This is a genomic window from Pseudomonas sp. NPDC098747, from assembly GCF_044760045.1.
GTDB lineage: Bacteria > Pseudomonadota > Gammaproteobacteria > Pseudomonadales > Pseudomonadaceae > Aquipseudomonas.
On the sequence record NZ_JBIWAL010000037.1, the window covers coordinates 1 to 44251 of the forward strand.

Consider the following 44251-nt stretch of genomic DNA (forward strand, 5'->3'; position numbering starts at 1 on the left):
CTGTTTATCACTAAAGGTGGCGGCGGGACGAGCGTCGGAACTGTGGTAGCGGGTGCAGACCTTGGCTGGTCTAACACCGCCGGGCAAGACTTCGGAGCTCCTATCGGCACGTGGGTGTTGCATGGGGCGATATTGAATCGTGATGGTTTGTCGCCTGACTCGACAACCCTCGGCAAGAGGATTGCGTAATGGTCATTACTAAAGTGCGCAACCCTCAATGGGCGAATGCTGAAAAGACGGCCATCAATGTGTCGATGACTGTTGAAGGTTTGGGTGAGATTCCGTTCACCGCCAGCCCGGACGATACGACCGATTACGGCCCGAAGATCTTTGAGCGCGCCGTTGCCGGCGAGTTTGGTGAGGTCGCCGATATGGCGCCAATCCCAGACGAGGTGCTGATTACACGGGCGATCTATCAGCAAAGACGAAAATTGGCCGAAGCGGCTATTTCCTTGGCGTCGCTGCAGGATGCGGTCGATCTCGGGCAGGCTTCTGGGGAACAGGTCGAGCGGCTCACTCAGTGGAAGCAATACCGCATCGACCTGAGCAAGATCGCTGAGCAGGCAGGCTGGCCGGGGGTGATTGATTGGCCGGTTCCGCCCAATCAGTAATCCAAAAAAAACCGCTAGGCCCCTGCTCAAGGCGCTAGCGGTAAAAAACGTACTGAGGAGTTTTCACCAAAACATGAAGTTTGGTGGGCCACGAGGCGCATCTGAGTCGCTGACCCCCGGTCGGGCATGCTGCGTGATTCAGAGTGGCCCCCGTGCCCCGGCCGGATTCTAAGGGAACTGAGGCGTTGGCCGCGATTGAGCAGTTGTAAACTGTTGTTTCTGCGTAGCTTTCATTGTGAAATGGGGCATTACACAGTGATGAATTCATCCATCACTTGTAAACCTGCCTTCTACAAGGTCCGCGCCTCGCGCTTACAGCGTGCGCGCGGCAGCCTGTGCACAGTCCAATCCATTACTGCGCAGGCACTCCCGATGACCGATTACTTACACGGCGTGCGGGTCGTCGAACTTTCCGACGGCACCCGTCCTATCCGTACCATTTCCAGCGCCGTAATCGGTCTAGTGTGTACCGCCGAGGACGCCGACGCGACTGTCTTTCCCCTCGATACACCTGTCCTGATCACCAACGTCCAAACGGCAGTCGGCAAAGCCGGCGTAGAGGGAACACTTTCCGCCAGCCTGCAGGCCATCGCCGACCAAACCCGCCCCTACGTCATCGTTGTGCGGGTAGCTGAAGGTGCCGACGAGGCCGAGACCACCAGCAACCTGATTGGCACCACCACGGCTGCCGGCAAATACACCGGAATGAAAGCTCTGCTCGCCGCGAAGGCCCGCGTCGGGCTCATACCGCGAATTTTGGGTGTCCCCGGGCTGGACAGCTTGCCGGTGGCCACCGCCTTGGTCACCATCGCCCAACAGTTGCGCGGCTTCGCCTATGTCAGCGCCTGGGGAAGTGCTACCAAAGAAGAAGCCGTCGCCTACCGCGCCAACTTCGGTGCCCGCGAGGTCATGATCATCTGGCCGGAGTTCCAGAACTGGGACACCACCAGCAATGCCACCGTGACCGCATGGGCCGTGGCGCGAGCGCTGGGATTACGCGCCAAGCTCGACAAGGAAGTGGGTTGGCACAAAACCTTGTCCAACGTTGCGGTCAACGGCGTCACCGGAATCAATGCCGACGTGTTCTGGGATCTGCAGAACCCCGCCACCGATGCCAACTACCTCAACGGCAACGAGGTCACCACACTGATCAACGAGGCTGGCTTTCGCTTCTGGGGTAGCCGCACCTGCACACTGGATCCGGTATTTGCCTTCGAGAACTACACACGCACCGCGCAGATCCTTGCCGACACCATGGCCGAAGCACAGCTGTGGGCAATGGATCGGCCGATGCACGCCTCACTGGTGCGCGACATCATCGAAAGCATCAACGCTAAGTTTCGCGAACTGATCACTGCGGGCTATCTGATCGGCGGCAGTTGCTGGTACCCCGAAGACGCCAACGACGTGACCACCCTCAAGGCCGGCAAGCTGTTCGTCGATTACGACTACACGCCAGTGCCGCCGCTGGAAGACCTGACCCTGCGCCAGCGCATCACCGACCGCTACCTGATCAACTTCGCCAGCAAAGTTAACAGCTAACCCGGGGCTCCCCGCAGGGGGAGTCAACCCGTGCCTGTACACCGGAGAACACCACCATGGCCATGCCGCGCAAGCTCAAGAACCTCAACCTGTTCAACGAAGGCCAGAATTACCTGGGCGTGGCGAAGTCCGTCACCTTGCCCGCGCTCGGCCGCAAAATGGAAGCCTATCGCGGCGGCGGCATGAACGGACCGGTCAAAGCAGACCTGGGCTTTTCCGACGACGGCATTCAGCTGGAATGGAAAACCGGTGGGCTGGATTTGATTTCGTTGCGCCAGTTCGGCGCGGTAAACGCGGCAGCCATTGGCATGCGCTTTTCTGGCTCGTTCCAGCAGGACGACACCGGCGAAATCAGCGCGGTAGAAGTCGTCGTGCGCGGCCGTCACGAAACCATCGAGATGGGCGACGCGCAGCCAGGTGAAGATACCGAGCACAGCATCACCACCACCTGCAGCTACTACAAGCTGATCGTCGATAACGAAGAAATCATCGAGGTCGACTTGCTCAACTTCATCGAGAACGTCAACGGCGTCGACATGCTGCAAAAACAGCGTAGCGCCATCGGCCTTTGATCGACCGCAGCACCTGATTCCCACTGTCATTTTGAAACCTGGAGCATCACATGAAACCTGAAGATACCGTCGAAGCGCTGGCCCCTGTCGACGACAACACTGTCACCCTTGACACGCCGATTCATCGCGGCAAGACCACCATCGACGTCATCACGCTACGTAAACCAGCATCGGGCGAGCTGCGCGGCGTCCAGTTGGTCGAATTGCTGAACATGGACGTGGCCAGCCTGATCAAGGTCATCCCGCGTATCAGCAGCCCTGGAATTACCGCTCCTGAAGCTGCCGGCATGGACCCGGCCGACCTGCTCGCCTGCGGCAGCAAGATCTCCGGTTTTTTGTTGCAGAAATCGGTGAAGACGGAGGCATCCCTCGTTGCGTAGAGGACGCCATGGCCGATCTGGCCGTGGTCTTTCACTGGGCACCGGCTGACATGGATCAGTTGAGCCTGCCGGAGTTGATGCAGTGGCGCGAGCGCGCCCGCGTGCGAGTTTCCAAAGATGGCCAATGATCTAAAACTTCAGGTACTGCTCAACGCCATCGACAAGGCCACCGGCCCCCTGAAGAAGATCAACAACAGCAGTCTGGAGGCCGCTCGCGGCCTCAAGGCAGCCCGCGACAAGTTGAAGGAACTCAACGCTCAGCAGAAGGATGTGAGCGCCTGGCGCACCCAGCGTGCGGCTGCAGAACAGACCGAGCAGGCGATGGCCGCCGCGCGTGACAAGGTCAAAGCCCTCAGCCAGCAATTCGCCGCCACCGGTGCGCCGACCAAAGCCATGGCCAAGGACTTTCGCGTGGCGGTACGTGAAGCCCAACGGCTCAAGCAGGCCCACGAACAACAAAGTCTGCAGCTGCACACCTTGCGCACCCGCCTGCAAGCCTCGGGCATCAGCACCAAGAATCTCAGCAGTCACGAACGCCAGCTCCGTGAGCAGATCAACGCCACCAACAGCAGCATCAGCGAGCAAGGCCGGCGCCTGAGCACCTTGAATCAACAGCGTGCACGGGCGGCCAAAGCCCGTGTCAACTTTGATCAATCGCAACAACTGGTCGGCGGTGCCGCCGTGGCCGGTGCCAGTTCGGGGGCTGCCGGAGCGGCAGCCGCACTGCCGATCCTGAGCATGGTCAAAAGCTACTCATCCTACGAAGATGCGATGGCTGGGGTGGCCAAGCAGGTCGAAGGCGCCCGTGACGAGAGTGGTCAACTGACGAAGGTTTATTACGACATGGGCGCGGCCATTAAAAAAATGGCTGAAACCATCCCGATGGCCACCACCGAGATTGCCGCACTGGTGGAGGGTGGTGCGCGAATGGGCATTAAGGGGCAAGACGATCTACTCGAATTCGCTCGAGTAGCGGCAACTGCCGCCACCGCCTTTGAACTGCCAGCCGACCAAATCGGCGAAGACATGGCGCGTATCGCGCAACTGTACAAACTACCGATCAAAAATATCGGCCAACTGGGTGATGCGATTAACTACCTGGACGACGAATCCACGTCCAAGGGCGCCGACATCATCGACGTGATGCAGCGCACCGCTGGTGTGACCGCCTCGGTGGACATGTCGTTCAAAGAAGCGGCCGCATTGGGTTCGACGTTCCTGACGTTGGGCGCTTCGGCAGAGGTGGCGGCGAGTGCCACCAACGCGATGATCCGTGAGCTGGCGATTGCCAACCTGCAGCCGGAGCGCTTCCAACAAGGACTGAAAGCCATCGGGATGGAGGCGACAACGGTACAGGCCAACATGGCGAAAGACGCCACCGGCACAATCAAGGCGGTGATGGATGGAATAAAGAAACTGCCCCAAGCCGACCAGCTTGGTGTAGCCACGCTGTTGTTTGGCAAGGAGTACGGTGACGACGCCGCTAAGCTGGCCGAAAACATGGGGGAGTACCGACGCCAACTGGAACTGGTCAACGGTACCAAGGGCAATGGTTCTATGGACCGTGAGGCGGACATTCGTGCGCAGGCGCTTTCAGCGCGCAAGATCATGAGCGATAACCGACTGTTCAATCTCAGCAGCGCACTGGGAGAAACGTTGAAGCCAACCATCATTGAACTGCTCGATCTGTTCAATGACATCATCGAAAAGGTAAACACCTGGGCGACAGCCAACCCTGAATTGGTCGCGACACTCTTAAAAGTAACAGCGGGCGCGGCCACATTTTGCATCGTGCTTGGAACCGTCGCCATCGCTTTTGCCGGCCTGTGGGGACCGATTGCCATGCTGCGCTTCGGTCTGTCGATGCTTGGCCTTGGGGGGAAAGGCGCCGGGAAAACCCTGACCGATTTGGCGGCCCCCTCCAAAATATTATCGCAAGGCGTGTTTCCTAAACTGACCCAAGGCATTCGCACGCTGGCCAGCACCATGAGCGGCGCCCTCGTCACCGCATTGCGTACCGTCAGCACCGCGCTTTGGGGGCTGGCCAGGAACCCGGTGGCCCTCGCCATCGCAGCCATCGTTCTGATCCTCGCCGGCGCGGCCTACCTGATTTACAAAAATTGGGATGCAGTAAAGCTCTACTTCGCCAATGCTTGGACCGAGATCAAGGCGGGCTTCAGCGGTGGTATCGGCGGCATTCTCACCACGCTGGCCAACTTCAGCCCCATAGGTTTGATCTACCAAGCTTTTGCTGGCGTCCTCAGTTACCTGGGCGTTGATCTGCCGAGCCGCTTCACCGAGTTTGGCAACATGATCGTCAACGGGCTGGTCAGTGGATTATTCGCCGGCATGGGGCAAATCAAAGGCGCCATCACTTCTATCGGTGATTCGACCATTGGTTGGTTCAAGGAGAAGCTTGGTATCCACAGTCCGTCGCGTGTCTTTGCAGAACTCGGCGGCTTCACCATGGCCGGCCTGACTCAAGGGTTGGAGGGCGGTCAGCAAGGCCCGCTGAATGCGGTCAACACCTTGGGCCAACAACTGGCCGCTGCTGGTGGCATGACACTCGGCGCCGGAGCAGTCACTGTTCCGACTCTCGCAGTCGATCAGCGACCGCCGATCAGCGCGTCCAGCGCTCCCGTCCAAAGCAGCCAAGACACTTACGAGTTTCACATCCACGCGGCCCCGGGCATGGACCCGCAGGCCATTGCCCAGGCCGTTCGCGCCGAGCTGGCCCGCGTGCAAAGCGAGAAAAGCGCACGCCAGCGCAGCCAACTGTCGGACCAGGAGTAACCGTCCATGATGCTCATCCTTGGCATGTTCGTTTTCTGTCTGAAGACGGCGCCCTATCAGGAATTTCAACGCCAAACGGATTGGCGGCACGCTAGCAACGGCCGGATCGGCGCTCACCCGGCGCGGCAATTTCTGGGCCGTGGTGAGGACACTATTACCCTGCCCGGGGTGATTTTGCCGGAACTGATGGGCATCACCTTAAGCCTCGACGCGTTGCGGTTGATGGCCAACACCGGTAAAGCCTGGCCGCTGATTGAAGGCAGCGGCCGTATTTATGGACTGTGGGTGATCGAATCCTTGAGCGAAACCAAAACCATCTTTTTCCGCGATGGTGCGCCACGGCGAATCGAGTTCAGCCTTACGCTCAAGCGCATCGATGGCAATCGCATGGACTTGATCGGCGCCGCGACCTATGTCGGCGTCAGCCTGTTGCGGGCATTGCTATGATCCCAATCAAAGGCGCCCTTACCAAAGTCACTGGCTATCTGCGCAAGGCGGTCGACCGGGTCCGACACGAACTCAGCTACCCGGTGCCGGCTTTTCGCCTGACGGTCAATGGCGAAGACATCGCGCACTTGATCAGCCCGCGCCTGATGAGCCTGGAGCTGACCGACAATCGGGGCATCGAGGCCGACCAACTCAGCCTGACCTTGAGCGACCATGACGGCCTGTTGTCCATCCCGCCAAAGGGAGCAGAAATCCGCTTGTGGTTGGGCTGGAGCAGTACCGGGCTGCTGGACAAAGGCACCTACACCGTCGACGAAACGGAACACAGCGGCGCACCGGATGTGTTGAGCATCCGTGCCCGCTCGGCGGATCTGCGTAGGGGCTTGAAAACCAAACGCGAACGCAGCTGGGCCAATACCACCTTGGGCGATGTACTCGGGGATATCGCCATTGGCAACGGCCTCACGGCCAACATCTCAGGCGCTCTGGATGGATTACACATTCTGCAGCTCGATCAAGCCAATGAGTCCGATGCCAACCTGATCAGCCGTCTCGGTGCGGAGTTTGACGCGGTGATCACCATCAAGGCTGGCTCCCTGCTGTGCCTCCCGGCCGGGGGTGGCAAGAGTGTCAGCGGCAAGTCACTGGAGCACATCACCCTGACCCGTGCCGACGGCGATCAACACCGCTACCTGCAGGCTGACCGCGATAATTACGACGGCGTGCGGGCCTATTACTACGACGTGAACAGCGCCAAGAAACAGGAAGCCATCGCCGGCGGAGGTGAAAACCTCAAAGACCTGCGGCATTCCTACGGTGACCTGCAGTCCGCGTTACGGGCTGCTCGTGCCGAGTTCAACCGCCTGCAGCGCGGCAGCGCCACGCTCAGCTACACGCTGGCCATCGGTCGTGCCGATCTGATTCCCGAACTGACCTACACCCTTGAAGGCGTGAAACCGGAGATCGATGAAATCATCTGGTATGGCGGCAACGTCACACACAGCCTCAATGCCGACAATGGGTACACCATCAGCTTGGACCTGGAAAGCAAACTTCCAGAGGACACCGTTGAAGACCTGGTCGAAGACGACACCGGTGACTATTCCGGGGTCATTGCGTTCTACCGCGAGCAAGTCACCGGAAAGGAAAAAACGGTGACGGCTGGGGAACAAAGTAAGCTCAAGCGTCTGCGTTACTTGTATGCGAGTGAAAAAACCGCGAAGCGTGCGGTTGATCGGGAATGGAAAAAAATTCAAGCTGGAACATCGACGTAAACCCCGGCACGGGCCGGGGTCTAGTTCTACTAAGCGGACTGCGTATAGGCTTCCAACATACGCAAAATGTCTCTCCTTTGTTGATCATCTAGCAGTCTGAACATTGCCAACAAGCTCCGCTCTTGCTCATCCTGCTCACCAGAATCGAGAGCTAAAACTTGTTCCGATACGCGTCTATTCTCCAAGTGCGACTACTCCATTCATTCGCACCGGGCTGGATACCGACGTGGTACCACAATACGCCCGGGGAGCAGTCAATTTTTTAGTTGACCCGCTTAATACAAAGTCAATAACTCACAAATCCTTCCTACAGCTTCGCTTTGAATGGCGGCAATGTTAGATATACCCCGTTTTCGCCAAACCCTTGCAAATTACCTTGGGCATCAACGACGTAATATTCACCGAATCCATTGTCTGGCACCTCTAGCCGTAGCCCCCCATCAGGAAATTTTTTAGACTGATAGCCCTCTGTTCTTTTTTCTCCGCTAGGAAAAATCGAGTCCATTAAGTACTTGCCATTACGCTTGTACAACACCATCACGTAGCCATCACGACCAGCATCGTCGCGCAACCAACTGCCGATCATGTCCGGATACTCCTTTAAATCCATACCTTTTAGAGTCTGATAATTTGAGGCACTAACACCAATTATCGAACTACTAAAGTCGGGATCAAAGATAGCATTGGCCCAGTAGTAACTGCCCGTTTGACCCTCAATGCGGAACCCGATAAAGGTTTTCTCAGCCTTAAATTCGGTATCGGTGCGAATGAACTGCGCTACTTCAGCCAGCTCCGCTTCACCTATTCTCTCTGGCAATACAACTTCTACTTTACGAGGTCGTCCTTCTCGGAATTCATCCTTGGTGATCGAATACGAGGGCAACGCAGCTCTCTGTGCGGCGTTCTCAGCGGATTTGTGGTCACTGCCTCCTGAACACATAGAAACCAATACCGCGATGATGATTCCCAGAATTACGAGGGCAGCTATCTGGTACCCAATCGTAACCCCAGGATTGGAAACTCCGCAGCTAGGGCAAGTCTTCGCAGATATATCTACGCTGTGTTTGCAAGATTTACATGGACTCAATGCCATTCATACAACTCCTTTTTCCATAAAAAAACCGACCGTAAAGGCCGGCATACCTCATCCGATTACTTGAATGGATTCTAAAGATGGTCAGATGCCGCTCTTCTTCCAGTTCGGATCTGCTGCTTTCGCAAATGCGCAAGCCATCCGCAATAGCACGCCACGGTCTGTTTCGTTGATGTGCTCATAGACCTCAAGGAATTCTGCAACCTCTGGGCTGATGCTGTCCGTGGATTGAGGTCTACGATCACCGGTGACCACGTAGAGCACGTCTACCCCTTGCTCAGCTACAGCGGCCAAATAACTGGCATCGGGACTCCGATCCCCCTTCTCATAATTGTACTGACTGTTTTTTGAAGCCCCAGCTTTGGCAGCGAAGTCAGTTTGATTGAATCCCAAACGCTCGCGCTCGGCCTTCAGGCGGTCACCGATACCCACATACGTCTCCATGACGGATTGACATTCCCACAATCATGGGAAATACTCCGCCTATCACCACACGAAACCACACGAAACGAAACTATGCCGAACGCATACCCAACAGAGCAAGCCTGCCAAGAAGCCCGGAGTCGCCTTGCGCGCCTAGGGATCTCGGCGAAGGACTGGGCCGAACAGCACAAACTCAGCCCTTCAACCGTATACGCCGTGCTGAACGCACAGAAAAAATGCCTGCGGGGCGAAGCTCATAGAGCGGCTGTGCTGCTCGGAATCAAAGACGGCGAAATAACAAACTAGGGCCTCTGGCTCCAAGGGAAAACCAGAAGATGAAACGCCCAGTTCTAGCGAGTCGAAAGGATGTGGTCAGCGCGGTTATTTGCGCTTATCCAGGCGGTCGGTTGTATGCCGCTGCCAACCTCGGTATGCCGATCAAGAAATTTGATAATCAGGCTTATGAAAATGCCGGCAGCCGCCCGTTGACTGACGAACACATTCATCGCCTCGAGCAAGTTGCCGGCACTAGCTTTCTGCCTGAATACATCACAGCACTTTACGGTGGCATGTTCGTACCCTTGGCATCCCCAGAGGCACTGGACAACATCGAACTGTACATCCGCTCCGTGAAGACAGCGGCCAAGCGCGGCAACGTTGATCAAATCATTGCCAAGGCACTGGATGACGGCGTCATCGAAGCTCAGGAAGCAGACCAGATCATCACATCGGTTACACACTACTTATCCGCACGCTATGAGGAAGTGTTAGCAACCATTCAATTACACGGCCGGAGGTTCACGGCGTGAGCTACAAACTCGTGTGCCCCCACTGCCATAGCAGCCTGCGAATCCGCACCAGCGAAGGCCAGCATATTTTTCTACGGCTGGCATATCTGCAATGCACGAACGAGGCCTGCGGTTGGTCAGTACGTGCCGAATTTCAAATGACCCACGAATTGAGCCCTAGCGGAATGCCAAATCCTGCAGTGCGACTGCCGCTAGCCAATGCGGCTATCCGTCGACAGGCGATGAAATCCGCTGACGATCAACCCGATCTGCTGGATCAACTGGAAATGGAAACCACGTCCCGATGAACGCCATCACCCTGAGTGTCAATCCTGAAAACGACTATCGCGCCGCTATGCAGCAAGCGGCGGTGGCTTACCTGTATCGCCATCGCAGTGAGCACCTCACCGGTGACGGCCAGCCTTTTGAGAACTGCGTTCGCTACTTAACCCTGTCTCTTGAGGTGCCTACGTACCTGGTGCAACGCATCGCTGAATTGGCCCTCGCGGAGTTCGAGAGCATGACCTGCAACCGCATTGCCTGGCTGGGCGTCCACCCAGCCAGTGGCCCGTACCGTTCAAGGATCTTGCTGCTCGACACCAGCACGCAACAGAGAATCCCTGTGTCAGCGCGTCTGCTCCCGACACATTTGCTGCACAACCGCAACCTCCCGCACTAAACCCAACACCCTCTGCCGTATGCCCGCCCTGCGTGGGTAAGGGGAAACTGCACTCTATTGGTAGGCGACATGAGCAAAATCACCATAAAACTGGAGTTGGATGGTCAGCAGGCGCAGCACTATCTGCAATGGCTCACCAGTCAGTACGAACTCACCATGGCTGATATTTGGTACTCCGACCGCTACCGGAATACGCCAAGCGAACAACGCGGTGCAAAGGTTCTCCAAGACTTGCCTTACCTTGCTGGAATTTGCCGGACGCGCAGCATTCTGAAAAAGCAGCTCGCGGCCAATATATTGGAGCGTGCGCAGTGAAGGCCATGGACCACAAACTGCGTGCCGATGTGCTGCAACGGCTTGAGGCCGACTATGGTCTGCAGCACATGGCTGGCACCCAATACATGCGCAAGGGAACCTGCCCCAAGTGCAACCAGCGGCGGCTGTATTCTCGTTACGACGAGCCATGGTTCATTCGCTGCGGTCGCGAGCAAAAATGCCGTTACATGGAGCCGGTGAAGGAGCTGTACAGCGACCTGTTCGACGACTGGAGCAAGCGCGCACCCGCCACCGACGATCAACCTACTGCCAGTGCAAAGGCCTACCTGGGCTTTGCACGGGGCTTCGACGTTGGCCAGATTGAGGGCTGGTACACCCAGGAGCATTACTTTGATCGGGAACTGAACATCGGCTCGGCCACCGTTCGCTTCCCGCTCGATAAGGGTGGCTACTGGGAACGCCTTATCGACAAGCCGAACCGCTTCGGCAAGAAGAAGGCGCGCTTCAAACCCGGCGATAGCTACAAGGGCGTGTGGTGGGTACCGCCTTGCGTGGATCTGCTGCAGGTGGACGAACTGTGGATCGTCGAAGGCATTTTTGACGCTATTGCCCTGGCGCAAAACGGTATCCCCGCCGTTGCTGCGCTTTCCTCGAACGCCTATCCAGAAGAGTCGCTGAAAACCCTGATCACCGCTCGCTGCGGCAAAACGCCAAAACTGATCTGGGCATTGGACAACGAACCCGGGGCGCACAAATACACCCGCACATGGGTTCGCCAGGCGCGTGACCTTGGCTTCACCTGCAACGCGGCGCAGATCCCTCAACCCGACTCTCGCAAGGTCGACTGGAACGATCTGCATCAGCGTTGGGCATTCATGGACGACGTCGAAGCCCGCATCCAGCGGATCGACAAGGAACTGGACGAGGCCAAGCATCACGGTGCCCTGCTGATCGCCGAGAGTGCCACCGACAAAGCGTTACTCATGTATCAGTGGCGCGAGCGGGAAGAGTTTCACTTCTGTTTCGACTCACGTTTGTACTGGTGGAAATTGGATATTGCGAAATTCAACGCCGCCAAACAGACGTTCGACAAAAGCGACAAGCAAGAAGAACAGTTGCTGAACGAAAAGCAGATCAGGGAGAAGGCTTTGCAGATGGCTGGCTGCGTGGTCGAGATCGCCAACTGCTACCCCCAGGGCCTGTATTTCCAGCGTAACGAGATTACCGACGAGTCCTGGTACTTCTTTCGCGTTGACTTTCCCCATGACGGTGGTTCGGTGAAGAACACCTTTACCGGAGGTCAAGTTGCGGCCGCTAGCGAATTCAAAAAAAGACTGCTCGGCATGGGTGCCGGGGCCGTGTTCACCGGTAGTGGACAACAGTTGGACAAGATCATGAAAGACCAGCTTTTCGGTATCAAAACCGTTCAAACCATCGACTACGTCGGCTACAGCAGAGAGTACGGCTGCTACGTGTTCAACGACATCGCCATTCGGGAAGGGCAGCTCATCACCATCAACGAAGAAGAGTTCTTCGAGATGGGCAAACTCAAACTTAAGAGCCTCCAGAAAGGGGTGAAAATCGCCCTACAGAAAGACGCCAAAGACTACGACCCGCAGTGGTTGGATTTGCTCTGGCAATGCTTTGGCGCCCAGGGCACCGTCGCGCTGACCTTCTGGTTCGGTTCACTGTTTGCCGAGCAGATCCGCGCTCGGTACCAGTCGTTTCCATTCCTGGAAGCCACGGGCGAAGCCGGTGCGGGCAAAACCACTTTGCTCACCCTGCTGTGGAAACTGCTCGGCCGCGAAGGGTACGAAGGTTTCGATCCATCCAAATCCACCAAGGCTGGCCGTAGCCGCTTGATGGGGCAAATCTCCGGCATGCCCGTCGTGCTGCTGGAATCAGATCGTAGCGGCGACGATAAGGCCCACGCCAAAACCTTCGAATGGGACGAGCTGAAGGACTACTACGGCGGCGGCACACTGGCGACAAAAGGCGTCAAAACTGCCGGCAACGAAACCTACGAGCCACCCTTCCGAGCCACCATCGCCATCAGCCAGAACGCACCGGTTGTTGCGTCCGAGGCGATCATGACCCGGATAGTGAAATTGCACTTTGTACGGCCAACCGTCACGGCTGAAAGCCGCGCGGCGGCTGACCTGCTCAATTCCCTGGAAGGCGCAAAGCTCAGCAACTTCCTGCTGCAGGCCGTACGCAAAGAATCGGAAGTGATGGAGCTGTTTGCCAATCGCATGCCCGGCTACGAAGCAAAACTGCGCAGCCTTCACAGCCACTGCTTTGCATGCGACACGCCATTCAAAGATGAGCAGGACCACTGTAGTCATTGCGGTAACAAGCTGCGCGGCTACATCCGTGTGGAACGTATCAACAAGAACCACGCGCAACTGCTCGCGCTGCTCGATTGCCTGCGTCTGGTTGTCCCCCTCAGCGAGCCACAAATCAGCCACACGCGGACCCAAATCATCCGCATGGCCCTCGAACGCCAGGCCTCGATCAGTTCGGATCACCCTGTAGTGGCTGAATTTTGGGAAGTCTACGAATACCTCGAAGGCCTGGATGCCGACGGGCCGGTGGTCAATCACAGCAAGAAAGACAACACCATCGCCATCAACCTTAACGATTTCGTCAAATGTGCGGCAGATCACCGCCAGAAGGTCGCCGACATCAGTGAATTGAGAGAGCGCCTGAAAGATTCCCGCTCAAGGAAGCTGATCGACACCAACAAAGCAACCGACAGCGCAGTACGCGCTTATCAGTTCAAAACCAGCAACGCCACCGTCACCAAACAACCCATTGTGAAGTGCTGGATATTCCAAGCCTGACCAAACACCAGGGCAACGTAACGTCCAGAAAACCAGAGGAGCAGCACCATGCAAATCCAAGTCATCACCGGCGAGATGGCCACAGGAAAAACCAGGAGACTACGAGCGATTGAGGCAGCGCATTTAGGACAGGGAGAAGAGGTCAGCCTAATCCATGCGGACGCTTATGCAGTATCAGGACTGCTTCGAATTATGGAAGTGCGAGTTCACACGGGGCAACGAACGCTGCTGGTTGACGACTGCACACGCCAACAGATCGATGCTGTGCTGGAGTGGCAATCAGCTGTAGAGGAAGACGAACTGTTCAAAGAACTCGATGTTTACCTGGTCCGAAAAGTCAGTTGAGCCGGTTCGCCAAAATTTGAAAGTGGTGTCGAGGAGTCGTACCTCCCCGACACCGACCACCACCAAGGAGCAGCACAATGCAAGCACAACACCAAAGCAGCAGCGCCATCGAGGCTACCACCCCCGCCAACCTGAAGCGATATCGCGTTTCAGAGTCCTGGAAGGATTACGAGGTTCTGCTGGAGGTGAACTTCGATGTGTTGACGCCTGATCGGGCTGCAATGATCAACGACTATCTTTACGACGAGCACACTAGGCTGATGGATGAAGGCGGTGACGTAATACGCGTCGCGATCCGACTGGCGGGAGCTACCATGATCCAAATCATGCTTGAGCAGGGCGGAACAGCTTTCACCCCGACCTTCAAAAACGTGTTCGGTGATAACCCTGGCCCAAGCTGGACGCGCGACCTACACAGCGCAGAAGGCTTTGGCGGTTGTGAGGCAGACGAGAAGCCCTATGGCTGGTGCGGCATTCGGGTGATTGGGGCCAATGTCGACGTACCTGGCTTTTACGAAGTAGAGCTGACCGAAATAACCGAACAAGCGGGAGAATGGTCATGAGCGTCTACAAGCGGTATTTCCGTATAACCGAAGGCCCAATGGTCGATGAGATCGCTCGCCTGCAAGACCTTCGCAGCGACACCGCTGACGCATTTCGTGTGTTGGGCGACCAGTACGGTGCGGAAGACGTGTTCACTTGGCCGCGCACCGGAGCCTTTGCAGGTTTCAAGTTTCCTAAGGGCAGCAAGCCGGATGAAAAGCTGTTTCGTCTAATGAAAAAGGAGCGCCTGTGGATTCCGCGTAAGACGGGTGCAGGTAAAGCTATCTGGCCAATCATTGAGCGGTTGCCACAGGTAGCACCGGTGGAGAACGCCCTTCACCTTGTCGGTCTAACCCCTAATGTCCCCTCACTCGTACATCACGGACGTTGGTATTCCCCCCAATTGTGGGGGTTCGGCAGCCCCATCAATGTTTGGTTTGTCAGCGTACCCTGGTTGGATGTCGATCCCGCAGAGCTGGCTCAGTACCAGATCGACCGAGCCGCCGGTACTCATTATGACGGCAACTTCGAGCATCTGAGCTGGTCAATGCCGAAAGACTGGTTCGAAGTTAAAGAATGGCAAGTCCTCAAGGAATCAGAAGAGCTTTCCAAACCTGCCGGAGATAACCTGCGTGAGTAAATCGCAATGGACCAAAATCCTCCTGTGGGGCTTCTTGGCTGGACTCGGCTTCATGGCATCGCAGGAACTGTGGTGGGTGGCCACTGGAATGGTGGGCCTCTGCCATGGTTGAAGACCACGAACTGCAGCAAGCACATGCTCGACCAACCTCGGAGGCAGCATGAACACAGCCTTTATCCTGATGGCCCAATACGATGGGCAGGCGATTATCTCGCTGGAGCAGGTTTGCCGGGATTACTTCACGCACCTGACGCCGGACATGTTCCAGCGCAAGGTGATGAGTGGTCAGATCAAGCTGCCCATCACCCGCCTGGAACCCAGCCAGAAATCGGCCAAAGGCATCCACCTGACTGACCTGGCCGCGTACCTGGATTTACAGCGCGCAGCCGCGGTTAAAGAACACAACCAGCTCAACGGGTTAAAACACGCCTACTGAGCCACTTCATTGATGCGGCGCCCAATTGGACGGGCGCCCTCAATATCTTTTCGTGCCATTCCCACCCCACATAACGGTCACCCTTACCACGCAGGTGGGTGTATCGCCGCATCGAATTCCAATCCCTATGCCCGGAAACACTCGCTACACGCGGGATATCCCAGTCCATCTCAAACAGGCGGCTGACACCTTCATGCCGCAGGTCGTGGAAGTGCAGATCTGCGACATCCAGAAGCTTGCAGGCTTTCGCCCAAGACGTGGAGATAGATTCAGGGCTGTAGGGAAATATGTCGCCGCCAGCCTTGGGCATTGTTTGGAGGATGTCCCATGCCTCGTCCGGCAGGTAACACCAAACATCGTTGCCGATCTTCTGCCCGGGGTTTTTCATGTCGCGCACCAGCACCCGCTGACCAGGCTCGTCGACGTCCGCCCAACGAATACGGGCTATTTCATCCAGCCGGCGCGTGGAGAACAATGCAAAGCCCACCACCTTCAGCATATTGATGACCGTCGGACGCCTCTCCTGCATAGCCTGGTAGTGCGTCAGCACCTTCCCTAACTCGTCCAAAGTCGGCCGGCGGTCACGCTCCCGGCTTTTCAGGTTGTAGCCCAGCTTGCGCAGCACACGCCGCGCGCCGCCCATGGCAAGCGGATCGACCTGGTAACCCCATGCGTCTTTGGCAATAGCCAGAACAGCGCCGAGGTGGGCCAAGTCATTACCAGCGGTTTGTGGCTGAACTCCACCACCCTCCAGGGACATCCGCCAAAGTGCGTAATCAACCAGGCACTGAGTATTGATGTCCGTGTCGGTCAACTCGCCTAGGTACGTTTCACCGATGGCGTTGAGTGTCGCGCGCTTGGTCTTGCCCAGCGGCCGCGCTTTCTCGACTTCGACCAAGTAGCGATCGGTCATCTCTTTGAGCGTGGTGCCCTTGCGGCTCGCCCGCTCGATCGCACCAGGTTCATCCAGCTCCGACTCGCGCTTACGCGCCCAAGCCTGGGCGGCCTGTTTTCGGGCGAAGGTCTGGCTCTCTTGGTAGACTTGCACTCCGTAGCGCTTGATGCGGATCTGAGCCGTGTAGCTCACAGTCCCATCTGCCAGTTTTCTTGCCCTGATTGTCGCCATATTGAAAGTGGTACGCGTCAGTTTTTGAGTGGTACATCGTACCACCGAGACTTAAAAAACGCCTGAAAACGCCCCCAAACACGCCGAAAACACGTTGAGTAAAATGATTCAAAAACAGAGCTTTAGCCCAACAGAATCAAGTCCCGTACTGTCTCAGCGCTTTAGCGTTGCCCCCATGATGGATTGGACCGATAGGCATTGCAGATACTTCCTACGCCTCCTGTCGAAAAACGCCCTGCTCTACACCGAAATGGTCACCACCGGCGCGCTGCTCAACGGCGATCACGAACGTTTCCTCCGTCACAACGAAGCCGAGCACCCAGTGGCCTTGCAGTTGGGCGGTAGCGTCCCACTCGACCTGGCCGCTTGCGCCCGCATGGCCCAGGAGCACGGTTACGACGAGGTGAATCTCAACGTCGGCTGCCCGAGCGATCGCGTGCAGAACAACATGATCGGTGCGTGCCTGATGGGTCACCCTCAACTGGTGGCGGATTGTGTGAAGGCGATGCGCGATGCGGTGTCGATTCCGGTGACGGTGAAGCATCGGATCGGGATTAATGGGCGGGACAGTTACGAAGAGCTGTGTGATTTCGTCGGGACGGTGCGGGATGCCGGGTGTACGAGTTTTACGGTGCATGCGCGGATTGCGATTCTGGAGGGGTTGTCGCCGAAGGAGAATCGCGACATTCCGCCGTTGCGTTATGACGTGGCGGCGCGGTTGAAAACGGATTTTCCGGAGTTGGAGTTTGTGTTGAACGGCGGGATCAAGACGATGGAGGCCTGCCATGAGCATTTGCAGACCTTTGACGGGGTGATGCTGGGGCGTGAGGCTTATCACAATCCGTATTTGCTGGCGGAGGTAGATCAGCAGTTGTTTGGCAGTTCTACGCCCGTGATCAGCCGCGCTGAGGCGTTGGCGCAGTTGCGACCTTATATAGCCGAGCATTTGCTGGCGGGTGGCTCGATGCATCACATCACTCGCCATGTGCTGGGTTTGGGCACCGGATTCCCGGGAGCGCGCAAGTTTCGGCAGTTATTGTCGGTGGATATCCACAAGGCCAAGGATCCGTTGGCGTTGCTGGATCAGGCGGCGGAGTTGTTGGCGGGTCGTTGATCGATGCGTTGAATGTGCGGGCAACGAATGAGCGTTGCCTGATGCTGTGATTATTTATGTACTGACAGGATGTCTTTTGTTTATGCCCGCGTTTAATTTTTCTCGCTTCAAGCGTTACGCCCTCCTCGCCTTGTTTAGCTTCACCTCGAATGTTTATGCGCATTGCGACGGGTTCTGTATGGGGAGCACCGATACGCCATGGGAGGCCACGCAATTTTCTGGTCTTTCTATCCTTGTGCTGTTTCTCACACCTTTTTCTGCAACGAATAACACGACCGAAAACCTCAAGCGTGTTTACTCCGCCGAGGAGCAGGAAGACGCGCGGTACTACCTCGCCAGCGACGGCATGTTGCAAGCCGCGTATTTCACCTCAGCCTTGCAGCGTTTTCGTCGCGAATCCCCCGACAGCGAGTTAAACGACCTCGCTGTCGCCGCGTTGATCAGCAGCCAGTAATCAGCTCGCCGCTGCCGCCGTCCAGTTCACCCAGCCAAACACCCACGTGGCCAGAATCAACAAGCCAAACGCGATCCGATACCAGGCGAACGCGGCATAGCTGTGGTTGGCGATGAACTTGAGCAAGCCACGCACGGCGATCATGGCGAAGATGAAGGCGGTGACGAAGCCAAGGGCGAAGACCGGCAGGTCGCTTTGCTGGAACAGGTCGCGGTATTTGTAGCCTGAATACACGGCGGCACCGACCATGGTCGGCATGGCCAGGAAGAACGAGAACTCAGTGGCGGCTTTGCGCGACAGGCCGAACAGCAGGCCGCCGATGATGGTTGATCCGGAGCGGGAGGTGCCGGGAATCATCGCCAGGCACTGTACGAATCCGACCTTCAGCGCGTCAGACCAACGCATGTCGTCGACCTGCTCGACGCGAATCACGTGGCTGCGCTGTTCGGCCCACAACATCACGATGCCGCCGACAACCAGTGCGACGGCGACGGTGATCGGGTTAAACAGGTATTGATGGATGGTGTCAGCGAAAAGCACGCCCAGAACCACGGCCGGCAGAAAGGCGATAAGCAGGTTGAGGGTGAAACGTTGAGCGTTGCGCTCGGTCGGCAGGCCTGTGACGATTTCGTAGATCTTTGGCCGGAATTCCCAGACAACGGCAAGAATGGCGCCCAGTTGAATAATGATGTTGAACGCCATGGCGCGCTCGCCACCGAAGTCCAGCAAGTCGGCAACGATAATCTGGTGACCAGTACTTGAGATCGGCAAGAACTCGGTCAGGCCCTCTACTGCACCCAAAATCAACACCTGGAAAAAGGTCCAGAAATCCATTAATCCTCCGTCAGCACGCTCTTGGTGAGCGGCCCGTTAATCTGCACTCAGGAATTGAGTATCTGAAGTGAAACAATCGACCCACATAAAAATCAAAAAGATCGCAGCCTTCGGCAGCTCCTACAAGGGAATGCATTCAAATGTAGGAGCTGCCGAAGGCTGCGATCTTTTGCTCTTGTTGGCCAAGCAGATTACGTCTTATCAAAAGACACACTCAAGCCATGTTAATAAACGTCCGCGCACGAACTAATGTGAAATTATTTAGGCACTTAGTAGCAAAAATATACATTGCGCCAACAAAGTGTGACCCACTTCACATTATCCGTGAGTGGCTATACAGTGGCCAATGGACATAAACAAAGATGTCGCCATGAATTCAAAATAGTGGCACAATTTCATATTGCCACCATCTAACCACTAGTTCAGCATCCCGAGAAAATCAACTAAAAGCTTGAAAAGCTTATTTATTGTTAGAAAACTCGAGAGCCACGTCTAAAAACCGCGTAAATGTTACCAATTGTCAGTCACAGATGAGAACCGGTGCTTTAACATCCTGATGTCAGCACCTAATTCGAGTCAATGCATGATGCTCTCAGGGAACTTGGCGACTAGAAGTCCGCGCCCGACAATCGACGTACCAGGTGTACTCACTCTGGGTCGAACCCGTGGCGTGGCGGAACATTTTAGTGCGCTACTCGCAAAGCTTGTGCGAACCGATATGGCAATTGAAGCCACCTCGTACACTGATGCCTATATGCAGAATGAAGGTTCTGCCTTGTATCGAGCTATCTTCATTGTCATCGACAGCCCACAGGCACTCGAAGACAATCTTGCGCTGATCGAAAATCTGCGCCACGACAACTTGAAGCCGCTCATTTGTGCAGTTATCACCGGTCGCGGCGCTTTCAACAAGATCAAGTACTACCTTGCCGGGGCTGACTTCTGTATCAAACTCAATACCCTTTCGGACGATGGGGCTGAGTCTCTAGGGGAGTTCTTCAACAGTGAAGTGTGGCAAAGAGACATCAATCTGACACTCGATCCGACGCGTATCTGTCTGTTGAGTACCAGCAAAAGGCTGGATATCTCGTTTGCCGAGATGAAGATCCTTGAAGCATTTGCACAAAGCAATAATCACATTCTCAGCCATGATGAAATCGCCAACATCATGGGGCTCAATACCAATTTCTACGATCCCAGGGCGCTGGAGAAATCCATCAGTCGCTTGCGTGGAAAAATCAAGGACGTGTATGGTACAAACGCGATTCAGAGCATCCGCGGCTATGGCTATCGCCTGATGCGGGGCCTGATATCGACTGCCTGAGTCTCGGGTAGCCATCCCTTTTGCATGCTCACGAAGGATCGTCTGATGCAACGATATAACTCTAGCTCTACTTCACGCCTATCTATAACAAAGCAATCGAATGAGCGCGACAACATAACAATAAACTCAACAACATAGCAGCAGATCGAGTGGAACTTATCGAGGGCCATTTTCGGGCCCAGACCCTGCCTGTCGATTACTTCCAAGGAAGTCATTGCTCGCCTGCCGATTTACCTTTTTAGCCAATTTTGGTACGAAGTTAAGGAGAGAGACATGGAAACTAGTACAACCCTCCCCAGAAAATATTTTGTTGTCGTGACCAACAGCACAGCGTCTCAACGTGAACTTGAGAACATCCTGTCCAGCGAGCGCTTCAATTCACTTGGCACGTCTCAGGCACAAATGTTTGTTGAAGGTGCTACTTCGCCCTCTTCCGCTCCCATGCTGATGGAGTTCACCTATCCAAGCGGTACCCGAAAGCACGTCGCCCGCACGATTGAACATGATACCCAGCGCATATTGGCCACACTCGAATCCGAGTGGCGGGCAGCACAATCAACCAATCCCTTTCGCAGCGCCCCGACAATAACCGGGGATTCTGGTAATTTGCCTCCAAGTATTGAAGGCGTCACGCCGAGCACCGAAACCTGGCATCTGGACAATGACCAAGGCGCATTGGTCAAAGAAGGTGTCGAGATCAGTCTTACCGGGCTGGAAACTGCTTTGGTCAGGAAAATGCTACATCACGAAGAGCGTGTCGTCAGTCGAGATGACTTGATCCTGAGCATTGGCCGAGAGCCGGAGCAGTATCGCGGACTGGAAATGTGCCTGAGTCGCCTGCAAGACAAATTCAAAAGCGCCAGTCAGGGTGAGCGACTGTTCCGCGCCGTAAGAAACCGCGGCTATTGCCTCAACCAGGACATCGTCGCGTAAACACGGGCGATATTCGCGGACACAACAAACAGATAACAGTGCGATTACAAAAACAACAAGAGCACTCTGTTTGGCTCCTCCTCCCTGATTAACGTAAAACTCCTGCCTCCACCCTCAAACAGTAACAAATACAACAACATTTATTCACCCCCTTCTCTGCGACATTTTCTAACAACCGACTATTTAATTATTAAAAAGTTGGCATTGTGCCATCTTGTTAGAACTCGTCAGACACCATTCCCGACAATAAATTAGTCTATTGACTGACGACAGTTCGGCCTATCGACGTTGTTACCTCAGAACACTCATTAGAACAAAAACAATAACTCTGACTAACAACTCGGCTTTCAACTGTTGAAACCTGAATGGACGTCTTTTGGGGATATCGTATGGATCTTTCTCTCAGTATCAATCGAAGCACGGGCCTCAAGGGACTTACCTTCTGGGGACAATGGGCGCTGGCGCAGGGGTTTATCGTAGCTCTGCTGTTTGTACTGGCCGAGCAGCACACAGGCACGGTCGCGTTTTATTACCGGATGTGCGCAACGCTGGCAGTATTGGCTTCTGTGCCGGCTTACACGTTCAGTGGCGTTTATCGAAAACGTGACAACTACCTGACAGGGCTGGGTCGTCTGTTCATGGGCTGGTCCATGACCATGGCGGCACTGGCGTTCATCGCGTTTGTCTGCAAGGCCGATGAATTGTTTTCCCGGCAGGTGATTATCAGTTGGGCGGTGTACGGCTTCCTTGGCCAGGCATTGCTGTACGCGCCGCTGCATGCGTTTTCGAAGTTCTACCAGCGTTCGCGTAAAAGCGAGCACAAGACTCTGATCGTCGGCACAGGTGAGTTGGCGTTGGGACTGGCGAAGAAGCTGAGCCAGATCGAAAACCTGCCGCTGGTGGGGTTGATCAGCAACGGCGTGGTGCCTTCGCTTGCGTCGGATGCACCTCGCGTGGTCGGCGCCCAGGAAGATCTGCTGGAGTTGATCGAAGCCCACGATATCCGCCGTTTGTACATCACCCTGCCGCTGTCGGAAGCGGCGAAAATCGAAGCCATGTACGTCGATTTGCTCGGTGCCAACGTGGACGTGGTCTGGGTGCCGGACTTGAACAGCCTGACGCTGCTAAATCACTCGGTGAAAGTCGTGGACGGTCTGCCGGCGATTTACCTGAACGAAAGCCCGCTGACCAGCCGCCCGACCGCGGCACTGAGCAAAAGCCTGATGGAGAAAAGCGTCGCCCTGCTGGCGATCATCCTGTTGAGCCCGGTGCTGGCGATCATTGCCTTGGCGGTGAAGATCAATTCGCCGGGCCCGGTGTTCTTCAAACAGGATCGCCACGGCTGGAATGGCAAGGTGATCAAGGTCTGGAAGTTCCGCTCGATGAGCGTGCACGATGACAAAGACGTAAAGCAGGCCAGCCGCAACGATTCGCGCATCACTACCGTTGGACGCTTCATCCGCCGCACTTCGCTGGATGAGTTGCCGCAATTGTTCAACGTGCTGCAAGGGCACATGGCGCTGGTCGGGCCACGTCCGCATGCGGTTGCGCACAACAATTTCTACTCGGGGAAAATCCTCGCTTACATGGCGCGTCATCGGATTAAGCCAGGCATTACCGGCCTCGCCCAAATCAGCGGCTGCCGAGGTGAGACCGATACCATCGACAAGATGCAGCGACGTGTCGAGATCGACCTGCAGTACATCAATAGCTGGTCGCTGTGGCTGGACTTGAAGATCCTGGTGAAGACACCGTTTACGTTGTTGTCGAAGGATATTTACTGAAGGTTGGCATTACGCAAAGCATGACCGCAGGGGGACGAAAGTCCCCTTTTCTGTGCCCGAGATTTGGGGGGTAGCCAACATTGCCATTGAATGTGCCGCCGTCATCGCTGGCAAGCCAGCTCCCACAGAATGTGGGTGTGCCTGAGGGTTACAGGTCGGGCACATAACCCTTGTAGGAGTGAGCCTGCTCGCGATGGCGGTATATCAGGCGACGTTGATGTCGGCTGCTCTGGCGCTATCTCGAGCAGGCTCACTCCTACAGGGGTTTGTGGTGGACAGGTATTTAGAGTTCGACAGATGGACCTGTGGGAGTGAGCTTGCTCGCGAAAGCGGTAAGGCAATCAACATCAATGCTGAATGTGCCGACGCATTCGCGAGCAAGCTCGCTCCCACAGGGACCTTTCTTTTACCCGGGCTTACTCAGCGATCTTCTCAAAGTTGCGATAGAACATATCGTCATCGCGGCTATCGGTCATCGAGTGCAGTTGATACCCGCGATTGAGCCGCGCGCCGCCGTCTCGAGTCAGCGGTGCCCACACCAGGTTGGCGCGGCGCATGGTCGACATGCTCATCATTTCGTCGAACGGAATCGACAGGTAGAGCCCCTTGTCGAAGCTACCTTCACCGTACTCGGCGCTGCTGGCCGTGGTAATGGTCGCCCAGCCTCCGAAGCGTACGCCATTGGAAAACTCGCGGGAGATGTCCAGCGTGCCACCCCAGTCACCGGCCAGGTAACGGCCGACGCTGACAGCCGCCAGCATGTCGTATGGCAAGTCGGTATAACCGGTGACATGCCCGGTCACTACCGAGTAATCGCGCAGGCCAAAACCCTGATCGTATTCTCGCTGGCGCACGTAGTTGAGGTCCGCGCCCACCGACCAGCGCTCGCCAGTCGGACGGAACAGCACCTCGCCACCTACCCCGGCAAACATCGACTCCAGATAACCGCCGTAAACCATGCCATACAGGTCTTTATCCAACTGCTCGGCATGGCTCAGCTGGAACATCGGCATGGTCACTTCGGAATCGGTCAGGTACTGACGCATATCCGTGCGCACACGCGGCAAACCGCTAGGCGCGTCGTAGGTGAATTTGTCGAAGTTGTTGATCAGGTTGGCGCTGAGCAAACCGTTCCACCAGGTGTTGCGGTTGAAGCGGTACTCGGCGTCCGCGTCGGCACTGATTTGATAGAGAAAACCATCCGGGCCGCCGACGTTTTGCTTGAAGCCCAGACCCACACCATAACTGAAGTGCTGCGGCGCTTCGGTGTAGAGGGTTTTCTCGTTGTGCGGCATCGCCGGATTGATCTCGGTGGTGCGGTGCAAGGACAGCAGCGGCTCCTCGTTGTTGATCACTTCACGAAAGGTGTCGCGCGGCACGCTGGTTTCTTCCAGCGGCAGGTCATACCGCTTGTTGACCACCGTGAACCAGTTGATGTCGTCGTTGACGCTGTTGTCGAGTATCCGGCTCGCCCGGCCGACCGCTTTGGACGAATGGAAATATCGCTGCTGCTCGCCATACACGATCAGCTCGGAATCGCGCTGGGTAATGCGCTCGACCTTGTAGCCCGCGTTCTGCTGCAAACGTTGCGAGACGTTGGCCCAGTCGACCTGCTCCATCGAGGTGGTGGGCATCTTCGCCGGTAGCGGTTCCGGGGTTGGGTCGTAGGTCTTGGCCGGTGCCTTGCGGCTGACGAAATTGGTGTGAAAGGTCACACCGAACATCGCCGTGTTGCCGCGCTCCCACGCCGCAGTGACGTCGATCGAATCCGCGACCTTGAACACGGCGCCGAAGTTAATCGGCGAGTCCTGCTCGATCACGTTGTCCTTCGGCTCGTGCTTGTAGTCATTGCCTTCATATTCGAGTTTCAGGCTGAGGCGATCCCATGGCGTCTGATAACTCACGCCGCCGAAGAATGAAGGCTTGCCGCGAAAGTACGAACCGGAGTTGACGTCACCGGTGCCTTCGAGGGCCGGGCGGGTATCGAAGCGACTACTGACATAGCCCAACGGGTTGTCGATGTCGCCGCGATTACCCAGATAACCCCAGGCAATGCCGGCGCTGAAATCGAAATTGTCGTAGCGTTTGTTGGCCACGAAATATTCACTGGAGAACAAACCCGTACCGCCGATATCTCGAAAGCCCAGCGCCACATCGGGCAGCCAATGGCTTTCCTGCCACAGCCGGACTTTGGCGTCGACCGCCTTATCCTTATAGCTTTGGCTGCCGCTGAGGGCCTCGGAGCCGTACGGCCGGTTGGTGATTGCGGTGTAGCGAAACGAGCCTTCGAGCCAATCCAGCGGCTGCAACGAAACGCTGTAACGACTGTAAGGCTCGGTGCGGTTGGCGTTGACGCTCAACTCGCCGGCCGGGGCCATGCGCGCTGTTGGCGTCTGCAACAGGCCCGTACCACCGAAGTCATTTTGAGTAATGCGTGGCTCGGCATGAGCCAGACCAACGGGCAATAACAACACAGCTGCAAAACGAAAATTCAACGAACCACCTCAGGCAATTGCGTGGCAATCAATTCGGCCAACTGCTGATTCAGTTCAGGAAGAGGCGGATCAAGATCATCATTTTTGACCGGCACCAGAATCTTGCTGCCGGCGACGGGAATGTGCCCGCTCTCACGATTCCAGTGCGCAATACCCACGCGCCGCGAAACGCCGTTGGGCTGGATCAGCCACAGGTAATCGGCTTCGGCATCGCTCAGGATCGAACAGCCTTGGAGGTATTCGCGGGCCTCCTGCAACGGTTGATACGGCAAGTGGCAAGGCTCGGCGACAGCACCGAGCACTTCAACTTCGTCGACGCGCTTGGGGTAGATCAGGCGATCGCCATCGTCCAGACGAATGTTGCGCGCGAAGCCGACTTCCACCGCGACCGGGTCGAGATCGGCGATCTGCCGGCCAGTCACTGGCATCTGCCGGACTTGCTCGGTCAGCCGCTGCGCCAGCGCCACACGGCTCGGCATGTCGAAGAGCAAGGCCATGCGCTGCAAGACGTCGAGATCGAACAGCACGCCAGCCTTGAGCCGCGCCTGCTCTTCCAGCAACGACTGGCGCAGCAACACACCCGCCAGCCAGTAACCTTCGGCGTTGGGCACGGCCTCGTTGATCACATCAAGCAGTCGTCCACCCTTCGGCAGCTCGACCGGCCCCGGATTGGCGACGTCACCGCTGACGATGACCGCTGCCTGACTCACACTACCGATCAGCAGCAGACACGCCGATAACGCCCTGAAGCGCTTCACGGCAGATGCCTGCGATCAGGGGTCAATTGCACGATTCTCACACGCAGCTGCGAGGTCAGTTGCTGTTCACTCTTGAGGATGAAACCGTCACGCGGATCGACCCAATAACGATTGGTCGCACGCAGGCCGATGGCCGGGGCGTCAATGTGCTCATCGACACGTAGCACGGTGTATTCCTTGTTGAGAATGTCGAGGGTTTCCGTCGAGCGGCGGGTGAAGCGACTGTTGACGATCACCCCGACTTCCTGCCCCTTGTAGAGGTCGATCCAACGCCGAGTGGTAAAGCCATCGGCGACTTGATGCAGGCCTGACTTGAACGGAGAATCATCCGCCAGACGCGTGCCATCAAGATCGCCCTCAAGGCCCAGGCCAATGCTGCGCACGGCCAGGCCATCGCGCAGCAGCAACACTTGCTTGCCGGAGGCAACCCAGAACTGCAGATCTTCACGCTCGCGCACCAGCGCCAGCACCCCGGAGCCGGACGGCGTGGTCAATTTGAGTTGCGGGTAATTGACCTCGGCCACCTGGGCCGGCGTCACGTCCACTTCATCCGGGCCGATCACGGCCGATTTGAGGTTGTTCAGCGACGCGCTCATCAGTGGGTTGCAACCACACAACAACAGGGCCGCCATCAGGCAGACGCCAACTTTCAACGTGTTCACAGTCGGCGGCCTTATTTGCTGTTGCTGCTGTATTCGCTCCAGTTCTTCGCAGCGGAAGCCCCGGTCCCGACAATCGACGCCGACGGCACCAATTGGCTGATAAAGCGGTTCCAACGCGTCACGTTCGCCGGCCCGACATACACGACGTCCTGCGGCTGCACCTGGAAGTGTGTGGCCAGCGCCATGGCGGTCGGCGACTCGGCGTTCAACTGGTAGATTTTCGCCGGCTCGACGTCGAGGTTTTCCACGCCGCGAATGACATAGACCGCGTTGCCGTTAGAGGTGGTCTGGCTCAGGCCACCGACCGAACCGAGCACATCGGAGAGGTTCATCGTCGCCGTCTTGAAGCTCAATGCGCGCGGCTGGTTGACCTCGCCCATGACGTAGATGCGCTTGTTGTCGTTGTACGGCAGGTACAGCTGATCGCCGCCCTTGAGGTACACGCTTTGCAGCTCGGAATCCTGTTGATTGAGCGAGTCGAGATTGAGCGGATACACCCGCCCGTTACGCGTCAGCAGCAGGCCAGACAAGTCTGCGTTGTTGGTATCGATGCCGGCCGAGCCCAGGGCTTCGACCACGCTCAGCGGATTGGTCGAAATCGCCTGCGGACCGGCCTTCGTCACGGCGCCGCTGATCACGACTTTCTGACTGGCGAAACGCAACACGGCGACGTCCACCTGTGGCTCGGCGATGAACGCCGACAGCCGTTGTTCGATGTCTGAACGCAGTTGCTGGATGGTCCGGCCAGCGGCCTGGACTTCCTTGATGAACGGGTAATACAGCGTGCCATCGGAACGCACCAGACGGCCGTTGGCATCGATCTGTTGCTGCGCGCCGGACGGCGCCGTCAGCTCGGGGTGATCCCAGACCGTGATGTACAAGACATCGTTATTGCCGATGCGGTACTCGGCCGGGGTCGTCAACAACTCCGGCGGCAGCGACGTGCGCTTTTGCGTGGCGCGGGTCGTGGAGATCAGCTTGGGGGTGATCGGAATCAGCTCGACCCGGCTGCTTTCACTGGCCCCTTGGCGGGTGATGTCACTGGTGCTCAGGTATTGGCCGGGGGAAAACATGCAACCTTGTAAAGCGAGACTTGCCAACATTAAAAGAGAAAAACTACGAGTCATAATGGCACTACGCTATTCAAGGGCGAATCTAAAAAAGAAGTCACCCGACTTGCGTCGGGCGACCCTGTACTGCACTAACAAAAACTGCTGTTAGTTATGCGTGCCGGTTGTACCGGTGGTACCCGTCGTACCGGTGGTACCGCCGTTGGCACTGCCACCGCTGTTGGACGCCGCTACTGCACTGGCGACCATTGCAGTACTGGCTGCAGGGGCTTGCGAAGCCGCTACACTACCGCCCACATTGGTCACCGCAGTAAGCGGCGCTTCAGCTGCGGCAGCCCAGTTGCTCAACATCGTCAACAGGGCAACTGCCATTACTTTTTTCATATCAACTCCTTTCTAACATTCGACCTGTTAAAAACCGGCCGGCGCTAGAGGTGGTAGAGTTCAAGTCCGCGAAAAATGCGAACAAGATCCGTTGTTCTTTCACAGTCATACGCAACTGATAAAAGTCGAACGGCAGGTTTATATCTACGGACTTGCAAAAGGCATTTCCAGCGTATTTTCCCGACGATATCTAACACCTGACCGAAACTAACATTCGGCATCAAAACGACATTATCGGAGATAGCCCTTCGGATGGTTCGATTGCCAGCGCCAAGTGTCGGTGACCATGTCTTGCAAGTTGCGCGTGGCTTTCCAGCCCAGCTCTTTCGCAGCCTTGGATGCATCGGCCCAACTCTCGGCGATATCCCCCGAACGTCGCGGCATTACCCGATATGGCACCGGTTGTCCGCACGCCTGCTCGAAAGCATGCAACACCTGCAACACGCTATAGCCGTCGCCGGTGCCGAGGTTCCAGGTATGAATACCGCTGCGCTCACTGATCGACTGCAATGCTTTCAGATGTCCATCTGCCAAGTCGACCACATGGATGTAATCACGCACGCCAGTGCCGTCGACCGTGGGGTAATCGTCGCCGAAGATCGACAACTCTTGCAGGCTGCCCACCGCGACCTGGCTGATATAAGGCAGCAGGTTGTTAGGAATGCCATTGGGGTCTTCGCCCATGTCGCCGCTGTGATGCGCGCCGATCGGGTTGAAGTAACGCAGCAAAGCGATGCTCCAGCGCGGCTCAGACTGACACAGATCACGCAGGACGTTTTCGACAATCAGCTTGGATTGCCCGTAGGGATTGGTCGGATTGCAGGTGGGGAAGTCCTCGCGGATCGGCATCTGCGCCGGCTCGCCGTAGACGGTGGCCGATGAGCTGAACACGAGGCGAAACACCCCCGCCGCCGCCATCGCCTGACACAGCGTGATGCTGCCGCTGACGTTGGTCTCGTAATATTCAAGCGGCTTGCGCACGCTCTCGCCAACCGCTTTGAGCCCGGCGAAATGCAGCACGCCGTCGATGGCATGCTCGTGGAATATCCGGTCAAGCAGCGCCCGATCGCAGACATCACCGCGAATCATCTGCGCACTTTTACCGCAGATGGCTTCCACCGCGTGCAGTGCCGCGTCGCTGCTATTGCAAAGATTATCCAGCACGACAACTTCATATCCTGCTTCAAGCAGCGCAAGTGTGGTGTGCGAGCCGATATAGCCGGCGCCACCGGTTACCAGAATCTTCATAGCGCGGTCCGTGATTGGAGAAGTAACAAGTAGCGTGTCAAGCCTGTTGTTGTGGAGATGTGTCGCAATCCACACAAACCAGGCGACAACAACCGAAAACAAAACTAGTTCAATGACTGGCAATAAATATTTTTGCAGGTCACACTGTATTGTCTGGTACTTATTAGCACTGCACGTGCGCTCATCACTATCAGCAGATACCGACTAAAAATAACTAATAATGCACTAGCCGACATCTCATAACATTGTCGCGCTTTAGCGCTGCATTTAATTGCTATCAACAACCTGACTCAGGTATTAAAGCAGTCGTTCAATAACTATTGAAACTTGCACTCCTTCGTTAGTGCGCGCAGCCGTTGGCTGTGTTCCATGACTGTCCAGGATACTTTTATGATTCGTAAATGTTTGTTCCCCGCCGCCGGATATGGCACGCGTTTCTTGCCGGCCACCAAAGCCATGCCGAAAGAGATGCTGCCGATCGTCAACAAGCCGTTGATCGAGTACGCCGTCGAAGAAGCGCGAGACGCCGGCCTGCAACACATGGCAATCGTCACCGGCCGGGGCAAGCGTGCGCTGGAAGATCATTTCGACATCAGCTACGAACTCGAACACCAGATCCGCGGCACCGAGAAAGAGAAATTCCTCGCCGGCACCCGCGAGCTGATCGACACCTGCACCTTCTCCTACACCCGTCAAGTGGAAATGAAGGGCCTGGGTCACGCGATTCTCAGCGGTCGTCCGTTAATTGGCGACGAGCCGTTTGCCGTGGTGCTGGCCGATGACCTGTGCCTGAACCTGGAAGGTGACGGTGTGCTCACGCAGATGATCGAGCTCTACAAGAAATTCCGCTGCTCGATCGTTGCGATCCAGGAAGTCCCGGCCGATCAGACCCACAAGTACGGCGTGATCGCCGGCGAGCTGATTTCCGAGGGCATTTACCGGGTCAACAATATGGTGGAAAAACCGGCGCCGCAGGATGCGCCGTCGAACCTTGCGATCATCGGTCGCTACATCCTGACGCCAGACATTTTCGACCTGATCGCCGACACCCAACCGGGCAAGGGCGGCGAGATCCAGATCACCGACGCACTGATGAAACAGGCGCAAAACGGTTGTGTACTGGCTTACAAGTTCAAAGGTATGCGCTTTGACTGCGGCGACGCCGAGGGCTACCTGCAAGCGACCAACTTCTGCTACGAAAACGTCTACCTCAAGGGCCGCTGAGACGGCTCCAACCCCCACCGCCCACTCTTCATTTCAGGCAGGCCTCTATGAACATTGCACAACATTCGGCAGACATTGAACGTGAGGTGGGCAACCTCGGGGTGATGAGTTGGTTGTCGCGCCATCAGCCGTTGCCCAGCGCCAACGAGTCCTGGCTGGGCAGCATTTTGCTGGTGGAGCGCATCGGCATGTTTCCTTCGTCCGGCGACATTCGCCGACCGATGGCAGATCCCTATCCCCTGCTCGCTCACCTGAAAAAGCTCTATGGCGAGCAGGCACTGGAGATCGATGACCACGATGGCCTGAAAGTGATTTTCAGCGATTGGCGCTTTCGGGTGCGAATCTGCTGCAACGACCCGGCGATCATCATCAACGTGGAGACGCGTTGTGATACACGGTTGATGCCGCAGAAGCTTGCGGAGTTGTTGGGTCAACTGGACGGGTTCGAGAAGGACTGAACGTCTCTTGTAGGAGCCGCCGAAGGCTCGGGTAGCGTTCGGCAGCTACTACAGGTTCACTTGTCGCAACGGTCCTTGGCGCCAGTGATCCAGCCATAGAAATAATCAGCAATCACCTTACCGCCCGTGGCCGGCACCGGATGAATCTTGTCAGGGCCGATCATCGCGGCCGCGTAGCGCTTGACGTCGCTGCCGAACGCGCATTGCAGATTGGCGTAACCCAGATGCTGTGCCTGAGCCCAAGGCTGCAAAACCTGCGCATAAGCCGACATGGGGTAAGCACTCGAACGCGTGGTGTCCTGACGCATAATCAGGTTGATGCTAGCCGCCGGATGGATCTCGCGGATCATTCCCACCAGCCCCTGCACGTTGTGCAAATACGCCTCGGGCTTCACGCCAAAGCCCTGATCGTTGCCACCGAGCATGATCAGGTAAACGTCGGCGGGAATCTTCGAAACGGCGGATTTCCACTGAGTCTGCCAGCTTGCATCGCGGTGATAAAAGTCAGCGGACGCTGCACCGGAAGCCGCCAGTTTGGACACGCGCACGCCGTGCTGATCGTTGCTCATCCACACGCCGAACAAAGTGGGCGAGCCTTTCACCACTTCCAGTTTGAACGCCCAATCTGCCGTTGCCGGGGTGTCTGGCAATGGCACTTGCTGAACGCCTGTGCCCGCTAGCGTCAGGGGTTTCCAGTCTTCGGAGGGTGTCCAGCGATAGTGCACTTCGCTGGATTCGCCGTTACCGAGATAGAGCAATTTGGCTTGCGTGACAGCCGTGCTGATTCTGGGTGTCGGGCTGGCATCGATCTGCAACCATGCGCCAGGGCGCCCCGTTACCGTGCGGCTATCGGGACTGGCCTGACCTAGACCAGAGACTTTCCAGCCTCCGCCAAAATACTTCTCGCTGCTGCGGGTGTATTTGAAATGGGTTCCGCCCAGCGCTGCGCCGTGGTTGAAACCGACGTAGCCTGGCCCGGCGAAACCCACCTCCCCGGCCACCCGTTGCACCAGTTTGTTCAAATAGAAATCCTGTCCGGCGCTGTAGCTGTCGCCGATCACCGAGACCGACAACACCTTGCCGGCCTTGCCTTCACGCCACTGCGCAAAACGCTCGCGCGCATCACCCACTTCGACCACCGCGGCCGCAACCGGCTGGGCGTCATCAACTGCCAACATGGATCAATTCCTTCATTCAGTGACGGCCCTTTCGCGAGCAAGCTCGCTCCCACAGGGTTTGTGGTCATCCATTAAATCTATGTATACCAATAATCCTGTGGGAGCTGGCTTGCCAGCGATGTCGGTGGATCAGGTAATGAATCTGTGCCTGACTCGGCCCCATCGCTGGCAAGCCAGCTCCCACAGGGATGGTGTGACTTACAGGGATGATTGGGTTGGCACCACCGGGGTGATGGGTTCCAGTGGTTTTTTGCTTGCCGCCCGCTCACCGAGAAACAACACAGAAGTGAAGTTGAATCGACTGAAAATCATCGACAACACCACCGGCCCCAGCAACCCACACGCCACGCCGCCGAACACCAGCAGGCTCTCATCCTTCACGCCCAGACGCCCCAGGACAAACCGCGAAGTCGCGGCGAACAGCACATGGAACAGGAAGATCGCATAGGAATACCCGCCCAGCCACGTCAGCCCTTTCGAACGCATATCACTCGACAGCAGCGCGAAGCAGGACACGCATCCGACCGTCAGACCAATCAGACTACGGCGATCAACAATCAGCTCGCGATCAACTGCCGCCACGTACAACAGCGTCAACGAGATCAACACAAACACCAACGGCCCGATCACCTTGAATCGCTGCCTCAATGCGTCGACGTTCTCCTGGCCAATCATCCCCGCCACGAAAAACGGCAGCAGGTAGATCGCGCCGTTGATGCCGAACGCATCGAAGGTGAACGGTGGCAGCAGAAATATCGCTGCGGCAAAGGCAAACAGCAGATACAGCCGCGTGGGCGAGCGCAGCAAACCACGCCACTCCAGCAAGCCGACGAACATGAAAATGATGAACACGGCCTGCAAGAACCAGAAGTGGTTGATCGGCACCCAGAACGACAACAAAGCGTCGATCACACCGACGTCTTTGTTCACCCCCGGGCCGACCGCTTGCAACACCGAGAACGGCACACCCACGCAAAACAGCGGCACGATCAGCCGTCGGACCTTGCCGGAAAAGAACGTGGAAAAGTCATTGCCACGGATTTTGTAGATGGAGTAGATGTAGCCGGAAATAAAGGTGAACAGCGGCATGCGCACGTACACCATCGAGTCGGCGAGCACTCGAAACGGCGAGCCCAGATCGATTTTCAAGCCACCGCCCAACGGGCCGATGACGTGATAGAGCACCAGCAGCAGGCACGCCAGGCCGCGCAGGGTTTCGATCTCCAGGGACTTTTTCTTGCTAGACATAAAGCACCTGCCTCAATTCAGAACTCTTGATTCAACCTGCACCGGTTTGTTCGCGCGAAGCATCAAACCGAGGCCCACGAACAACACCGGCACGACCATCGAGAAGTGCCGGGCGAAGGAACCGAAATCCGGTTCGAACAAACCCTGCACCAACAAAAACGCCAGCGGGATCGCGATCAGTTCCTTGGGTTTAGTCTGGATCGGCGTGCCCTTGTAATCGGTCGAAGTGATGACTTTGAACAGCAGCAGCGCGGTCATGATCATCAGTGCGACGAAGATCGCCTGGCCCGGCCCAGACAGCAGAATCAACTCAACGGGGAACGACAACCGGAAGAAGATGATCATCGAGTCCAGCGCTTGCGAGACGAAGTCACTGCCGCTGAGCCACGACACGATCAGCGATTTCGAGCCCTCCTCCCCCGCCGTACGCAACTCATTGTTACTCGCACGAATCGACGACACCGGAAACCCGAGCGCCAACTGAATCGCCGTGGCGACCGCCAGGTAGAACAGGAACAGCATCAGGAAAAAGGTCATGCGCGAGACGTACTTCTTCATCACGCAGACGCCGACCCAGGACAGCGAAAACAGAATCCAGTAGGGCCGGATCAACACGCCATAGATGACCGCCGAAAGGAAAAATCCGCCGCGATATTTACGCGTCAACGAGCTGAGCAAAATGCTCAGAACCGCCACCGATACGATAATTTCCTTGGTCAGGTTTTCCAGAAAAAACGAGCGAACGATGCCCCACAGACACAGGGTGCCGAAGATCGCCAGCGGCATACGCCGGAACACCACCACCGGAATGGCCGTGAGGAAAAAATTGCAAAACATCCCGTAGGCCCAGGCATTGGTCAGATCGATCCCGGTGGGCCGCAGCAGGAACGCCGAACACTCGTAGGACGATCGATCCGGCGAGAACGGATTCCAGAAATTGCAATTGTCGGCTCGCGCGTAGGACGACCACAACGTCATGGCATCCGGGCCAGGCGCGCGAGGCACCAGCAGCGGCATGGCCACCGACAGAAACAATCCGGTGAAAAGGATCAGGAACGAGACGTACGAATCGAGTTTCTTGCCACGAAACTCGATACAAGGCAGCTTCAGGCCCATGACAGACCGGCCTTCTTCGCGCCGGTTGCTCGGGTCAACACGGCAATCACGCCAAGCTGCACGATGATCGCGAAGACGTTGCCCCACGCCGCGCCATAGATCGAATAGTGCTTGATCAGCAGGTAGCTGACCGGCACCGAAATCAGCAAGCAGATTGCCGCGCTGGCGAGAGACACGCGGCTGTTTTTCGAGGCAATCAAACCGCCCCAGACGATGTCGCCGATCGCGCGCAGGGCGAAGGAAAAAATCAGCACAGCGAGGAGCGCGTTATCCGGACGCGGCACGCTGGTGGCGACGTAATCGAGCACCACGTTAAAGAACAGATAAATCGCCACCGCCACCGCAGCGGACACCACCAGCGAACGCATGACCCACTTGTTGACGAACAACTGCCTGACCGTGAACGCTTGCTGATCGGCCTGAAATCGCTTGGCCAGCACCGGAATGCCAACCACTGCCACCACCGCGTAGGACAACGCTTGCAAGGTGTTGGCCGCTGACCACGCGTACACGTACTTACCGAGGCTGGCGTAGGGTTCAAGGTCGATGATCAGAAAGCGTTCGGCGTACTGACTCAGCGCGATCAGACCGGTGCCGAGGTAAAACGGTAACCCGGCTTTCCACACAGTCGCGGTGGCCAAGGTTCCGGCTTCTCGCCCGCGATGCACGTTCACCACGATCAGGTAACCGGCGATGATCACCAGCACGTTGGCGCCAACCCACAGCCACAATACGCTGACGATCCCGGACACCCAACCGAGCATCATCCCGCCCACGGCCAACAACGCCCACAGGCCGGTCTTGATGAAGAACAGCAACGCGCCCGCCGTGGCTTTCTGTGCGGAAAACACGAACGAGTTGATTTCGAACGACAGGTGCTCGGTCAGCAAAACCAGGGTCACGCAGAGGATCAGCGCCATCGGCGCCTCGACCGCCTGGAACAGTGAGTAAATCAGCACTGTCACCACCGATAACACCAGCCCTACCGCGAGGTACAGCAGCAACACCTTGTCGACGACCCGGCGCGAACTGCCGCCGACACTGATCAGCCGATTGATTTCCGAACTGAAGCCGACGCTGTAGAACTTCGAGGCAATCAACGACGCCGCGACCACCACGCCGTAAAAGCCCAACGCCTCATAACCGAGGTAATGAGTAATCGCCAGCACCAGCAAAAACTTCGCGCCCAATGCTCCGCCGCGAAGCAGTAGCCGAAATATCATCGAACGATCCCTTTGATGATCTCGTCCATGGCCACGGTTTTTGCCTCGATCTCGCGGCAAGTGTCGGTCAGGCGTTTGCCGAAATTCGACAGCGCGTTCGGCGCGTAAACCGTGTTGATGATGGTGTCGACATTGATGTCGCCGCCATTGATCACCCAGTCCTCGACGCCCATGTCCTGATAGGCGCCGAAGCCTTTGCGTTCGTAGCTGATGTGGTACGCCGGCACGCCCGAGAGCAGCGATTCGATAGCGCCGTGCAGGCGCACGGAAATCACCAGGTCCGGTTGGTATTTGGCAATTGTCGCCTTCAGTGACAGCAAGTCTTCGCTGATGCCCAGTTCGCGATAGAACGCGCCGTCATCGTTGCCTCGCACGGCACTTTGCACGGCGCAGACCACTTTGCTTTTGTTCTTCAAGCGCTGCAGCAGCACCTTCAGATTGGCGACGTAGGCGACTTTCTTTTCCTTGCTCCACTCCGGCGGCTTGCGCAGTACCACGCACACCGTGGCCGGCGACGCAGCGCAGCGGGTGAACTTGGGCTGAGCGAGGATTTTGCTCGCCAGAGATTGCACTGCCAAGTCCGGCGCGCGGTAGACGTTTTCATAGGCATCGAAGATCGCCGACGAGCGATTGTCGCGCACGAACACCGCGTCGGCGCTGGCGTAATGCTCGACGATCTTACTGCTTTCGCCATGGAACGGGCCGATGCTCTGCGGCAGGTACACCGACGGCACTTTGCTGAGGATCGCGGTTTCCAGTTGCTTGGCATGGCCGAGTTTCAACTTGATGTGTTCGAAAGCACTTTTCGAACGCATGTAACCGCCGCCGACGCCGACGATCAGGTCGGTTTTGCGCAACAGATCGGCGAGTCCTGCGTAGGACTGATTGAGAAACACCGCTTGCTTGACCCGGCCCAACCCTTTGGCCGCCATCACTGGCGCATCGAAACGTGGGTGCGGCAGGTAGCTGAAGGATTGCGGATCGGAGGCCACGACGCTGATCGCGGTGTCATCACCAAAGTTGCGCTGCACCAGGGCAATCGCCAGATCGACGAGCAGACCGTCACCGGAGTTGGACGCACTGTAGCCATGCAAAATCGTTACGTTCATAAGCTTGAGTTCTACTTAATAAGTGGGAGCGCGATACAAATCGTAGGTCTGGCGGATCATCAACGCGGCGCTGAAACGCTCGCGGACAATGCTGCGACCTTCGTTGCCGAGGTCGAGCAAGCGCGGCTTCTGGATTTTCGCCAGCACATCGGCCAGCGCCTGGTGATCACCCGTCGGGAAGACATAACCGGACACCTCGTTGCTGACCAGTTCGGGCAGCGACGTGCAGTCACTGGCGATCACCGGCAGCCCCATGGCCATGCCTTCCAGCGGCACCATGGCAAAACCTTCCCAGCGGCTCGGGACGATCAGTGCATCGGCTTGTTGATACAGCGCGTGCACTTCGCTCGGCGTCACCCACGGCAGGTATTCAACCGAATCCATTGGCGGGCACTCGACCGAGTCCTCGTTGACCGCACTGCCAACCACCGTCAGTTTCAGATCGTTGCGTTGCACTTTGGCGTAGGCCTTGAGCAACACGTCGAAGCCTTTCTGGTAGTCGAGACGGCCGACGAACAGCAAATGAATCGGCTCGGGGTTGGCGGGTTTCACCGCGTCGTCCCGGCGATGAATGCCGTTGTAGATCAGGCGCATGCGCTTGCGCTCGATGCCGAAACGCGCGGCTTTATCGAGTTCGTACTGGCTGACGCAAATGATCACGTCGGTGACCTTCTGCAAGACGCGCTCGATCCACGCATAGACTTTCTGCTTGATCGGCGAGCTTTCCATCAGGAACGAAAAGGCATGCGGGCAGTAGACGACTATCGGCTTGCGCCACGGTCGTAACAGCACGCAAACGCAACGGCCGATCACCCCGGAAAAGGTGCTGTGCAGATGCACCACATCGGGTTTTTCCTTGAGCATCACCTGCGCCAGGCGCCAGGCGAAACGCAGCAGCGACGGCACGTTGCGCCCGGTTCGGGCGAAGGTGCGGATCTGCTGCGCCGCGATGCCGTGCAGTTCTTTTTCCTGATCCTGCGGGACCAGATAGACCAACTGGTAATTGGCAACATCGTCTTCGGGCGACGTCGAAATCGTGCGAATGACCGTCGCCACGCCACCTTTAATCGTCTCAGCTACATGCAGTATTTTTTTCACAACTCACCCACCTCATGTATGGACAATTCAGGATTTGTCGGACGCGTATTCGTAGTTGTAATAGCCGTAGCCGCCGTTGCCGTAGTAACTGGCCGCGCGCTTCTCGACGCCGTTGAACACCGCACCTTTCAACTCGATGCCGTTCTGGGCAAAGCGGCGAATGGTCAATTCGATTTCTTTGGCCGGGTTCACCCCGAAGCGCGTGACGATCAGGCTGATGCCCGCCTCACGGCCGACAATCGCCGCATCGGTCACCGCCAGCAGCGGCGGCGTATCGATGATCACCACGTCGTACAGCTCGCTGAGTTGCGCCAGCAGTTCGCGGAAGTTGGCGTGCATCAACAGCTCGGAAGGATTGGGCGGCACCTGCCCGCGACTGATGAAGTGCAGGTCAGCGCCCTCGATCTTTTTAATCGACTGCTCGATGGTGCAGCGCTTGACCAGCAGATCCGACAAACCATTGGTGATCGGTACGTCGAGGGTTTTGTGCAAGTGTCCTTTGCGCATGTCGGCGTCGATCAGCACCACACGCTGACCGCTTTGCGCCATGACGGCGGCAAGGTTGGAAGAGACGAAGGTCTTGCCAACCTGCGGGCTCGGCCCGGAAATCATGATGCGGTTGTTGGTCGAGTCCAGGCCGGCGAAGTGCAGGCAGGTACGCAGGCTGCGGATCGACTCGATGGACAGATCCGTCGGGTTGCGCAGTGCCAACAGGTACGCCGGTTTGTCCACGCCATCGCGAGCGCGCCCTTTTTTGCCGTCCTCTTCCTTTTGCAGCGCGCTGTAAGGAATCGACGCGTACACCGGCAAACCAAGTTGCTCGATGGCCTCCGGCCCTTCCAGACCACGGCTGAGGGATTTGCGCAGCAACACCAGGGCGACGCCGACGAAGGCGCCGAGGAAGGTTGCGATCAGCACGATCAGGGCTTTTTTCGGTTTGACCGGGCTGGTCAGGTCGACATCCGCCGTGTCGATCAAGCGCACGTTGCCGACTGCGCCGGCGCGGACGATGTCCAGTTCCTGGGATTTGTTCAGCAGCTGCGTGTAGATCTGCGAGGCCACTTCGACATCGCGGGTCAGGTTCAACAGCTCCTGTTGCGTGGCTGGCAAGTCCTGAACCTTGCCTTCAAGCGACTTCTGCTGCTGCGTCAATTCGCCGATCTGGCTCATCAGTGCGCGATAGGCCGGATGCTGTTTGGTGAACTTGCGATCCATCTCCGCCTGCTGCATTTTCAGCTCGGAAATCCGCGTTTCGAGCGCCACGGACTGACCGAGCACCGATTGCGTTTCCAGGGAGATGTTCACGGTCTTGCCGTGCGTCTGGTAGACGTTGAGCGCATCACTGGCCTTGGCCAGATCGCGTTTGACCTGCGGTAGCTGGCTTTGCAGGAACGCCAGGCTCTGCGCAGCTTCGGCTGACGTGCGACGCACATTCTGCTCGACGTACAGCGCCGCGATCTTGTTGAGGATCTTCACCGCTTCGGGCGCATCGGCGCTGGCCAGCGCGAGGCGGATGATGCCCGACTCCTTGCCCTGCTCGGAAATATCCAGCGCATCCTGATAGCTCTGGATGGTCACGATGCGTGGATTGCGCACCACCTGGAAACGCGTGCCAGGGTTGGCCGATAGCTGAGTGATCAGGCCTTCTACATCGTCTTGCGCGAAGGCTTCACCCGCAACGCCTTCCACCAGCAAGTTGTCGTTTTCATCGAACAGTTTGAAGTGATGCTGTTCGCCGGCAATCAGCGTGAGCTTCTTGCCCAACAGTTCTTTGGGCAGGTCGAGCTTGGCGATCTCGACACGCTCGCCGCCCCAGGCATAACTGTTCATGCCGAACCGTGGCGAGGCAACACTGGAATCGGTTTCGCCGCGATAACGACGGGCAAGAAAACCGCCAACCAGCGGAAAGGTGTTGGGGGTGACGTCGATATCCAGACGCAGGTCATCGACGGTTTTGCCGATCACCGCGCGGGACTTGATGATGCCGATTTCGGTCACCGACGGCGATTGCCCACCGAGCATGCTGTTGAGGTCGGAGAAACCGAGCATGTCGTTCTTTTTCGGTTCGACCTGCACCAGCGCGTTCGCCAGGTACACGGGCGTGGCCAACACCGCATAGGCAACGCCGGCGGCCATGAAGGCACCGGTGAACGCGCCGATCAACCATTTCTGGTCGATCAAACTGCCGAATATGCCGAGCAGATCAATACTGTCTTGATCGTTGTCACGGTTGGCGATTACTGACGGTAACTGCATAAGTCTGTTCTTACCATTCACTGATCTGAAGAATATTCATCAACGTACAAGACGTTGTGCCCATGCGCTGACAGCATCTTCAATCAATGCATGGGCATGAATAAAAGCGGCCTTGCCTTGACGGTATGGATCTTGTATTTCTCGCTCGCTCTGCCATTTGCCGAGCAGAAAGACTTTGCCCCGAGCATGGGAGGCAATGTTCAATACTTGGTTAACGTGTTGCTTTTCCATGACCAGAATCAGATCTGATTCATTGACGATGTCCGAGGTCAGTTGCCGCGCCTTGAAGCCCTCGGCGTTATGCCCGTGGTCTTCCAGAACCCGCCGCGCCGAGGCTTCGACGCCTTCTCCGACACGTGCCGCGAGGCCTGCGGAGGTCACCGAGATCGCTCCAGGGGCCAGCGCGTTACGCAGCAACAGTTCTGCGGTAGGACTTCGGCATATATTGCCAACGCAGACGACAAGGATCTTTTTGAACAAGGTTTACTTTCCTGTGTAATATCAAACTGCCAACATCTAGAGCGAACTTTAATGAACCCACTAGATCTTCCTGCACTCAGAAAATAGATTCGCCCTGTTAGTACCAGCACACTAAGTACCACAGCGCTTAAAAGCCCCCCAACCAGAATTAGCGGACTAAAAATAACTGTGATTTTCGCGCGATTTATTTCCGACAAAAAATAACATTCGCGCACTTCGCGGGATTGTTAGTTTCAAACAACAGATAACCAGAGAACTATTCGCCGTTGTCATTCTCATTGGAGAGCAGACATGAAATCAGCCCATCTCAAACGACTCAGCGCCTCGCTGCTGTTGGCGCTCAGTGCCGCACCTCAAGTGCATGCCAGTGAATTGTTTCCCAACCTCCCCGCCAAGACCGTCGGAATTCAGGTCAAGATCCAGAACTTTACTGCCGACGACGCCGCCCATATCAAAGCCGCAGGGTTCAGTTTTGTGCGCTTGGGCGTGTGGAGCGACAGCCTCAGCGCCAAGGCTTATCAGAAGCAGGTCAGCGATGCCTTTGCGGCTGCGCAATCCGCAGGCCTGCCGGTATTGCTGACCGTGCGCGCGATCAAACCGTTGACCCCGACACCCGCCAACACCGTTGCACTGACGAAAGCCGGCGAATCGTTTGCCACCGCACTCACGGGCCTGGAGAAAACCTACAGCACACAACTGGTCGCGATCGAGATCTGGAACGAGCCGGACCTTGCAACTTATTGGCCGACGCGCAACTTTGAGACGACGTTCGTGCCATTCATGAGCGCCGTGTGCAAGTCACTGCAGAACACATCGCAAACCACGCCAGTGGTCGGTTTCGGTTTTGCCCGGGCACCGACCGCAGGCTCGGCGTCAACGGTGGCGCTTAACAGAATCGTCAGTGAGTACCCGAAATGCCTCGATGCGATTTCCTATCACCCGTACAGCATGACGGCCACGCAAATCAGCAATGCACAGTCCTTTATCCAGCAAAACTTTCATCTACCGGGGGTCATCAGTGAATGGGGCGTATCGGCGCTGCGCTCCAACGGCGGCAACGACGGGCAGGCCAGCAAGGTCAGCGCGTTTATTGCCGATGTGAAAAAGCTCAACATCCCGCTGACGTCAATCTACGAATGGCGAAACAGTGAGTCGGGCAGTAACGAGCGCGAGAAAAACTTCGGCCTGCTGACCTCGGGGGGGCAACCGAAGCCGGCGAAAATGGCCGCCGGTATGCAATTGAATGCGCAGTAGGCCTCGTGCGATTGATCTCTACGCAGGTCAGTTGCTTTGAACCTGTGGGTGGTTTTGGAATCGTATTCATCGATACCGCGCCCCGCCTTTCAAACAATCGTTTTCAGGTTGTTGCCTCAGGGGCCATCGATCCACGTACGCGCCCTTGAGTGGCTGTCAGCGCTCGGGTAATGTCGTCAGACCCACAGGACAGAGCACACCCATGACTTCCAAGCTGGAACAACTGAAACAAATGACCACCGTGGTTGCCGACACCGGCGACTTCGAAGCGATTGCCCGGGTCAAACCGGTCGACGCCACAACCAACCCTTCGCTGCTGCTCAAGGCTGCGGCCATTCCCGCTTACGCCGAGCTGCTGAACGCCTGTGTCAGCGACTGCAAGGGTGATGTCGGCCTGGCCAGCGACCGCTTCGGCGTTGCAGTGGGTCAGGAAATTCTCAAAGTGATCCCGGGCCGTATCTCCACCGAAGTGGATGCGCGCCTGTCGTTCGATAAAGACGCCGTGCTGAAACGGGCGCATCGCCTGATCGAGCTGTACGACAAGGCCGGCATCGGCCGCGACCGCGTGCTGATCAAGATTGCTTCGACCTGGGAAGGCATCCGCGCCGCCGAGGTGCTGGAGAAGGAAGGCATTCAGACCAACCTGACTTTGCTGTTCTCCTTCGCCCAAGCGTCGGCCTGCGCCGATGCCGGTGTGTTCCTGATCTCGCCGTTCGTGGGCCGCATCTACGATTGGTACAAAAAGGCCAACGGCAACGACTACACCGGCGCCGATGATCCGGGCGTGCAGTCCGTGACGCGCATCTACAACTACTACAAAGCCAATGACTACAAGACTGTGGTTATGGGCGCGAGCTTCCGTAACCTCAACCAGATCGAGCAACTGGCCGGCTGCGACCGCCTGACCATCAGCCCGGACCTGATCGACAAACTGGCGGCCGACACTGGCAAGCTGGAGCGCAAACTGGCGCCGGGGCACGCGGGTGAAGCGCGCCAGAGCCTCAATGAAGCGCAGTTCCGCTGGTTGTCCAACGAAGACGCGATGGCCACCGAGAAACTGGCTGAAGGCATTCGTCAGTTTGCCCGTGACCAGGAAAAGCTTGAGGCGTTGTTACAAGCCAAGCTGTGATCTGAGTAGCTGAAATGCAAAAAGGGCGAACCTGACAGGTTCGCCCTTTTTTATTGGTTAGATGCTTAGGAATGTAATGTCTGAGCCGACGCCTTCGCGAGCAAGCTCGCTCCCACAGGAAATGTGGGTGTATGGAAATGCTGTGTTCGCCACATAACCCTGTGGGAGCGAGCTTGCTCGCGAAGAGGCCAGCCCAGCCAACATCGCTTCAGGTGATCAATGGCGTTCGAGGGCATTCACCAGATCGTGAAAGGCTTCACGATTGGAATCGTTCAGCCCCATGAGGATCTTGTGCGCTTCCAGCACCTTGATCCGCACCACTTCTTCCGACTGATCCTGATCCGGCAGGTCATCGAGGCACTCTGGGCACGGCACGGGGTGGTTGACGATGTTGAAGACCTGTTCGAAGCCCATCGATTGCAGCAGACGGGTGATGTCATCGTGGGTGGTGACGACGGTCGGCAACAAGCCGACCTTCTGCCGCGACAGGATCGACAGCTTGGCCAAAAGGCCCAGCGTCGTGCTGTCGATGCTGCGGGTTTCGGTCAAATCGATCACGATCGCGTTGAAATTCAGCGCGGTGAAGATTTTCTCAATAGTCGCATCC

46 protein-coding genes and 1 pseudogene are annotated in these 44251 nt (G+C 56.9%); 28 read left to right on the forward strand and 19 right to left on the reverse strand.

Going from position 1 to position 44251, the window contains the following annotated elements; all coding sequences use genetic code 11:
- The 9 genes and pseudogenes from ACIQVE_RS20310 to ACIQVE_RS20350 form a co-directional block, all read left to right on the forward strand.
- A pseudogene (locus ACIQVE_RS20310) lies at positions 1–189 on the forward strand (phage tail protein); the annotation flags it as partial.
- On the forward strand, positions 189–611 hold the full coding sequence (locus ACIQVE_RS20315; protein ID WP_402811344.1) for a tail fiber assembly protein: 423 nt from the start codon (positions 189–191) through the stop codon (positions 609–611). The pseudogene ACIQVE_RS20310 and the gene ACIQVE_RS20315, both read left to right, overlap by 1 nt.
- 372 nt (positions 612–983) lie before the next feature.
- Positions 984–2153, forward strand: coding sequence for a phage tail sheath protein (locus ACIQVE_RS20320; RefSeq protein WP_402811346.1), 1170 nt, complete (start codon positions 984–986; stop codon positions 2151–2153).
- Between the two features lie 56 nt (positions 2154–2209).
- Positions 2210–2725: a phage major tail tube protein gene (locus ACIQVE_RS20325; RefSeq protein ID WP_402811348.1), complete on the forward strand. Its 516-nt coding sequence runs from the start codon at positions 2210–2212 to the stop codon at positions 2723–2725.
- A gap of 50 nt (positions 2726–2775) precedes the next feature.
- Positions 2776–3105 carry a phage tail assembly protein gene (locus ACIQVE_RS20330; RefSeq protein WP_402811350.1) on the forward strand — a complete coding sequence of 110 codons (330 nt, stop codon included), beginning with the start codon at positions 2776–2778 and terminating at the stop codon, positions 3103–3105.
- A gap of 8 nt (positions 3106–3113) precedes the next feature.
- Positions 3114–3233, forward strand: a complete 120-nt coding sequence (locus ACIQVE_RS20335) for a GpE family phage tail protein (protein ID WP_402811352.1) — start codon at positions 3114–3116, stop codon at positions 3231–3233.
- Positions 3223–5898, forward strand: coding sequence for a phage tail tape measure protein (locus tag ACIQVE_RS20340; RefSeq protein WP_402811354.1), 2676 nt, complete (start codon positions 3223–3225; stop codon positions 5896–5898). The genes ACIQVE_RS20335 and ACIQVE_RS20340 overlap by 11 nt, the downstream gene beginning before the upstream one ends.
- A gap of 6 nt (positions 5899–5904) precedes the next feature.
- Positions 5905–6345: a phage tail protein gene (locus ACIQVE_RS20345; RefSeq protein WP_402811356.1), complete on the forward strand. Its 441-nt coding sequence runs from the start codon at positions 5905–5907 to the stop codon at positions 6343–6345.
- Entirely contained in the window at positions 6342–7619 is a 1278-nt protein-coding gene (locus tag ACIQVE_RS20350) for a phage late control D family protein (RefSeq protein ID WP_402811358.1), read from the forward strand. The genes ACIQVE_RS20345 and ACIQVE_RS20350 overlap by 4 nt, the downstream gene beginning before the upstream one ends.
- Positions 7620–7926: 307 nt before the next feature.
- On the opposite strand, the gene ACIQVE_RS20355 is transcribed toward ACIQVE_RS20350, so the two are convergent.
- A complete protein-coding gene (locus ACIQVE_RS20355) occupies positions 7927–8712 on the reverse strand; it encodes a zinc ribbon domain-containing protein (protein ID WP_402811360.1) in 786 nt (261 codons plus the stop codon).
- An 84-nt stretch (positions 8713–8796) separates the two neighbouring features.
- Positions 8797–9144, reverse strand: coding sequence for a helix-turn-helix domain-containing protein (locus tag ACIQVE_RS20360; RefSeq protein ID WP_402811362.1), 348 nt, complete (start codon positions 9142–9144; stop codon positions 8797–8799).
- An 84-nt stretch (positions 9145–9228) separates the two neighbouring features.
- Between ACIQVE_RS20360 and ACIQVE_RS20365 the strand changes: the two genes are divergently transcribed.
- The 10 genes from ACIQVE_RS20365 (at position 9229) to ACIQVE_RS20410 (ending at position 15685) form a co-directional block, all read left to right on the forward strand.
- On the forward strand, positions 9229–9441 hold the full coding sequence (locus ACIQVE_RS20365; RefSeq protein ID WP_402811363.1) for a DNA-binding protein: 213 nt from the start codon (positions 9229–9231) through the stop codon (positions 9439–9441).
- Between the two features lie 29 nt (positions 9442–9470).
- Complete coding sequence (locus tag ACIQVE_RS20370) at positions 9471–9944, forward strand: YmfL family putative regulatory protein (RefSeq protein ID WP_402811365.1); 474 nt, start codon at positions 9471–9473, stop codon at positions 9942–9944.
- A complete protein-coding gene (locus ACIQVE_RS20375; RefSeq protein WP_402811367.1) occupies positions 9941–10231 on the forward strand; it encodes an ogr/Delta-like zinc finger family protein in 291 nt (96 codons plus the stop codon). The genes ACIQVE_RS20370 and ACIQVE_RS20375 overlap by 4 nt, the downstream gene beginning before the upstream one ends.
- Complete coding sequence (locus tag ACIQVE_RS20380) at positions 10228–10602, forward strand: hypothetical protein (RefSeq protein WP_402811369.1); 375 nt, start codon at positions 10228–10230, stop codon at positions 10600–10602. The genes ACIQVE_RS20375 and ACIQVE_RS20380 overlap by 4 nt, the downstream gene beginning before the upstream one ends.
- A 69-nt stretch (positions 10603–10671) precedes the next feature.
- Entirely contained in the window at positions 10672–10917 is a 246-nt protein-coding gene (locus ACIQVE_RS20385; RefSeq protein WP_402811371.1) for a hypothetical protein, read from the forward strand.
- 5 nt (positions 10918–10922) lie between these two features.
- The gene (locus ACIQVE_RS20390) at positions 10923–13721 is read left to right on the forward strand and encodes a toprim domain-containing protein (RefSeq protein WP_402811440.1); all 2799 of its coding nucleotides are present in this window, start codon (positions 10923–10925) and stop codon (positions 13719–13721) included.
- A gap of 48 nt (positions 13722–13769) precedes the next feature.
- The gene (locus ACIQVE_RS20395; protein WP_402811372.1) at positions 13770–14066 is read left to right on the forward strand and encodes a hypothetical protein; all 297 of its coding nucleotides are present in this window, start codon (positions 13770–13772) and stop codon (positions 14064–14066) included.
- 77 nt (positions 14067–14143) lie between these two features.
- Positions 14144–14629 carry a DUF2528 family protein gene (locus ACIQVE_RS20400; protein WP_402811374.1) on the forward strand — a complete coding sequence of 162 codons (486 nt, stop codon included), beginning with the start codon at positions 14144–14146 and terminating at the stop codon, positions 14627–14629.
- Positions 14626–15249, forward strand: coding sequence for a hypothetical protein (locus ACIQVE_RS20405; protein ID WP_402811376.1), 624 nt, complete (start codon positions 14626–14628; stop codon positions 15247–15249). The genes ACIQVE_RS20400 and ACIQVE_RS20405 overlap by 4 nt, the downstream gene beginning before the upstream one ends.
- Before the next feature lie 160 nt (positions 15250–15409).
- Positions 15410–15685, forward strand: a complete 276-nt coding sequence (locus ACIQVE_RS20410; RefSeq protein ID WP_402811378.1) for a pyocin activator PrtN family protein — start codon at positions 15410–15412, stop codon at positions 15683–15685.
- On the opposite strand, the gene ACIQVE_RS20415 is transcribed toward ACIQVE_RS20410, so the two are convergent.
- Positions 15660–16811 carry a tyrosine-type recombinase/integrase gene (locus tag ACIQVE_RS20415; RefSeq protein WP_402811380.1) on the reverse strand — a complete coding sequence of 384 codons (1152 nt, stop codon included), beginning with the start codon at positions 16809–16811 and terminating at the stop codon, positions 15660–15662. The two genes, ACIQVE_RS20410 and ACIQVE_RS20415, sit on opposite strands and share 26 nt — an antisense overlap.
- A gap of 103 nt (positions 16812–16914) precedes the next feature.
- Here ACIQVE_RS20415 and dusA point away from each other — a divergent pair, with 103 nt between their 5' ends.
- Both dusA and ACIQVE_RS20425 read left to right on the forward strand, forming a co-directional pair.
- The gene (dusA, locus tag ACIQVE_RS20420) at positions 16915–17925 is read left to right on the forward strand and encodes a tRNA dihydrouridine(20/20a) synthase DusA (RefSeq protein ID WP_402811381.1); all 1011 of its coding nucleotides are present in this window, start codon (positions 16915–16917) and stop codon (positions 17923–17925) included.
- Positions 17926–18007: 82 nt separating this feature from the next.
- A complete protein-coding gene (locus ACIQVE_RS20425; RefSeq protein ID WP_402811383.1) occupies positions 18008–18379 on the forward strand; it encodes a DUF2388 domain-containing protein in 372 nt (123 codons plus the stop codon).
- Here ACIQVE_RS20425 and ACIQVE_RS20430 read toward each other — a convergent pair whose 3' ends face one another.
- A complete protein-coding gene (locus ACIQVE_RS20430; RefSeq protein ID WP_402811385.1) occupies positions 18380–19213 on the reverse strand; it encodes an undecaprenyl-diphosphate phosphatase in 834 nt (277 codons plus the stop codon).
- Between the two features lie 583 nt (positions 19214–19796).
- Between ACIQVE_RS20430 and ACIQVE_RS20435 the strand changes: the two genes are divergently transcribed.
- The 3 genes from ACIQVE_RS20435 to ACIQVE_RS20445 all read left to right on the forward strand — a co-directional run bounded on the left by ACIQVE_RS20435 (position 19797) and on the right by ACIQVE_RS20445 (position 23254).
- Complete coding sequence (locus ACIQVE_RS20435; RefSeq protein ID WP_402811387.1) at positions 19797–20537, forward strand: winged helix-turn-helix domain-containing protein; 741 nt, start codon at positions 19797–19799, stop codon at positions 20535–20537.
- Positions 20538–20810: 273 nt separating this feature from the next.
- Entirely contained in the window at positions 20811–21470 is a 660-nt protein-coding gene (locus ACIQVE_RS20440; RefSeq protein ID WP_402811389.1) for a transcriptional regulator, read from the forward strand.
- 389 nt (positions 21471–21859) lie between these two features.
- Entirely contained in the window at positions 21860–23254 is a 1395-nt protein-coding gene (locus ACIQVE_RS20445; RefSeq protein ID WP_402811390.1) for an undecaprenyl-phosphate glucose phosphotransferase, read from the forward strand.
- Positions 23255–23670: 416 nt separating this feature from the next.
- Here ACIQVE_RS20445 and ACIQVE_RS20450 read toward each other — a convergent pair whose 3' ends face one another.
- The 6 genes from ACIQVE_RS20450 to galE form a co-directional block, all read right to left on the reverse strand.
- Positions 23671–25749, reverse strand: coding sequence for a YjbH domain-containing protein (locus ACIQVE_RS20450; RefSeq protein WP_402811392.1), 2079 nt, complete (start codon positions 25747–25749; stop codon positions 23671–23673).
- Positions 25746–26507, reverse strand: coding sequence for a capsule biosynthesis GfcC family protein (locus ACIQVE_RS20455; protein WP_402811393.1), 762 nt, complete (start codon positions 26505–26507; stop codon positions 25746–25748). The genes ACIQVE_RS20450 and ACIQVE_RS20455 overlap by 4 nt, the downstream gene beginning before the upstream one ends.
- Positions 26504–27169 (reverse strand): YjbF family lipoprotein, encoded by a 666-nt coding sequence (locus ACIQVE_RS20460; RefSeq protein WP_402811395.1) that lies wholly within the window; start codon positions 27167–27169, stop codon positions 26504–26506. The genes ACIQVE_RS20455 and ACIQVE_RS20460 overlap by 4 nt, the downstream gene beginning before the upstream one ends.
- 11 nt (positions 27170–27180) lie before the next feature.
- Positions 27181–28242: a polysaccharide biosynthesis/export family protein gene (locus tag ACIQVE_RS20465; RefSeq protein WP_402811396.1), complete on the reverse strand. Its 1062-nt coding sequence runs from the start codon at positions 28240–28242 to the stop codon at positions 27181–27183.
- A 144-nt stretch (positions 28243–28386) separates the two neighbouring features.
- Positions 28387–28623: a hypothetical protein gene (locus tag ACIQVE_RS20470; protein WP_016775457.1), complete on the reverse strand. Its 237-nt coding sequence runs from the start codon at positions 28621–28623 to the stop codon at positions 28387–28389.
- Between the two features lie 231 nt (positions 28624–28854).
- Positions 28855–29871 carry a UDP-glucose 4-epimerase GalE gene (gene galE, locus ACIQVE_RS20475; RefSeq protein WP_402811397.1) on the reverse strand — a complete coding sequence of 339 codons (1017 nt, stop codon included), beginning with the start codon at positions 29869–29871 and terminating at the stop codon, positions 28855–28857.
- 390 nt (positions 29872–30261) lie between these two features.
- Between galE and galU the strand changes: the two genes are divergently transcribed.
- Together galU and ACIQVE_RS20485 are read left to right on the forward strand one after the other, a co-directional pair.
- Entirely contained in the window at positions 30262–31095 is an 834-nt protein-coding gene (galU, locus tag ACIQVE_RS20480; protein ID WP_402811399.1) for a UTP--glucose-1-phosphate uridylyltransferase GalU, read from the forward strand.
- A 47-nt stretch (positions 31096–31142) separates the two neighbouring features.
- Positions 31143–31553 carry a mannose-1-phosphate guanylyltransferase gene (locus ACIQVE_RS20485; protein WP_402811401.1) on the forward strand — a complete coding sequence of 137 codons (411 nt, stop codon included), beginning with the start codon at positions 31143–31145 and terminating at the stop codon, positions 31551–31553.
- Positions 31554–31609: 56 nt separating this feature from the next.
- On the opposite strand, the gene ACIQVE_RS20490 is transcribed toward ACIQVE_RS20485, so the two are convergent.
- The 8 genes from ACIQVE_RS20490 to ACIQVE_RS20525 all read right to left on the reverse strand — a co-directional run bounded on the left by ACIQVE_RS20490 (position 31610) and on the right by ACIQVE_RS20525 (position 41261).
- Positions 31610–32731 carry an SGNH/GDSL hydrolase family protein gene (locus ACIQVE_RS20490; RefSeq protein WP_402811403.1) on the reverse strand — a complete coding sequence of 374 codons (1122 nt, stop codon included), beginning with the start codon at positions 32729–32731 and terminating at the stop codon, positions 31610–31612.
- Between the two features lie 198 nt (positions 32732–32929).
- On the reverse strand, positions 32930–33979 hold the full coding sequence (locus ACIQVE_RS20495; RefSeq protein ID WP_402811405.1) for an acyltransferase family protein: 1050 nt from the start codon (positions 33977–33979) through the stop codon (positions 32930–32932).
- Positions 33980–33991: 12 nt separating this feature from the next.
- Positions 33992–35095, reverse strand: coding sequence for a hypothetical protein (locus tag ACIQVE_RS20500; RefSeq protein WP_402811406.1), 1104 nt, complete (start codon positions 35093–35095; stop codon positions 33992–33994).
- Complete coding sequence (locus tag ACIQVE_RS20505) at positions 35086–36318, reverse strand: polysaccharide biosynthesis C-terminal domain-containing protein (RefSeq protein ID WP_402811407.1); 1233 nt, start codon at positions 36316–36318, stop codon at positions 35086–35088. Before ACIQVE_RS20505 ends, ACIQVE_RS20500 begins: the two co-directional genes overlap by 10 nt.
- Positions 36315–37427, reverse strand: coding sequence for a polysaccharide pyruvyl transferase family protein (locus tag ACIQVE_RS20510; protein ID WP_402811408.1), 1113 nt, complete (start codon positions 37425–37427; stop codon positions 36315–36317). Before ACIQVE_RS20510 ends, ACIQVE_RS20505 begins: the two co-directional genes overlap by 4 nt.
- Before the next feature lie 15 nt (positions 37428–37442).
- Entirely contained in the window at positions 37443–38525 is a 1083-nt protein-coding gene (locus ACIQVE_RS20515; RefSeq protein ID WP_402811410.1) for a glycosyltransferase, read from the reverse strand.
- A gap of 27 nt (positions 38526–38552) precedes the next feature.
- A complete protein-coding gene (locus tag ACIQVE_RS20520; RefSeq protein ID WP_402811412.1) occupies positions 38553–40781 on the reverse strand; it encodes a polysaccharide biosynthesis tyrosine autokinase in 2229 nt (742 codons plus the stop codon).
- Between the two features lie 39 nt (positions 40782–40820).
- Positions 40821–41261 (reverse strand): low molecular weight protein-tyrosine-phosphatase, encoded by a 441-nt coding sequence (locus ACIQVE_RS20525; RefSeq protein WP_402811414.1) that lies wholly within the window; start codon positions 41259–41261, stop codon positions 40821–40823.
- A 291-nt stretch (positions 41262–41552) separates the two neighbouring features.
- On the opposite strand from ACIQVE_RS20525, the gene ACIQVE_RS20530 reads away from it, so the two are divergent.
- Positions 41553–42515 carry a cellulase family glycosylhydrolase gene (locus ACIQVE_RS20530; protein WP_402811416.1) on the forward strand — a complete coding sequence of 321 codons (963 nt, stop codon included), beginning with the start codon at positions 41553–41555 and terminating at the stop codon, positions 42513–42515.
- Positions 42516–42717: 202 nt separating this feature from the next.
- Positions 42718–43644, forward strand: a complete 927-nt coding sequence (tal, locus tag ACIQVE_RS20535; RefSeq protein WP_402811418.1) for a transaldolase — start codon at positions 42718–42720, stop codon at positions 43642–43644.
- Positions 43645–43860: 216 nt separating this feature from the next.
- Here the strand turns inward: tal and ACIQVE_RS20540 are convergent.
- The coding region (locus tag ACIQVE_RS20540) for an STAS domain-containing protein (RefSeq protein ID WP_402811420.1) at positions 43861–44251 on the reverse strand (391 nt) is incomplete at its 5' end.

Excerpts from the sequence above, each read along its gene's own strand:
- ACIQVE_RS20315 (WP_402811344.1), top strand. The coding sequence starts at position 189 with ATGGTCATTACTAAAGTGCGCAACCCTCAATGGGCGAATGCTGAAAAG.
- ACIQVE_RS20320 (WP_402811346.1), top strand. The coding sequence starts at position 984 with ATGACCGATTACTTACACGGCGTGCGGGTCGTCGAACTTTCCGACGGC.
- ACIQVE_RS20325 (WP_402811348.1), top strand. The coding sequence starts at position 2,210 with ATGGCCATGCCGCGCAAGCTCAAGAACCTCAACCTGTTCAACGAAGGC.
- ACIQVE_RS20330 (WP_402811350.1), top strand. The coding sequence starts at position 2,776 with ATGAAACCTGAAGATACCGTCGAAGCGCTGGCCCCTGTCGACGACAAC.
- ACIQVE_RS20335 (WP_402811352.1), top strand. The coding sequence starts at position 3,114 with ATGGCCGATCTGGCCGTGGTCTTTCACTGGGCACCGGCTGACATGGAT.
- ACIQVE_RS20340 (WP_402811354.1), top strand. The coding sequence starts at position 3,223 with ATGGCCAATGATCTAAAACTTCAGGTACTGCTCAACGCCATCGACAAG.
- ACIQVE_RS20345 (WP_402811356.1), top strand. The coding sequence starts at position 5,905 with ATGATGCTCATCCTTGGCATGTTCGTTTTCTGTCTGAAGACGGCGCCC.
- ACIQVE_RS20350 (WP_402811358.1), top strand. The coding sequence starts at position 6,342 with ATGATCCCAATCAAAGGCGCCCTTACCAAAGTCACTGGCTATCTGCGC.
- ACIQVE_RS20355 (WP_402811360.1), bottom strand. The coding sequence starts at position 8,712 with ATGGCATTGAGTCCATGTAAATCTTGCAAACACAGCGTAGATATATCT.
- ACIQVE_RS20365 (WP_402811363.1), top strand. The coding sequence starts at position 9,229 with ATGCCGAACGCATACCCAACAGAGCAAGCCTGCCAAGAAGCCCGGAGT.
- ACIQVE_RS20370 (WP_402811365.1), top strand. The coding sequence starts at position 9,471 with ATGAAACGCCCAGTTCTAGCGAGTCGAAAGGATGTGGTCAGCGCGGTT.
- ACIQVE_RS20380 (WP_402811369.1), top strand. The coding sequence starts at position 10,228 with ATGAACGCCATCACCCTGAGTGTCAATCCTGAAAACGACTATCGCGCC.
- ACIQVE_RS20385 (WP_402811371.1), top strand. The coding sequence starts at position 10,672 with ATGAGCAAAATCACCATAAAACTGGAGTTGGATGGTCAGCAGGCGCAG.
- ACIQVE_RS20390 (WP_402811440.1), top strand. The coding sequence starts at position 10,923 with ATGGACCACAAACTGCGTGCCGATGTGCTGCAACGGCTTGAGGCCGAC.
- ACIQVE_RS20395 (WP_402811372.1), top strand. The coding sequence starts at position 13,770 with ATGCAAATCCAAGTCATCACCGGCGAGATGGCCACAGGAAAAACCAGG.
- ACIQVE_RS20400 (WP_402811374.1), top strand. The coding sequence starts at position 14,144 with ATGCAAGCACAACACCAAAGCAGCAGCGCCATCGAGGCTACCACCCCC.
- ACIQVE_RS20405 (WP_402811376.1), top strand. The coding sequence starts at position 14,626 with ATGAGCGTCTACAAGCGGTATTTCCGTATAACCGAAGGCCCAATGGTC.
- ACIQVE_RS20410 (WP_402811378.1), top strand. The coding sequence starts at position 15,410 with ATGAACACAGCCTTTATCCTGATGGCCCAATACGATGGGCAGGCGATT.
- ACIQVE_RS20415 (WP_402811380.1), bottom strand. The coding sequence starts at position 16,811 with ATGGCGACAATCAGGGCAAGAAAACTGGCAGATGGGACTGTGAGCTAC.
- dusA (WP_402811381.1), top strand. The coding sequence starts at position 16,915 with ATGATTCAAAAACAGAGCTTTAGCCCAACAGAATCAAGTCCCGTACTG.
- ACIQVE_RS20425 (WP_402811383.1), top strand. The coding sequence starts at position 18,008 with ATGCCCGCGTTTAATTTTTCTCGCTTCAAGCGTTACGCCCTCCTCGCC.
- ACIQVE_RS20430 (WP_402811385.1), bottom strand. The coding sequence starts at position 19,213 with ATGGATTTCTGGACCTTTTTCCAGGTGTTGATTTTGGGTGCAGTAGAG.
- ACIQVE_RS20435 (WP_402811387.1), top strand. The coding sequence starts at position 19,797 with ATGATGCTCTCAGGGAACTTGGCGACTAGAAGTCCGCGCCCGACAATC.
- ACIQVE_RS20440 (WP_402811389.1), top strand. The coding sequence starts at position 20,811 with ATGGAAACTAGTACAACCCTCCCCAGAAAATATTTTGTTGTCGTGACC.
- ACIQVE_RS20445 (WP_402811390.1), top strand. The coding sequence starts at position 21,860 with ATGGATCTTTCTCTCAGTATCAATCGAAGCACGGGCCTCAAGGGACTT.
- ACIQVE_RS20465 (WP_402811396.1), bottom strand. The coding sequence starts at position 28,242 with ATGTTTTCCCCCGGCCAATACCTGAGCACCAGTGACATCACCCGCCAA.
- ACIQVE_RS20470 (WP_016775457.1), bottom strand. The coding sequence starts at position 28,623 with ATGAAAAAAGTAATGGCAGTTGCCCTGTTGACGATGTTGAGCAACTGG.
- galE (WP_402811397.1), bottom strand. The coding sequence starts at position 29,871 with ATGAAGATTCTGGTAACCGGTGGCGCCGGCTATATCGGCTCGCACACC.
- galU (WP_402811399.1), top strand. The coding sequence starts at position 30,262 with ATGATTCGTAAATGTTTGTTCCCCGCCGCCGGATATGGCACGCGTTTC.
- ACIQVE_RS20485 (WP_402811401.1), top strand. The coding sequence starts at position 31,143 with ATGAACATTGCACAACATTCGGCAGACATTGAACGTGAGGTGGGCAAC.
- ACIQVE_RS20490 (WP_402811403.1), bottom strand. The coding sequence starts at position 32,731 with ATGTTGGCAGTTGATGACGCCCAGCCGGTTGCGGCCGCGGTGGTCGAA.
- ACIQVE_RS20495 (WP_402811405.1), bottom strand. The coding sequence starts at position 33,979 with ATGTCTAGCAAGAAAAAGTCCCTGGAGATCGAAACCCTGCGCGGCCTG.
- ACIQVE_RS20500 (WP_402811406.1), bottom strand. The coding sequence starts at position 35,095 with ATGGGCCTGAAGCTGCCTTGTATCGAGTTTCGTGGCAAGAAACTCGAT.
- ACIQVE_RS20505 (WP_402811407.1), bottom strand. The coding sequence starts at position 36,318 with ATGATATTTCGGCTACTGCTTCGCGGCGGAGCATTGGGCGCGAAGTTT.
- ACIQVE_RS20510 (WP_402811408.1), bottom strand. The coding sequence starts at position 37,427 with ATGAACGTAACGATTTTGCATGGCTACAGTGCGTCCAACTCCGGTGAC.
- ACIQVE_RS20520 (WP_402811412.1), bottom strand. The coding sequence starts at position 40,781 with ATGCAGTTACCGTCAGTAATCGCCAACCGTGACAACGATCAAGACAGT.
- ACIQVE_RS20530 (WP_402811416.1), top strand. The coding sequence starts at position 41,553 with ATGAAATCAGCCCATCTCAAACGACTCAGCGCCTCGCTGCTGTTGGCG.
- tal (WP_402811418.1), top strand. The coding sequence starts at position 42,718 with ATGACTTCCAAGCTGGAACAACTGAAACAAATGACCACCGTGGTTGCC.